52 protein-coding genes and 1 pseudogene (1 of these 53 only partly in view) are annotated in these 55,374 nt (G+C 70.4%); 24 read left to right on the top strand and 29 right to left on the bottom strand.

Features of this window, described 5'->3' with window-relative positions; translation table 11 throughout:
- Both ACFQ7F_RS12665 and ACFQ7F_RS12660 read left to right on the top strand, forming a co-directional pair.
- Positions 1–555, top strand: the 3' portion of a protein-coding gene (locus ACFQ7F_RS12665) for a CitMHS family transporter (protein WP_383269710.1). It extends 891 nt beyond the left edge of the window; the window shows 555 of its 1,446 coding nt (coding positions 892–1,446); its start codon lies off the left edge, out of view; the stop codon is at positions 553–555.
- The gene (locus ACFQ7F_RS12660; RefSeq protein WP_383269708.1) at positions 555–1,796 is read left to right on the top strand and encodes an MFS transporter; all 1,242 of its coding nucleotides are present in this window, start codon (positions 555–557) and stop codon (positions 1,794–1,796) included. The genes ACFQ7F_RS12665 and ACFQ7F_RS12660 overlap by 1 nt, the downstream gene beginning before the upstream one ends.
- Positions 1,797–1,802: 6 nt before the next feature.
- On the opposite strand, the gene ACFQ7F_RS12655 is transcribed toward ACFQ7F_RS12660, so the two are convergent.
- The 5 genes from ACFQ7F_RS12655 to ACFQ7F_RS12635 form a co-directional block, all read right to left on the bottom strand.
- On the bottom strand, positions 1,803–4,037 hold the full coding sequence (locus ACFQ7F_RS12655) for a glycoside hydrolase family 3 N-terminal domain-containing protein (RefSeq protein ID WP_383269706.1): 2,235 nt from the start codon (positions 4,035–4,037) through the stop codon (positions 1,803–1,805).
- A 13-nt stretch (positions 4,038–4,050) separates the two neighbouring features.
- Positions 4,051–4,938 (bottom strand): carbohydrate ABC transporter permease, encoded by an 888-nt coding sequence (locus ACFQ7F_RS12650; protein WP_383269704.1) that lies wholly within the window; start codon positions 4,936–4,938, stop codon positions 4,051–4,053.
- Positions 4,935–5,837, bottom strand: coding sequence for a carbohydrate ABC transporter permease (locus ACFQ7F_RS12645; protein WP_383269702.1), 903 nt, complete (start codon positions 5,835–5,837; stop codon positions 4,935–4,937). The genes ACFQ7F_RS12650 and ACFQ7F_RS12645 overlap by 4 nt, the downstream gene beginning before the upstream one ends.
- Positions 5,834–7,180 (bottom strand): ABC transporter substrate-binding protein, encoded by a 1,347-nt coding sequence (locus tag ACFQ7F_RS12640; RefSeq protein ID WP_383269700.1) that lies wholly within the window; start codon positions 7,178–7,180, stop codon positions 5,834–5,836. Before ACFQ7F_RS12640 ends, ACFQ7F_RS12645 begins: the two co-directional genes overlap by 4 nt.
- A 127-nt stretch (positions 7,181–7,307) precedes the next feature.
- Positions 7,308–8,321 (bottom strand): LacI family DNA-binding transcriptional regulator, encoded by a 1,014-nt coding sequence (locus tag ACFQ7F_RS12635; protein ID WP_383269698.1) that lies wholly within the window; start codon positions 8,319–8,321, stop codon positions 7,308–7,310.
- A gap of 390 nt (positions 8,322–8,711) precedes the next feature.
- On the opposite strand from ACFQ7F_RS12635, the pseudogene ACFQ7F_RS12630 reads away from it, so the two are divergent.
- Positions 8,712–8,843, top strand: a pseudogene (locus ACFQ7F_RS12630) (endo-1,4-beta-xylanase); the annotation flags it as partial.
- A gap of 110 nt (positions 8,844–8,953) precedes the next feature.
- Here the strand turns inward: ACFQ7F_RS12630 and ACFQ7F_RS12625 are convergent.
- Positions 8,954–10,168 (bottom strand): S8 family peptidase, encoded by a 1,215-nt coding sequence (locus ACFQ7F_RS12625; RefSeq protein WP_383269696.1) that lies wholly within the window; start codon positions 10,166–10,168, stop codon positions 8,954–8,956.
- 365 nt (positions 10,169–10,533) lie between these two features.
- On the opposite strand from ACFQ7F_RS12625, the gene ACFQ7F_RS12620 reads away from it, so the two are divergent.
- From ACFQ7F_RS12620 to ACFQ7F_RS12610, 3 genes are all read left to right on the top strand, one after another.
- A complete protein-coding gene (locus tag ACFQ7F_RS12620) occupies positions 10,534–11,922 on the top strand; it encodes an aldehyde dehydrogenase family protein (RefSeq protein WP_383269695.1) in 1,389 nt (462 codons plus the stop codon).
- 71 nt (positions 11,923–11,993) lie between these two features.
- On the top strand, positions 11,994–13,076 hold the full coding sequence (locus ACFQ7F_RS12615; protein ID WP_383269693.1) for a Zn-dependent alcohol dehydrogenase: 1,083 nt from the start codon (positions 11,994–11,996) through the stop codon (positions 13,074–13,076).
- Positions 13,077–13,295: 219 nt separating this feature from the next.
- Positions 13,296–14,660 carry an MFS transporter gene (locus tag ACFQ7F_RS12610; RefSeq protein WP_383269691.1) on the top strand — a complete coding sequence of 455 codons (1,365 nt, stop codon included), beginning with the start codon at positions 13,296–13,298 and terminating at the stop codon, positions 14,658–14,660.
- Here the strand turns inward: ACFQ7F_RS12610 and ACFQ7F_RS12605 are convergent.
- From ACFQ7F_RS12605 to ACFQ7F_RS12595, 3 genes are read right to left on the bottom strand one after another with little or no spacing between them, the layout of a single operon-like run.
- Positions 14,626–15,672, bottom strand: coding sequence for an urea transporter (locus ACFQ7F_RS12605; protein WP_383269690.1), 1,047 nt, complete (start codon positions 15,670–15,672; stop codon positions 14,626–14,628). The genes ACFQ7F_RS12610 and ACFQ7F_RS12605 overlap by 35 nt on opposite strands.
- A 60-nt stretch (positions 15,673–15,732) precedes the next feature.
- Complete coding sequence (locus ACFQ7F_RS12600) at positions 15,733–16,437, bottom strand: ArsR/SmtB family transcription factor (RefSeq protein WP_383269688.1); 705 nt, start codon at positions 16,435–16,437, stop codon at positions 15,733–15,735.
- 43 nt (positions 16,438–16,480) lie between these two features.
- Positions 16,481–17,140 (bottom strand): TetR/AcrR family transcriptional regulator, encoded by a 660-nt coding sequence (locus ACFQ7F_RS12595; RefSeq protein WP_383269686.1) that lies wholly within the window; start codon positions 17,138–17,140, stop codon positions 16,481–16,483.
- Positions 17,141–17,227: 87 nt separating this feature from the next.
- Between ACFQ7F_RS12595 and ACFQ7F_RS12590 the strand changes: the two genes are divergently transcribed.
- The 3 genes from ACFQ7F_RS12590 (at position 17,228) to ACFQ7F_RS12580 (ending at position 19,459) form a co-directional block, all read left to right on the top strand.
- The gene (locus ACFQ7F_RS12590) at positions 17,228–18,379 is read left to right on the top strand and encodes an acyl-CoA dehydrogenase family protein (protein ID WP_383269684.1); all 1,152 of its coding nucleotides are present in this window, start codon (positions 17,228–17,230) and stop codon (positions 18,377–18,379) included.
- An 86-nt stretch (positions 18,380–18,465) separates the two neighbouring features.
- Positions 18,466–18,756, top strand: a complete 291-nt coding sequence (locus ACFQ7F_RS12585; RefSeq protein ID WP_383269683.1) for a YiaA/YiaB family inner membrane protein — start codon at positions 18,466–18,468, stop codon at positions 18,754–18,756.
- A 70-nt stretch (positions 18,757–18,826) separates the two neighbouring features.
- Positions 18,827–19,459 (top strand): TetR/AcrR family transcriptional regulator, encoded by a 633-nt coding sequence (locus ACFQ7F_RS12580; protein WP_383269681.1) that lies wholly within the window; start codon positions 18,827–18,829, stop codon positions 19,457–19,459.
- A 24-nt stretch (positions 19,460–19,483) separates the two neighbouring features.
- Here ACFQ7F_RS12580 and ACFQ7F_RS12575 read toward each other — a convergent pair whose 3' ends face one another.
- Positions 19,484–19,948 (bottom strand): MaoC family dehydratase, encoded by a 465-nt coding sequence (locus tag ACFQ7F_RS12575; protein ID WP_383269680.1) that lies wholly within the window; start codon positions 19,946–19,948, stop codon positions 19,484–19,486.
- A gap of 139 nt (positions 19,949–20,087) precedes the next feature.
- Between ACFQ7F_RS12575 and soxR the strand changes: the two genes are divergently transcribed.
- Positions 20,088–20,558: a redox-sensitive transcriptional activator SoxR gene (soxR, locus tag ACFQ7F_RS12570; RefSeq protein ID WP_383269678.1), complete on the top strand. Its 471-nt coding sequence runs from the start codon at positions 20,088–20,090 to the stop codon at positions 20,556–20,558.
- Here the strand turns inward: soxR and ACFQ7F_RS12565 are convergent.
- Positions 20,512–21,837 (bottom strand): uracil-xanthine permease family protein, encoded by a 1,326-nt coding sequence (locus ACFQ7F_RS12565; RefSeq protein WP_383269677.1) that lies wholly within the window; start codon positions 21,835–21,837, stop codon positions 20,512–20,514. The two genes, soxR and ACFQ7F_RS12565, sit on opposite strands and share 47 nt — an antisense overlap.
- Before the next feature lie 5 nt (positions 21,838–21,842).
- Positions 21,843–23,015, bottom strand: coding sequence for an aryl-sulfate sulfotransferase (locus tag ACFQ7F_RS12560; RefSeq protein WP_383269752.1), 1,173 nt, complete (start codon positions 23,013–23,015; stop codon positions 21,843–21,845).
- Between the two features lie 92 nt (positions 23,016–23,107).
- Here ACFQ7F_RS12560 and ACFQ7F_RS12555 point away from each other — a divergent pair, with 92 nt between their 5' ends.
- Complete coding sequence (locus ACFQ7F_RS12555) at positions 23,108–23,707, top strand: helix-turn-helix domain-containing protein (RefSeq protein ID WP_383269675.1); 600 nt, start codon at positions 23,108–23,110, stop codon at positions 23,705–23,707.
- Between the two features lie 201 nt (positions 23,708–23,908).
- On the opposite strand, the gene ACFQ7F_RS12550 is transcribed toward ACFQ7F_RS12555, so the two are convergent.
- A complete protein-coding gene (locus ACFQ7F_RS12550) occupies positions 23,909–24,631 on the bottom strand; it encodes a 3-keto-5-aminohexanoate cleavage protein (RefSeq protein ID WP_383269674.1) in 723 nt (240 codons plus the stop codon).
- Between the two features lie 40 nt (positions 24,632–24,671).
- Here ACFQ7F_RS12550 and ACFQ7F_RS12545 point away from each other — a divergent pair, with 40 nt between their 5' ends.
- Positions 24,672–25,196: a hypothetical protein gene (locus ACFQ7F_RS12545; protein WP_383269672.1), complete on the top strand. Its 525-nt coding sequence runs from the start codon at positions 24,672–24,674 to the stop codon at positions 25,194–25,196.
- 4 nt (positions 25,197–25,200) lie between these two features.
- Here ACFQ7F_RS12545 and ACFQ7F_RS12540 read toward each other — a convergent pair whose 3' ends face one another.
- Positions 25,201–25,809 carry a hypothetical protein gene (locus tag ACFQ7F_RS12540; RefSeq protein WP_383269671.1) on the bottom strand — a complete coding sequence of 203 codons (609 nt, stop codon included), beginning with the start codon at positions 25,807–25,809 and terminating at the stop codon, positions 25,201–25,203.
- A 249-nt stretch (positions 25,810–26,058) separates the two neighbouring features.
- Between ACFQ7F_RS12540 and ACFQ7F_RS12535 the strand changes: the two genes are divergently transcribed.
- Entirely contained in the window at positions 26,059–28,872 is a 2,814-nt protein-coding gene (locus ACFQ7F_RS12535) for a penicillin acylase family protein (protein ID WP_383269669.1), read from the top strand.
- 11 nt (positions 28,873–28,883) lie between these two features.
- On the opposite strand, the gene ACFQ7F_RS12530 is transcribed toward ACFQ7F_RS12535, so the two are convergent.
- The 4 genes from ACFQ7F_RS12530 to ACFQ7F_RS12515 all read right to left on the bottom strand — a co-directional run bounded on the left by ACFQ7F_RS12530 (position 28,884) and on the right by ACFQ7F_RS12515 (position 34,328).
- Positions 28,884–30,155: a serine-threonine protein kinase gene (locus ACFQ7F_RS12530; RefSeq protein WP_383269668.1), complete on the bottom strand. Its 1,272-nt coding sequence runs from the start codon at positions 30,153–30,155 to the stop codon at positions 28,884–28,886.
- Positions 30,156–30,208: 53 nt separating this feature from the next.
- Entirely contained in the window at positions 30,209–31,555 is a 1,347-nt protein-coding gene (locus ACFQ7F_RS12525; protein ID WP_383269666.1) for an MFS transporter, read from the bottom strand.
- 59 nt (positions 31,556–31,614) lie between these two features.
- Positions 31,615–32,943, bottom strand: a complete 1,329-nt coding sequence (locus tag ACFQ7F_RS12520) for an erythromycin esterase family protein (protein WP_383269664.1) — start codon at positions 32,941–32,943, stop codon at positions 31,615–31,617.
- Positions 32,944–33,062: 119 nt separating this feature from the next.
- Positions 33,063–34,328: an exo-beta-N-acetylmuramidase NamZ domain-containing protein gene (locus ACFQ7F_RS12515; RefSeq protein WP_383269663.1), complete on the bottom strand. Its 1,266-nt coding sequence runs from the start codon at positions 34,326–34,328 to the stop codon at positions 33,063–33,065.
- A gap of 155 nt (positions 34,329–34,483) precedes the next feature.
- Here ACFQ7F_RS12515 and ACFQ7F_RS12510 point away from each other — a divergent pair, with 155 nt between their 5' ends.
- From ACFQ7F_RS12510 to ACFQ7F_RS12500, 3 genes are read left to right on the top strand one after another with little or no spacing between them, the layout of a single operon-like run.
- On the top strand, positions 34,484–35,251 hold the full coding sequence (locus ACFQ7F_RS12510; RefSeq protein WP_383269751.1) for an SDR family oxidoreductase: 768 nt from the start codon (positions 34,484–34,486) through the stop codon (positions 35,249–35,251).
- Positions 35,197–36,987: a class I adenylate-forming enzyme family protein gene (locus ACFQ7F_RS12505; RefSeq protein ID WP_383269661.1), complete on the top strand. Its 1,791-nt coding sequence runs from the start codon at positions 35,197–35,199 to the stop codon at positions 36,985–36,987. Before ACFQ7F_RS12510 ends, ACFQ7F_RS12505 begins: the two co-directional genes overlap by 55 nt.
- 25 nt (positions 36,988–37,012) lie before the next feature.
- Positions 37,013–37,606 (top strand): TetR/AcrR family transcriptional regulator, encoded by a 594-nt coding sequence (locus tag ACFQ7F_RS12500; RefSeq protein WP_383269660.1) that lies wholly within the window; start codon positions 37,013–37,015, stop codon positions 37,604–37,606.
- Positions 37,607–37,680: 74 nt separating this feature from the next.
- On the opposite strand, the gene ACFQ7F_RS12495 is transcribed toward ACFQ7F_RS12500, so the two are convergent.
- The 3 genes from ACFQ7F_RS12495 to ACFQ7F_RS12485 all read right to left on the bottom strand — a co-directional run bounded on the left by ACFQ7F_RS12495 (position 37,681) and on the right by ACFQ7F_RS12485 (position 40,430).
- Positions 37,681–38,895 carry an acyl-CoA dehydrogenase family protein gene (locus tag ACFQ7F_RS12495; protein ID WP_383269659.1) on the bottom strand — a complete coding sequence of 405 codons (1,215 nt, stop codon included), beginning with the start codon at positions 38,893–38,895 and terminating at the stop codon, positions 37,681–37,683.
- A gap of 7 nt (positions 38,896–38,902) precedes the next feature.
- The gene (locus tag ACFQ7F_RS12490; protein ID WP_383269657.1) at positions 38,903–39,934 is read right to left on the bottom strand and encodes a phosphotransferase family protein; all 1,032 of its coding nucleotides are present in this window, start codon (positions 39,932–39,934) and stop codon (positions 38,903–38,905) included.
- Positions 39,935–40,133: 199 nt separating this feature from the next.
- Positions 40,134–40,430 carry a hypothetical protein gene (locus ACFQ7F_RS12485; RefSeq protein ID WP_383269656.1) on the bottom strand — a complete coding sequence of 99 codons (297 nt, stop codon included), beginning with the start codon at positions 40,428–40,430 and terminating at the stop codon, positions 40,134–40,136.
- Positions 40,431–40,568: 138 nt separating this feature from the next.
- Between ACFQ7F_RS12485 and ACFQ7F_RS12480 the strand changes: the two genes are divergently transcribed.
- Positions 40,569–41,525 (top strand): NADP-dependent oxidoreductase, encoded by a 957-nt coding sequence (locus tag ACFQ7F_RS12480; RefSeq protein WP_383269749.1) that lies wholly within the window; start codon positions 40,569–40,571, stop codon positions 41,523–41,525.
- Positions 41,526–41,529: 4 nt separating this feature from the next.
- On the opposite strand, the gene ACFQ7F_RS12475 is transcribed toward ACFQ7F_RS12480, so the two are convergent.
- From ACFQ7F_RS12475 to ACFQ7F_RS12455, 5 genes are read right to left on the bottom strand one after another with little or no spacing between them, the layout of a single operon-like run.
- Positions 41,530–41,889 carry a DUF202 domain-containing protein gene (locus ACFQ7F_RS12475; RefSeq protein WP_383269655.1) on the bottom strand — a complete coding sequence of 120 codons (360 nt, stop codon included), beginning with the start codon at positions 41,887–41,889 and terminating at the stop codon, positions 41,530–41,532.
- Complete coding sequence (locus ACFQ7F_RS12470) at positions 41,886–42,278, bottom strand: YidH family protein (RefSeq protein WP_383269653.1); 393 nt, start codon at positions 42,276–42,278, stop codon at positions 41,886–41,888. Before ACFQ7F_RS12470 ends, ACFQ7F_RS12475 begins: the two co-directional genes overlap by 4 nt.
- A 9-nt stretch (positions 42,279–42,287) precedes the next feature.
- The gene (locus ACFQ7F_RS12465; protein WP_383269652.1) at positions 42,288–42,824 is read right to left on the bottom strand and encodes an NUDIX hydrolase; all 537 of its coding nucleotides are present in this window, start codon (positions 42,822–42,824) and stop codon (positions 42,288–42,290) included.
- Between the two features lie 40 nt (positions 42,825–42,864).
- Complete coding sequence (locus ACFQ7F_RS12460; protein WP_383269650.1) at positions 42,865–43,638, bottom strand: glucose 1-dehydrogenase; 774 nt, start codon at positions 43,636–43,638, stop codon at positions 42,865–42,867.
- Positions 43,635–44,261: a TetR family transcriptional regulator gene (locus ACFQ7F_RS12455; RefSeq protein ID WP_383269648.1), complete on the bottom strand. Its 627-nt coding sequence runs from the start codon at positions 44,259–44,261 to the stop codon at positions 43,635–43,637. The genes ACFQ7F_RS12460 and ACFQ7F_RS12455 overlap by 4 nt, the downstream gene beginning before the upstream one ends.
- 129 nt (positions 44,262–44,390) lie before the next feature.
- Here ACFQ7F_RS12455 and ACFQ7F_RS12450 point away from each other — a divergent pair, with 129 nt between their 5' ends.
- From ACFQ7F_RS12450 to ACFQ7F_RS12430, 5 genes are all read left to right on the top strand, one after another.
- Positions 44,391–46,046 (top strand): FAD-binding dehydrogenase, encoded by a 1,656-nt coding sequence (locus tag ACFQ7F_RS12450; protein WP_383269646.1) that lies wholly within the window; start codon positions 44,391–44,393, stop codon positions 46,044–46,046.
- Between the two features lie 249 nt (positions 46,047–46,295).
- Complete coding sequence (locus tag ACFQ7F_RS12445; protein ID WP_383269645.1) at positions 46,296–47,255, top strand: hypothetical protein; 960 nt, start codon at positions 46,296–46,298, stop codon at positions 47,253–47,255.
- A gap of 41 nt (positions 47,256–47,296) precedes the next feature.
- The gene (locus ACFQ7F_RS12440; protein WP_383269643.1) at positions 47,297–48,862 is read left to right on the top strand and encodes an APC family permease; all 1,566 of its coding nucleotides are present in this window, start codon (positions 47,297–47,299) and stop codon (positions 48,860–48,862) included.
- A gap of 180 nt (positions 48,863–49,042) precedes the next feature.
- Positions 49,043–49,708: a molybdopterin-dependent oxidoreductase gene (locus ACFQ7F_RS12435; RefSeq protein WP_383269747.1), complete on the top strand. Its 666-nt coding sequence runs from the start codon at positions 49,043–49,045 to the stop codon at positions 49,706–49,708.
- Positions 49,680–50,291, top strand: a complete 612-nt coding sequence (locus ACFQ7F_RS12430; RefSeq protein ID WP_383269641.1) for a cytochrome b/b6 domain-containing protein — start codon at positions 49,680–49,682, stop codon at positions 50,289–50,291. The genes ACFQ7F_RS12435 and ACFQ7F_RS12430 overlap by 29 nt, the downstream gene beginning before the upstream one ends.
- Before the next feature lie 135 nt (positions 50,292–50,426).
- On the opposite strand, the gene ACFQ7F_RS12425 is transcribed toward ACFQ7F_RS12430, so the two are convergent.
- Complete coding sequence (locus tag ACFQ7F_RS12425) at positions 50,427–51,824, bottom strand: gluconate:H+ symporter (RefSeq protein ID WP_383269639.1); 1,398 nt, start codon at positions 51,822–51,824, stop codon at positions 50,427–50,429.
- 72 nt (positions 51,825–51,896) lie between these two features.
- Positions 51,897–52,406, bottom strand: a complete 510-nt coding sequence (locus ACFQ7F_RS12420; RefSeq protein WP_383269637.1) for a gluconokinase — start codon at positions 52,404–52,406, stop codon at positions 51,897–51,899.
- Positions 52,407–52,578: 172 nt separating this feature from the next.
- Here ACFQ7F_RS12420 and ACFQ7F_RS12415 point away from each other — a divergent pair, with 172 nt between their 5' ends.
- Positions 52,579–53,280, top strand: a complete 702-nt coding sequence (locus ACFQ7F_RS12415; protein ID WP_383269635.1) for a FadR/GntR family transcriptional regulator — start codon at positions 52,579–52,581, stop codon at positions 53,278–53,280.
- 41 nt (positions 53,281–53,321) lie between these two features.
- Positions 53,322–53,726 carry a YchJ family protein gene (locus ACFQ7F_RS12410; protein WP_383269634.1) on the top strand — a complete coding sequence of 135 codons (405 nt, stop codon included), beginning with the start codon at positions 53,322–53,324 and terminating at the stop codon, positions 53,724–53,726.
- Between the two features lie 20 nt (positions 53,727–53,746).
- Here ACFQ7F_RS12410 and ACFQ7F_RS12405 read toward each other — a convergent pair whose 3' ends face one another.
- The gene (locus tag ACFQ7F_RS12405) at positions 53,747–55,024 is read right to left on the bottom strand and encodes a lipase family protein (RefSeq protein WP_383269632.1); all 1,278 of its coding nucleotides are present in this window, start codon (positions 55,022–55,024) and stop codon (positions 53,747–53,749) included.
- Positions 55,025–55,374 lie beyond the last annotated feature (350 nt).

Genomic DNA, 55,374 nt, shown 5'->3' with positions numbered 1-55,374 from the left:
ATGATCATGGAGTTGCTGCCGATCCCGGTCCTCTTCCTGCTCGGCGCCGCGCTCGCCCTGACGGTCAACTTCCCGCACATGCCCGACCAGAAGGCCCGCATCGGCGCCCACGCGGAGAACGTCCTCAACGTCACCGGCATGGTCTTCGCCGCCGCCGTCTTCACCGGCGTCCTCCAGGGCACCGGCATGGTCGACAGCATGGCCAAGTGGCTCGTCGACGCGATCCCGGAGGGCATGGGCCCGCAGATGGGCCTCGTGACCGGGCTCCTGTCGCTGCCCCTCACCTACTTCATGTCGAACGACGGCTTCTACTTCGGCGTCCTGCCGGTCCTCGCCGAGGCGGGCCAGGCGCACGGCGTCGGCACCCTCGAGATCGCCCGCGCCTCGATCGCCGGTCAGGCCCTGCACATGTCGAGCCCGCTGGTGCCCGCCGTGTACGTCCTCGTGGGCATGGCCAAGGTCGAGTTCGGCGACCACACCAAGTTCACCGTCAAATGGGCCGTCCTCACCTCGCTCGTGGTGCTCGGCTCCGGAATCCTCTTCGGCATCATCTGATGCCATCGACACCGGGCCGGGCCTGGTTGCTGCGCCTCGTCATCGCCTTCAGCTTCGCGCAGGGGGCGGTGTCGATGGCGCGTCCGGCCGTCTCCTACCGGGCCCTCTCGCTGGGCGCCGACGAGCGGGCGATCGGCGTCATCGCGGGTGTGTACGCCCTGCTCCCGCTCTTCGCGGCCGTGCCGCTCGGGCGCAGGACGGACCACGGGCGGTGCGCGCCGCTCCTCCCGATCGGCGTCGTCCTGATCTCCGGAGGGTGCGCCCTCAGCGGTACGGCGGGGTCGCTCGGCGCGCTCGCCGCCTGGAGCGGTGTGATGGGCCTGGGCCACCTCTGCTTCGTGATCGGCGCCCAGTCCATCGTCGCGCGGCAGTCCGCCCCCCACGAACAGGACCGCAACTTCGGGCACTTCACGATCGGCGCCTCGCTCGGGCAGCTGGTCGGGCCGATCGCCGCGGGCTTTCTCATCGGCGCGGACATGGGCCGCACGAGCGCGTTCGCCCTGCTCGTCTCGGGGGCGGTCGCTGCCGTCTCGCTCACCTCGCTGTGGCGTATCGAGCACGTCCGTCCTGCCGGTGCCTCGTCCAAGCGGGGGGACAAGGTCCCGGTGCTCGGCATCCTGCGCACCCGGGGCGTCCCCGCGGGGATCTTCATCAGCCTCGCGGTGCTCTCCGCGACGGACATCCTCACCGCCTATCTGCCGGTGGTCGGTGAGCACCGGGGCATCGCGCCCGCGACGGTGGGTGTGCTGCTCTCGCTGCGGGCCGCCGCGACGATCGCCTGCCGTCTTGTGATGACGCCGCTGATCAATCTGCTCGGCCGTACGGTGCTGATCGTCGTGACGTGTCTGCTGGCCGCGGTGTTGTGTGCGGGGGTTGCGTTGCCGGTGCCTGTTTGGGGGCTGGGGGTGATGCTTGTTCTGTTGGGGTTCTGCCTGGGGGTCGGGCAGCCGCTGTCGATGACTACGGTTGTGCAGGCTGCTCCGGATGGGGCCCGGTCCACGGCTCTCGCGCTGCGGCTCACCGGGAACCGCCTGGGGCAGGTTGCTGCCCCAGCCGGGGCGGGGCTGATCGCGGGGGTTGCGGGGGTTGCGGCGCCGTTCGTGATGCTGGGTGGGCTGCTGTTGGTGGCGGCCGGGTTGGGGCTGAGGCGTAACCCGGCGGGGCCTTCCCCAACCCCGCCCCTTCCCGAAACTGGGGGCTCTGCCCCCAGACCCCCGCTCCTCAAACGCCGGAGGGGCTGACCCCCCTTACTTCACCCGCATCTCGCACCTCATACGCCGCTCGCGGCCCATCCTGCGCTCAGGTCCCGTCAGATTCAGCCTCACCCGGTGGTGGACCGTAGCGCTGGACGCGGCGAGGCGGAGTTCGAGCGCGCCCGGGTCGACAACCCGGTGGCCCTGGGGGCCCGTGTAAGACGCCAGGTCCGCATGGAACGTGGCGTGGATCTCCGCGGACTCGCCGGGGAGCAGCGGCACACGCGCGTAGCCGACCAGGCGGGCCACGGGGAGCGCCACCCGGCCCACGGGGTCGTGGAGGTAGAGCTGGACGACCTCCGTGCCGGGGCGGTCACCGGTGTTGGTGACCGTGACGCGCAGGGTCGTCTCGCCGTCCGTGGGCAGTTCTACGGGGGTTTCGGCGGGGGCAGGGGACACGTCCCAGGCGAACGTCGTGTACGAGAGGCCGTGCCCGAACGGGAACAGGGGCGTCGGATCGAGGTTGCTCGCCTCGCCGCGGTGGCCGAGCGGGGGAGCCAGATACGTCCAGGGCTGGCCCGTCGGCTCGCGGGGCACGCCGACCGGGAGCCGCCCCGACGGGTTGACCCGGCCCGAAAGGACGCCCGCGACCGCGCCGCCGCCCTCCTCGCCGGGGAAGAACGCCTGCACCACCCCGGCAAGGCGGTCCGCCCAGCGTCCGAGCGCGTAGGGGCGGCCGGAGAGGAGTACCAGCACCGTGGGGGTGCCTGAGGCGAGAACCGTGTCGATGAAGTCGCCTTGGCCGTCCGGGAGTTCCAGGTCGGCCGCGTCGCATCCCTCGCCCGACGTGCCCCGCCCGAAGAGCCCGGAGCGGTCCCCGACCACGGCCACGCACACCTCCGCGTCGGCCGGGTCCTCGACGAACGTGGCCCCCGGGAACTCCGCCCGCAGCGCCTGGAGCAGCGTCGGCACGGCGACACCCATCGGCAACTGCGGGTGCTCGACGCCCACATGGCGCGGAAAGGTGTAGCAGCCGAGCATCGCCGCCGGGTCGTCGGCGAGCGGACCCACCACGGCGATCCGCGTGTTGTGTGCCAGAGGGAGCACCCTGTCCGCGTTGGCGAGCAGGACCACCGACTCCTCGGCCAACTCGCGTGCCAGCGCCCGCATGTGGGGCGGGTCGAGGTCCACGGACGACGGTGTGGGTGGAGTCGGCGTCCAGTCGGGGTCGAGGAGGCCGAGCTCGCACTTCTGCGTCAGTACACGCAGCGCCGCCCGGTCCACCACGTCCTGCGGTGCGTCGCCCGCCCCGAAGCACCGCACCGCCGGGAGCTCGATGTCCACGCCCGCCGAGAGGGCAAGGGCCGCCGCCCCGGCCCTGGAGTCCGTGACCCCGTGTGCCGACTCCAGGAACGACACCCCGAAGTAGTCGGAGACGACCGTCCCCGTGAATCCCCAGTCCTCCCGGAGGAGTTGGGTGAGCAGTGCCCGGTGGGCGTGGGCGGGGAGGCCGTCCAGGTCGTTGTACGCGGGCATGACCGAGCGGGCGCCTCCGTCCCGTACCGCCATCTCGAAGGGAGGCAGGATGACGTCCGCCAGCTCGCGCGGGCCGATGGACACAGGGGCGTGGTTGCGGGCCCCGCGCGAGGCCGAGTATCCGGCGAAGTGCTTGAGCGTGGCGATGATCCCCGCCGACTGCAGGCCCTGGACGTAGGCCGTGCCGACGGTCGCCACCAGGTAGGGGTCCTCGCCGATGGACTCCTCCGTGCGGCCCCAGCGTGGGTCGCGTACGACGTCCAGGACCGGGGCGAGCCCCTGGTGGACGCCGACCGCGCGCATCGACGTACCGATGGACTCGGCCATCCTGCCCACAAGGTCGGGGTCGAAGGACGCGCCCCAGGCGAGCGGTGTGGGGAAGACGGCCGCCTGCCAGGCGGTGAAACCGGTGAGGCACTCCTCGTGCGCGACGGCGGGCAGGGCGAAGCGGTTCGCGGCGCGGACGCGTTCCTGGAGGGCGGCGAGCCGGGCCGCGCCCTCGGCGGGCTCCACCGGTGCCGTACCGAAGGGGCGTGTCACCTGGCCGAGTCCGTGGGGGAGCAGCTCCTCCAGGTCGACGCGTTCCGCGACCTCGTGCTGGAGCGGCGCCACATCGCCGCTCTCCTCCTGGGCGTCCGAGCCCGGCCAGACGCTGTAGAGCTGGGCGAGCTTCTCCTGTGCGGTCATCCGGGCGAGCAGGTCCGCGGCCCGCGCGGACGCGGGCAGCGTGGTGTCCTGCCAGGGGTGGACCATGGAACTCCTCAAGTCAGCGGCCGCCCGCGCCCATCAGACCGTCGACCAGCTGACGGCGGGCGAAGAGATACACGGCGAAGATGGGCACGATGGAAAGGACCACGGCGGCGAGCAGCGCGGGGACGTCGACGCGGAACTCGCCCACGTAGTCGTAGAGGCCGAGGGTGAGCACCCGGGACTCGGGGGACTGGGTGAGGATCAGCGGGAAGAGGAAGCCGTTCCAGGCCTGCAGAGCGGTGTACACGGCGGCCGTGGAGATGCCTGTGCGCGACATCGGTACGACCAGGCGCAGCAGGATGCGGACCGGGCCCGCGCCGTCGAGGGCCATCGACTCGTACAGCTCCTCGTCGATGTCCCGCATCGAACCGGCGAGGATCAGCACGCTCACGGGCAGCGCGAACGCGGCCGTCGGAAGGATCACCGCGAGCAGCGAGTCGTACAGCTCCAACTTCGTGATCAGCAGGAAGACCGGGATGATCACCGCCTGGGCGGGGATCGCGAGTCCGAGCAGGAACATCTGGAACATGCGCTGGGCACCCCGGCCCCGCGCACGCACCACCGCGTAGCCGACGCACACCCCGAGCACCAGGACGATGGCGACACAGGCGACCGTCACCACCGCCGTGTTGAGGAGATAGGTGAAGAAACTGCTGTCCAGGACACGGCGGTAGTTGTCGAGGGTCGGCTCGGTGGGGACGGAGAGCGGGCCCCGGTCGAAATAGGCGTCGCGCGACTGGAGGGTCGTGGTCAGCAGGACGTACAGCGGCAGCGCGATGATCACCAGCCAGAGGAGCGAGGCGGCTCCGGCGGGGAGGTTGGGGCGCCCGCGCCGTCGGCGGGAACCGTGCGCAGGCCGTGCGGGGCGGCTGCGGGTGTCCGGGCGTTCCAGGGTCCTTGTCACAGGCCCTCCCGGGTCGAGCGCATCGCCGCGAAGCCGGTGAGTCGTACGAGAAGGAGCGAGATGCCCGTCGCGACCACGACGAGCGCTGTGGCGATCGCGCTCGCGTAGCCCATGTCGCGGGAGACGAAGCCGGTCTCGTACATCCAGTAGGGGACGATCGTGGTGTCCGTGCCCGGTCCGCCCTCGGTGAGGATCAGCACGGTGTCGAAGAACGTCAGCGCGCCGACCACCATCAGGACGGTCGATGTGATGACGGTGTTGCGCAGCTGCGGCAGCGTGATGTGGAAGAACTGCCGGACCGTGCCCGCCCCGTCGATCGACGCCGCGTCGTAGAGGGAGCGCGGGATCTGCCGGGCGCCGCCCTGGTAGAGCAGCGTGTGGAACGGGATGAACTGCCAGGCCGCCACGAAGATCACCGCACCGAACGCGCCGCGCGAGGAGCCGAGCACGTCGCCGTCCGCGAAGCCGATCCACGGGCCGATGTCGGCTATCAGACCGAAGTTGGGGTCGAGGAGCGTCTTCCACAGCAGCGCGAGCGCCACGGACGAGGCGAGCAGCGGCAGGAAGAAGATGGCGCTCAGGACGGCGCGGTTCTTCTGCCTGCCGGCCGCCCAGACACCGAGCAGCAGCGCGATCGGCGTCTGGACGAGCCAGGTCAGCGCGGTGAGCAGCAGGCTCAGGACCACCGCGCCCCGCATCGTGGAGTCCTGCCACAAGCGGCTCCAGTTGCCCGTGCCGCTGAAGGAAGGAAGGCCGCCGAGACCGTCCCACTCGGTGAAGGAGAGATAGCCGACGAGGAGGAGCGGGCCGAGCGCGAAGCAGAGGAAGAACAGGGCGCCGGGCGCCGCCCACAGGAGGCCGGGGCGGCCCACCCGGCTGCGAACGGGGGACGGGCTCACTTCACTCCCCGCATCGCGTCGGCGAAGCCCTTCGGGCTCAGATCGCCGTTGAAGAGCTTCTGCAGATTGTTGGTGAGCGGCGATGTGAACCTGGCGGGCAGCGCCTGGTCCCAGGAGAGCGTGAAGGACGGGGCCTCGCTCACCATGTCGTACTGGTACGTGGCGTACTCGGGATTCTCGTGCGCGCTGAGCTGCGCCTTCGCGTCCGAGGTCGCCGGTACGTCTCCGTTGGCGACGAGGTCCTTGGCGTAACTCTGCTGGGACGCGAACTTCAGGAACTTCACGGCGGCGTCCCGGCGTTCGCCCTTCTTCACCCGGGTGGCGTTGACCGACCAGTAGTTGGTGGGGTTGCCGACGACGTCCTTCGGGTCGCCCTTGCCGCCGGGCACCGCGGGGAACGAGGTCCAGCCGAGGCCCGACTTGGCGAACTCCTTCTGGTTGGCCTTCTGGTTGGCGTACTCCCAGCTGCCCATCAGGTGCATGGCGGCCTTGCCGCGGGCGAAGAGGGTGGAGGCGCCGTCCGCCGTGTAGTTGACGGACTTGTAGTTCTTGCCGAAGGCTCCGCGGTCGACCAGATCACGGATCGTCTCGCCCGCCTTGATCATGGCGGGGTCGTTCCAGGCGGACTTGTCGCCGTCCACGATCTTCTGGAAGACCTCGGGACCGCCGAACCGGTCGAGGAGGTACTCAAGCCACATCAGTTCGGTCCACGGATCGGCGCCCGCGAGCGCGAACGGCGTGACGTCCTTCTCCTTGAAGGTGTCGATCAGGTCGAGCATGTCGTCCCAGGACGCCGGGGGTTCGGCGCCCGCCTCGCGGAAGACCTTCTTGTTGTAGAAGAGGATCACCGGCTGCATGCCGCGCATCGGAACGCCGTAGTACGTCCCGTCGATGCGGCCCGCGTCGAGGATCGAGGGGATGAACGCCTTCTTCAGCGCCGGGTCCTTCTTCATGTACGGGCCGAGGTCGACCAGCATGTCCTTGGCGGCGAAGTCGCTGATGGAGCCGCCGCCCCAGTTGAAGAAGATGTCGGGGGCGTTGGCGGTGCCCATCGAGGTGCGCATCTTGTCCTGGTAGCCCTCGCCGGGGATCTCGACGAGCTTGACCTTGACGTCCGAGGTCTTGTTGAAGCGGTCCACGACTTTGCGCTGTACGGCGGCCGACGGGTCGCCGTAGACCCAGGCCTCGAGCGCGGCACCGCCGCCGCCCGCGCTGTCCTGCGGCCCGCCGCTGCCACCACAGGCGGAAAGGCCGGTGGCGGCGAGCGTCAGGGCCGCGGTGGCCAGGGCCGTACGGATGCGTCGGCGCAGTCGGAGCGGTCGGCGCAGGGGAGGGGTAGGCATCGCAGCGCACCTTCCGGAAGAGTTCCGAAAATTATCGGTCGATGCGCACGGAAGTTACGGGCGGCGTCCGGACGTGTCAACGCTCCTGACAGGAACGGGAGTTCGGAAGCTTTGTATGAAGGAGGATTCAGGCGGGCGGTGCCGTGCTGGCCCGCACCACCAGCTCCGTGGCCAGCTCGATCCGGGGCGACGCGGGCTCCTCGCCGAGCGCGAGCCGCAGCACCGTGCGGGCCGCCAGCTTCCCCATGTCGGACAGGGGCTGGCGCACGGTCGTCAGCGGCGGCGCCGACCAGCTGACCTCCGGAAGATCGTCGAAGCCCACCACGCTGAGGTCCTCGGGAACGCGCAGGCCGCGTCGCCGCAGGGCCTCGATCGCGCCGAGGGCCATCTGGTCACTGGCGGCGAAGAGCGCGGTCGGCGGCTCGGCGAGGGCAAGGAGTTCGCCCGCTCCGGCGAACCCGGACGCGTGGTAGAAGTCGCCCGGCACGATCAGCGCGTCGTCGACGGGTACGCCCGCGCTCTCCAGCGCCGCACGGTAGCCGTCGAGCCTGGCCCGTGAGCACAGGAGCCTCGGGGGGCCCGCGATGAAGCCGATCCTGCGGTGGCCCAGGGAGAGCAGATGTTCCGTCGCCGCCATGCCGCCCGCCCAGTTGGTGGCGCCCACGGTCGGTGCGTCGAGGGAGGGTGATCCTGCCGGGTCGATCACGACGAGCGGCACGCCGAGCCGCCGCAGCTCGTCGTGGAGCATCGGTTCCAGGACGGAGGTCACCAGGATCACGCCGTCCGACGCTCGGGCCCGCAGGTTCTTCATCCACTGGCGGGCCGAGCCGGAGGCGCCGTGGATCGCGGAGACGACCGTGCCCGCGCCCGCAGCGTGCGCCACTTCCTCCACACCACGGATGATCTCCACGGCCCAGGGGCTGTCGAGGTCGTTGAAGACCAGGTCGACGAGGGCGGCGCGGCTTCCCGGTGCGGTCGCCCGCCGCTCGTAGCCGTGCTCCCGCAGCAGGTCCTCGATGCGCGCGCGGGTTTCCTCCGAGACGTCGGACCGGCCGTTGACCACCCGCGACACCGTCGGCACGGAGACGCCCGCCTGCCGGGCTATCTCCGTGATGGTCACCTTGCTCCTTGACCGGCTCACTTCCCCACCTCCATTGACGAGTCCCCGTCACGCCCTTACCGTTCCGGACGCATTCTCGAAACTTTGCAGAAGTCTTCCGGAACACCGGAGTTGACGTGAAGCCTAGAGGAGAGGGACATCCATGAAGTTACAGAACTTACGCAGGGCCGCGTGCGGACTGCCGGTCGTTGCGGCTCGTTGCGGCGCTGATCCTTTCGGCCGCAGGCACGGCGCGGGAGGCACGGCCACCGCCGACCGGTTCGACTCCATCACCCCGGCAACGAGATGAAGCGGGAGTCGGTCGAACCGCAGCGCGGCACGTACAACTAGCCGTTCAACGAGGACGGGTCCCGCGGGCAGTCGATCTTCCAGACCAAACTCGGGGACTCCTGCATCGCCGAACGGTGCGCCGAGCGGTTCGCCGATCTGGGCGTCGACGTCGCCGTCACCGAGCTCGACATCCGTATGGAGGTCCCGGCCACCGACGCGAAACTCGCACGGCAGAAGGCCGACTACAAGACGGTCACCGGCGCCTGCCTCGCGGAGGCGCCGGGCTGGTCACGCCGCCGCTGAACGAGCCGACGAGCGGATGTTCCCCGGAGGCGCCGGCTGCCTCCGGGGAACGGGGTACTACAGGACGTGCCTACGGGCTGCTACTGGACGATCTTGAGCAGCTTGTTCGGCGAACCGGTGCCCGGGCTCGTCACCTTGCCCGACGTGGCTCCGTTCACCAGCGCCGTGGAGACCTGCGCAGGCGTGGCCGAGGTGTGGCCCGCCAGGTAGACCGCCGCCGCACCCGCCACATGCGGAGTGGCCATCGACGTACCGGAGATGGTGTTCGTGGCGGAGTCGCTGGTGTTCCAGCCCGCCGTGATCGAGACACCCGGCGCGAATATGTCGAGGACCGAGCCGTAGTTGGACCAGCTGGCCTTGGCGTCCGTGTTGCTGGTGGCGCCCACTGTGATGGCCGCGGGGACCCGCGCCGGGGACGACGAGGAGGCGTTGACGCCCTCGTTGCCCGCGGCGACCGCGTAGCTGACGCCGTCGGCGATGGAGTTCTTCACCGCGTTGTCGAGCGTGGTGGAGGCGCCGCCGCCGAGCGACATGTTGGCCACGGCGGGGGCGCCCGCCGTGTGGTTGCTCGTCACCCAGTCGATGCCCGCGATGACACCGGCGGTCGTGCCGGAGCCATTGTTGTCGAGCACGCGGACGGCCACGATCTTGGCCTTCTTGGCGACGCCGTAGGTCTTGCCCGCGATGGTCGTGGCCACGTGTGTGCCGTGGCCGTTGCCGTCCTGGGCGGTGTTGTCGCCGTCCACGGCGTCGTAGCCGTTCACCGCGCGCCCGCTGATCTCGGAGTGCGTGATGCGCACGCCGGTGTCGATCACGTACGCGGTGACACCCGAGCCCGCGGTGTCCGGGTAGGTGTAGGTGCCGGACAGCGGCAGGCTCGTCTGGTCGATGCGGTCCAGACCCCAGGGGGCGTTGGTCTGGGTCGCGTCGGCCTGGACCCGCTGGTTCTGCTCGACCGAGGCGACGGCGGGGTCGGCGGCGAGCTGTCTCGCCTCCGCCGCGCTCAGGTCGACGGTGTAGCCGTTGAGCGCGGACTTGAAGGTCTTCTTCACCGATCCGCCGTACTCGGATATCAGACCCTTGCCCTGGGTCGAGGCGGCACTGAAGCCCGAGTTCTTCTTCAGGGTGACGATGTAGCTGCCCTTGACGGCGTCGGCCGAACCGGCGCCGATCACGGTGCCCTCGGCGGGGGCGGCCTGGGCCGGAAGGGCGGTGACCGCACCGAACAGAGTGGCGGCGGTCGCGGTCGAGATCGCCGCGGCGATCACAGTCTTCTTGCTGCGCAGCATTGCCATTACGAGGGAGTCCTCCTCATAGGCGGCGCGCGCCCTGGGTCGGGCGGCGCAACTGTGGGGGCGTGTGCGTGATCGCACACACAGCCGGGAGTGGTGCGTTCCGCTCCCGGCGCGAACAGCAGAATGTCGGCTCTACGGGCGTAGATCAAGGGAGTTGGCGTCATGACATGTGTCTGTCACGTGCATGAAATGGAACTTCCAAAGAACCCGCAGGGGGTATGTGTCGAGCCGGGGCGAATGTCCCCGCGTCCTGCGCCTCTGGTGGAGAAAAACTATCAGCGCTAGTTTGGGGTGCGGACGGGGTGTGGACGGCTGGGCGGGGACGACTGCCTGCGGCCACCTGAGACGACGACTTGAGGAGTGCGATGAAGGCCCACGACGGCATGTACATCGGCGGCGCCTGGCGGCCCGCCGTCGGCACGGACACGATCACGGTCCTGAACCCGGCCGACGAGCAGCCGATCGGCCAGGTCCCCGCCGGTACGGCGCAGGACATCGACGCGGCGGTCGGGGCCGCCCGCGAGGCCTTCCCCATCTGGGCCGCGACCCCGCCCGCCGAGCGGGCCGCGCTCATCGGGGCGCTCCGTGACCAGCTGGTCGCCCGCAAGGACGAGATCGCCGAGACGGTGACGGCGGAGCTCGGCTCCCCGCTCCAGTTCTCGCAGATGGTGCACGCGGGCGTACCGATCCTGGTCTCCGGGTCCTACGCCGAACTCGCAGCGACGTACGCCTTCGAGGAGAAGATCGGCAACTCCACGGTCTACCTGGAGCCGGTCGGTGTCGTCGGCGCGATCACGCCCTGGAACTACCCCCTCCACCAGATCGTCAACAAGGTGGCCCCCGCGCTCGCCGCGGGCTGCACGGTCGTCCTGAAGCCCGCCGAGGACACCCCGCTCACCGCCCAGCTCTTCGCCGAGGCCGTGCACGATGCGGGCATCCCCGCCGGTGTCTTCAACCTGGTCACCGGGCTCGGTCCGGTCGCAGGGCAGGCGCTCGCCGAGCACGAGGGCGTCGACCTGGTCTCCTTCACCGGTTCGACGGCGGTCGGCAAGCAGATCGGCGCGACCGCGGGCGCGGCCGTCAAGCGCGTCGCCCTTGAGCTCGGCGGCAAGTCCGCCAACGTCATCCTGCCGAGCGCCGATCTGACCAAGGCGGTCAAGGCCGGTGTCGCCAACGTCATGTCCAACTCGGGCCAGACGTGCAGCGCGTGGACCCGCATGCTGGTGGACTCCGCGCGGTACGACGAGGCGGTCTCGCTCGCGGCGGAGGCGGCCGCCAAGTACGGCGCCCGCATCGGCCCCGTCGTCAACGCCAAGCAGCACGCGCGGGTGCGGGGTTACATCGACAAGGGGGTCGAGGAGGGCGCGCGTGTCGTGGCGGGCGGCTCCGAAGTGCCGCGCGAGCAGGGCTACTTCGTCCAGCCGACGGTCTTCGCCGACGTCACCCCCGACATGACGATCGCCCAGGAGGAGATCTTCGGCCCGGTCGTCTCGATCATCAGGTACGAGGACGAGGACGAGGCCCTGCGGATCGCGAACGGCACCGTGTACGGGCTCGCGGGCGCGGTCTGGGCGGCCGACGACGCGGAGGCGATCGCGTTCGCCCGCCGCATGGACACGGGACAGGTCGACATCAACGGCGGCAGCTTCAACCCCTCCGCCCCGTTCGGCGGCTACAAGCAGTCGGGCGTGGGCCGGGAGCTGGGCCCGCACGGGCTCGCGGAGTACCTCCAGACGAAGTCCCTCCAGTTCTGAACCCTCCCGCCTCCCGCCCCCGCCTCCTCCCACCTGCCTTCTGATGTCAGCCCTCTAAGGAGTACGTCACCGTGGTCCGCGCCGCTGTTCTGCCCGCCGTCGGCTCTCCCCTGGAGATCACCGAGATCGATCTGCCCGAGCCGGGCCCGGGCCAGGTGCGGGTGCGCCTCGCCGCCGCCGGGGTCTGCCACTCCGACCTGTCCCTGACCAACGGCACGATGCGGGTGCCCGTGCCCGCCGTGCTCGGGCACGAGGGTGCGGGCACGGTGGTGTCCGTGGGCGAGGGGATCACGCACGTCGCGCCGGGCGACGAGGTGGTCCTCAACTGGGCTCCGTCCTGCGGAAGGTGCCACGCCTGCTCGCTCGGCGAGGTGTGGCTGTGTGTGAACGCCCTGGCCGGCGCCGCCGATGTGTACGCCCACCGCGCCTCGGACGGCGCCGACCTCCACCCCGGCCTGAACGTCGCCGCGTTCGCCGAGGAGACGGTGGTGGCGGGCAACTGCGTACTGCCGTCCCCGGCCGGTGTCCCGCTGACGGACGCGGCGCTTTTGGGCTGTGCCGTGCTCACCGGGTACGGCGCCGTGCACCACTCCGCGAAGGTCCGCGAGGGCGAGACGGTGGCGGTCTTCGGGGTCGGGGGAGTGGGCCTCGCGACGCTCCAGGCGGCCCGTATTGCCGGGGCCTCGCAGATCATCGCCGTCGATGTGTCCCCGGAGAAGGAGGAGTTGGCGCGGTCGTCCGGTGCGACGGAGTACGTCGTCGCCTCGGAGAAGACCGCGAAGGACATCCGCAAGCTGACGGGCGGTCAGGGCGTGGATGTCGCGGTGGAGTGCGTCGGGCGTGCGGTGACGATCCGTGCGGCCTGGGAGTCCACGCGGCGCGGCGGGCGCACGACGGTGGTCGGCATCGGCGGCAAGGACCAGCAGGTCGCCTTCAACGCCCTGGAGATCTTCCACTGGGGCCGGACGCTCTCGGGGTGCGTGTACGGGAACTCCGACCCGGCGGTGGACCTGCCGGTCCTTGCGGACCACATCCGTGCCGGGCGCTTCGACCTGAGCGGCCTGGTGACCGACCGGATCGCGCTGGACGGGATCCCTGCGGCCTTCGAGAACATGGTCGCGGGGAAGGGGGGTCGGGCGTTGGTGGTGTTCTAGGCAGTTTCAGCCCGTCCGGCGTTCGAGGACGAACTCGGCGAAGCCGGTGATCGACGGTAAGCATCGGTCCCGGCGGAGCCGGGGGGCGGGAAGGGGCGGGGCTGGGGAAAAGAACCCCCTGCTCGAACCGTTGACCACATACCCACCGGTCGGTACGGTCCCTGCAATCACACGCCCACCCCCTGTCCCGTCCCCGGACCCACCGGAGTGTGCACCCGCATGGACCCCGCACCGTCCGCCCCCTCAGCGGCCCCCCACCCCGAATCCGCTCGGCCCACGAGCCAGGCGGATCCCCACCGCCGCAAGGTGGCGACCGCCGCCGCCCTCGCCTCGGCCGTCGAGTGGTACGACTACTTCGTCTTCGGCATCGCCGCCGCCCTCGTCCTCGGCGATCTCTACTTCCCCTCCGGCAGCTCCTCCGCAGGAGTCCTCGCCGCGTTCGCCACCTTCGCCGTCGGCTTCCTGGCCCGCCCCATCGGCGGCATCATCGCGGGCCACCTCGGCGACAAGCGTGGCCGCAAACCCATGCTGGTCCTCGCGCTGACCCTGATGGGCATCTCCACCACGGGCATCGGCCTGCTCCCCACGTACGACACGGTCGGCATCGCCGCGCCGATCCTGCTCGTCACCCTCCGCGTGTTCCAGGGCATCGCGGTCGGCGCGCAGTGGGGCGGCGCGATGCTGATGGCCACCGAGTACGCCCCCGAGGGCAAGCGCGGTCTCTACGGCAGCCTGGTCCAACTGGGCGTCCCCATCGGCGTGGTGACCGCCAACACGGTCTTCCTGATCGCCGGCGCCGTCACCAGCGAGAGCACCTTCGAGGCGTGGGGATGGAGGGTGCCCTTCATGGTCGGGCTCCTCGTGCTCGTGCTCGCCTGGTACATCCACACGCGCGTGGAGGAGACACCGGAATTCCGCGAGGCGGAGCGTGCGCTCGCCGAGAAGGAGAAGAGCCAGAAGGGCGCCGACGGCGAAGGGGGCAACTCGCCCCTGCGCACCATCCTCCGCCACCACCTCGGCACCGTCTTCCTGGCGGGCGGCTCCTTCGCGGTAAATACAGCCACATTTTATATAATCATCACGGGTGTCCTCGACTACACCACCCGCGAACTCGACATGAAACGCAGCGCGGTCCTCACCGTCTCGCTCTGCGTCAGCCTCACCCAACTCGCCCTGATCCCGGCGTCCGCCGCCCTCTCCGACCGCATCGGACGGCTGCGGATCTACGCTCTGGGCGCCGCGGGACTCGCGGTCTGGGCCGTGCCGATGTTCCTGCTCATCGACACCGGTTCGCTGCTGTGGCTGGCCGTCGGCACCTTCGTCACCAGCTGTTTCCTCAGCATCATGTACGGGCCGCAGGCCGCGCTCTTCGCGGAGTTGTTCACGGCCGAGATGCGCTACACGGGAGCATCGCTCGGCTACCAGATCGCGGCCGTGTTCGGCGGCGGGCTCGCGCCGTTCGTGATGGTGCTGCTCCTGGAGGCGACGGGCACATCGATGGCCGTCGCCGCGTACATCATCGGCCTCGCCGTGATCGCCCTGATCTCCATCAAGGTGCTTGCGGGGCGGGCGAGTTCCCGCTGACGCCCCCGTCCGCCAAGGACAGCTCCGGCGCCGTCGCATCGTACGGCGCCGGAGTCGTCGTACGCAGCCGGGAGAAGGACTTGGCCGCGGCCAGGAACGCGAGCGTCGTCAGGACGAACGGCCAGGTGAACGTGTGCCCGCCGGACGGCGCGAGGAGCGCCGATATCGCCGAGCTGACGGCGGTCGCCGTGGCGGCGCCCGCGATCGCGTACGCGAGCGTCGCACCCCGCGCCGGAAGGAAGACGCCGCACAGCGCGAGCGCGACGAGCACGGAGTTGTATCCCATCGTGCCGTCCGCGATCTGCGCGGCCGGCGCCCCGAGCGCCCACGCCGAGCCGATCCCGACCGCGCTGCCCAGGCACGCCACGGCCCCCGCGCGACGGCTCGCGACGAAGAGGCCGACGAGCAGCACCGCCCCGACGTACCACTGCGGCATGAAGAAGATCTGGGCGAAGTCGGCGAAGAACGCCTTTGCCAGGTCGGCGGGTTGGAGCGAGGTCGGGCCCGTCGCCGCGCGCGTCAGCGCGGCCAGGGCGTCCCCGTGGTGCCAGACCCGCTCGAAGCCGGGCGCCGCGATCGTCATCGCGCTCGCGAGCAGGCAGTACGGCAGGGTGAGCGAAGGCAGATCCCAGGCCGCGAGGACGTTGACCGCCGCCGCCGTCACGACCGTGACCACCACACAGCCCGCGAGGGCGAGCGCTGCCGTGGACAGGTGCCCGGCGCCGAGGAACACGGCGAAACACAGGGCGGTCAGACAGGCGTTGAAGCCTTCGAGCCCGGTCGAGACGCGGTCGTGAGCCGCCCCGAGCAGCCGCGCGGTGGCCGTGCCGACGGCCGTTCCCGCCAGGCCGTAGAGGCCGTACTCCCAGCCCGCGGCGAAGAGCGCCACGCAGAAGAGGGCGCCCGCCGCCGTGCTCGGCAGGAAGGTGACCTGCGCCTGGCCGCGCAGGACGTGGGTGGCGAAGGACAGGGTTCCAAGTGACTGGCTCTTGGCATCCGTTGAGTGCCGCACGGCTCACTCCCGTGTTACGTCCATGTTTCGCCCGACAAGACAGATGCACCTTACATCTACTTATCGGGGTGCGGCGATACCGAGGTGCGTCCGAAGTGCCCTGGCCCCCGCCGGTGTCACCTTGACCGCCCGCTGCGAACCGATCCGCACGCACCACCCGGTGTCCAGCGCGTGGCGGCACAGTGCCGCGCCCGCGACTCCGGCCAGATGCGGCCTGCGCTCCGTCCAGTCGAGGCAGGCGCGGGCCAGTGGACGCCTGCCGGTGCGCTCAAGGCCGATGCCCAACTCCCCGAACCAGCCGATCCCCTCGTCGGTCAGAGCGAACCCCGCGTCCTGCCGCAGCAGTCCGCGCTCCGTCATCGCCCGGGTGATCGTGATCCCCAAGTGGCCCGCCAGGTGGTCGTAACAGGTGCGCCCCCGCGCCATCGCCCCGCTCGCGCCCGCCTCCCGCAGGGTGCGCGGCGGCCGGAGCGCGGCCCCGCCAGGACGTACGTACGAGGTCAGGTCCTCGATCAGTTGCGCCACCCGCGCGTCGGCGATGCGGACATAGCGGTGGCGACCCTGCCGCTCCTCGGCGAGCAGCCCGCCCGCGACCAGCTTCCCGAGGTGCTCGCTCAGTGTGGACGCGGCGACCCCCGCGTGCCGCGCAAGCTCGCCCGCGGTCCAGGCCCTGCCGTCGAGCAGCGCGAGCAGGCAGGCGGCGCGCGTCTCGTCGGCGATGAGCCCGGTGAGCGCGGCAAGGCGTGGGGTTGCGGGGTCCGTCATGGCCCAAGGATGCGCCGGGAACCGTTCGGTGTGCGCCGAACGGTCATCCGGTGGGCGCCGCCACCTGCGTGTACTGGAGCGCGAGGCCGTCGAGCAGCGCCCGAAGGCCCGTCTCGAACGCCCGCTCGTCGATCTCCTGCTGGCGATCGGCCAGGAGATGGGCCTGACCCAGGTGGGGATAGTCGGCCGGGTCGTAAGCGGCCTCGTCGTCCACGAAGCCGCCGGCGAAGGAGCCGAGCGCCGAGCCCATGATGAAGTACCGCATCAGGGCGCCGATCGACGTGGCCTGCGCGGCGGGCCAGCCCGCGTCGACCATCGCGCCGAACACCGCGTCCGCGAGCCGCAGTCCTGCCGGGCGGCGGCCGGGTCCCGATGCGAGCACCGGAACGATGTTGGGGTGCAGGGTGAGCGCCGCGCGATAGGAGACGGCCCAGTCGTGCAGCGCCGTGCGCCAGTCGCGGACGTCGGCGGCCTCGAACATCGACAGGTCGACCTGTGCGCTCACCGAGTCGGCGACCGCCTCCAGGATCTCGTCCTTTGTGCGGAAGTGGTTGTAGAGCGAGGGCCCGCTGACCCCGAGCTCGGCGGCGAGGCGGCGCGTCGAGACGGCGGTGAGGCCCTCGGCGTCCACGAGCGCGCGCGCCGTCTCGACGATGCGATCTCTGCTGAGGAGGGGCTTGCGCGGTCGGGCCATGCGGCACATAGTAGGGCTGCCGCCAGAAACTAGCAGTGCTAATTTAAGTCTGACCCACATCTGGTCCCAAGAGTCGATCCGAAGAGGTGCCCCGCGATGAATCTGGAGCTCAGCGAGGAGCAGTCCGCCGTACGGCAGCTGGCCAAGGACTTCGTGGCCCGCGAGATCGCCCCGCACGTCATCGAGTGGGACCGCGCCGAGAGCGTGGACCGGTCCATCGTGAAGAAGCTCGGCGAGGTCGGCTTCCTCGGGCTCACCATCGACGAGGAGTACGGCGGCTCGGGCGGCGACCATCTCGCCTACTGCCTGGTGACCGAGGAGCTGGGGCGCGGCGACTCGTCCGTGCGCGGCATCGTGTCGGTGTCGCTGGGGCTCGTGGCCAAGACCATCGCGTACTGGGGGAGCGAGGAGCAGAAGCGGCAGTGGCTGCCGGGGCTCACCTCGGGTGAGTACGTCGGCTGCTTCGGGCTCACCGAGCCGGGCACCGGATCCGACGCGGGGAACCTCTCGACGAAGGCTGTGCGCGACGGCGACTCCTACGTCATCAACGGCTCCAAGATGTTCATCACGAACGGCAGCTGGGCCGATGTCGTGCTGCTCTTCGCGCGGACGAACGACGCCCCCGGGCACAAGGGCGTCTCGGCCTTCCTCGTTCCGACCGACACTCCCGGCCTGAGCCGGCGCACCATCCACGGCAAGCTCGGCCTGCGCGGCCAGGCCACCGCCGAGCTGGTTCTCGAAGACGTCCGGGTCCCGGCGTCGGCCATGATGGCGCCCGAGGGCAAGGGCTTCTCGGTGGCCATGTCGGCGCTCGCCAAGGGGCGGATGTCGGTCGCCGCCGGGTGCGTGGGCATCGCCCAGGCCGCCCTCGACGCGGCGGTGACGTACGCGAGTGAGCGCGAGCAGTTCGGCAAGTCCATCGCGGGGCACCAGCTGGTGCAGGAGCTGATCAGCGACATCGCGGTGGACGTGGACGCCGCGCGCCTGCTGACCTGGCGGGTCGCCGACCTCATCGACCGCGGGCAGCCCTTCACCACGGAGTCCTCCAAGGCGAAGCTGTTCGCCTCCGAGGCCGCGGTGCGCGCCGCCAACAACGCGCTCCAGGTCTTCGGCGGCTACGGCTACATCGACGAGTACCCGGCGGGCAAGCTGCTGCGCGACGCCCGCGTGATGACGCTCTATGAAGGCACGAGCCAGATCCAGAAGCTGGTCATCGGGCGCGCGCTGACCGGGGTCTCCGCGTTCTGAACGCGCGTTCTGAGTGCGCGAGCTGAGTACGGGAGCTGAGTACGGGAGCGGATGTGGTGGAGCCGCTCCCGGGCGAAGCTCTGATCATGAGTGAGACACCGGTCAAGCAGCAGAGCACCACCGCCTACTACGGTCAGGCGGTCGCGTCGTTCGCCGTGGCGCTCGGCGCGACGGCGGTCGGCATCTACAGCCTTAACGTCAGTGGCTGGATCCGCGCCTTCCTTGCCATCTCTGTCCTGTACCTGACGACGTCCGCGTTCACCCTCGCCAAGGTGATCCGGGACCGGCAGGAGGCGGACCAGCTCGTCAGCCGCGTCGACCAGGCCCGCCTCGAGAAGATCCTCGCCGAACACGACCCGTTCAAGCCGGTGGCCTGACCGGCGTCCTAAGCGCTTGCTCACCGTCAGGGGTATGGTGTCCTCCCGACGGGCGGAAGGAGCGTGGACGATGAGCACGGCGGAGCAGACCGAGGGCGAGGACCTGCCATGGGGCGAGGTCACGCCTGATGCGGCGCGGCGGCTGCTGATCGCCGCCGTCGAGGCCTTCGCCGAGCGTGGGTACCACGCGACGACGACCCGGGACATCGCGGGCCGCGCCGGCATGAGCCCGGCGGCGCTCTACATCCACTACAAGACCAAGGAAGAGCTGCTCCACCGCATCAGCAGGATCGGCCACGACAAGGCCCTGCGGGTCCTGCGCACCGCGGCCGACGGTCCCGGCAGCGCGGCGGAGCGGCTCGCCGACGCCGTACGCTCCTTCGTCCGCTGGCACGCCGACCACCACACCACCGCACGCGTGGTCCAGTACGAGCTGGACGCGCTCGGCGACGAGCACCGCACGGAGATCATCGCGCTGCGCCGCCAGTCGGACGCCGCCGTGCGGGACATGATCAACGACGGGGTGCGGAACGGGGAGTTCGACGTTCCCGACGTGCCCGGCACCACGCTTGCCGTGCTCTCGCTCTGCATCGACGTGGCCCGCTGGTTCAACGTCGCGGGCCACCGGACACCCGACGAGGTCGGCGCGCTCTACGCCGACCTCGTGCTGCGGATGGTGGGAGCTCAGGAGCGGGCCTCCTGAGCTCCGGAGCCTCCCGGGCGGGGCTCAGAAGTAGTAGCGGGAGACCGACTCCGCGACACAGGCAGGCTTGTCGCTGCCCTCGCGCTCGACGGTGACCTTGGCCGTGATCTGTACGCCGCCGTCCTTGGTCTGCTCGACCTCCGTGAGTACGGCGGTCGCCCGTACCCGGGAGCCCGATGGCACCGGAGAGGGGAAGCGGACCTTGTTGGTGCCGTAATTGACACCCATCTTCATGCCCTCGACCCGCATGACCTGCGGCACCAGGCTCGGCAGCAGCGACAGCGTCAGATAGCCGTGCGCGATGGTCGTCTTGAAGGGGCCCTGAGCCGCCTTCTCCGCGTCCACGTGGATCCACTGGTGGTCGCCCGTGGCGTCGGCGAACAGGTCGATCCGCTTCTGGTCGACCTCGAGCCACTCGCTGTGTCCGAGCTGCTCGCCGACTCCGGCACGCAGGTCGTCGGCCGACGCGAAGATCCTCGGCTCTGCCATGTCCCTGGCCTCCTCAAAGTATTGTACTAAGCGCTTGCTCAGCATGCGGTGTGCGTCGGCGTGTGTCAACGGACCAGTCAGCGGGGCCGACGGACCAGGCAGCGGGGGGGCCGACGGTCCAGCCATTAGGGTGTGAGGGGTGCCCCAGATCCCAGAGAAGATCCACGAGCTCACGGTCGGCCAGCTCTCGGCCCGCAGCGGCGCGGCCGTGTCGGCCCTGCACTTCTACGAGTCCAAGGGCCTGATCTCCAGTAGCCGCACGTCGGGCAACCAGCGCCGCTACCACCGTGACGCGCTGCGCCGCGTCGCCTTCGTCCGCGCCGCCCAGCGCGTCGGTATTCCGCTCGCCACGATCCGCGAGGCGCTCGACTCGCTCCCCGAGGAACGCACCCCCACCCGTGAGGACTGGGCGCGCCTCTCGGAGGCGTGGCGCTCCGAACTGGACAACCGCATCGCGCAGTTGGGCCGACTGCGCGATCACCTCACGGACTGCATCGGCTGCGGCTGTCTCTCCCTGGAGAACTGCGTGCTCTCCAACCCGGACGACGTCTTCGGTGAACGCCTCACCGGCTCCCGTCTGCTGGTGGAGCGTCGGCCCCGGACTCCGTGATCTCGGGCGCGTCCTCGGTCCGTTCCTTCGGCCCCAGGTGGCGGAAGGCCGCGCTCAGGATCACCGCGGCGAGCGCCCCCGCGGCCACTCCGCTGCCGAAGATCGTGTGCGCCCAGGACGGCAGCGGCGCGTACAGGTCGGGGGTCATCACCGGCAGCAGCCCCACGACCAGGGCCAGCGCGACGACCACGTTGTCGGTGCCGTGCGTGAGGTCGACCCGGGACAGCATGCTGAAGCCGAGGACGGCGATCACCGCGTAGATCACCAGGCCCGCGGCGCCGACCACCGGTTCGGGGATGGCGGCGAGCAGCCGGGTCAGGGGTGTCAGGAGGCCGCAGGCGACGAGCAGCACGCCCGCGCCCGCCGTGACGAACCGGCTGCGTACGCGCGTCAGTTGGACGATGCCGATGTTCTCGGCGCTGGTCACCATCAGGGACGTACCGAAGACACCGGCGCCCAGTGAGACGAGGGCGTCGGCGCGGGCGATGCGCGGTACGTCCCGGCCCGCGTCCGGGGTGCGGCCGACCGCCTCGCTGTTGAGCACCGTCTGCCCGGTGGCCTCGGCGAGCGAGGCGAGCGAGAAGACGAGCAGCGGGATCGCGGCGAGCAGATCGAAGTGCGGGGCGCCGTAGGGGAACGGGTCGGGCAGGGCGAACGCGGCGCCGGACGCGAGGTGGATGTCCGTGCCGAGCAGGAGCGCGATGAGCGTGCCGCCCGCGAGGCCGAAGAGCACCGCCATCTGCCGCCATACGCCGCGCAGGACGAGGAAGAGGACCGCGATGACGCCGAGCGTCGCGAAGCCGGCGCCGGGGCCCGACGCCACCATGGGTGCGGTCACCTTGATCATGTTGATGCCGATCAGGACGACCGTCGTCCCCATCACCAGGGGCGGGAACAGCCGAACCACCCTCCCGTAGAAGGGCAGTACACAGATCAGGAACACCGCGGCGATCAGCACGGAGCCGGACGCCGTCTCGGCCCCGTACTCCTTCCCGATCTGCAGGAAGATCGCCACCGCGGCCCCGCCCGGCAGCATCAGGAAGGGCAGCCGGGCGCCGACGCGCAGCGCCCGCAGCCCGAGGGACTGGAGCAGCGCCCCGATGCCGCACAGCACGAGGGTGGCGCTGAGCAGCGATGCCGTCTGACCGGTGGTCAGGCGCAGCGTCGTGCCGATCAGGATCACCGAGGAGACGGGAGCCGCGATCCCGGCGAGGAGGTGCTGGACGGCGAGCGGTACGAGGCGCGGCAGTGGGATGCGCTCGTCGACGGCGGCGACCACGGGGCTCAGCCCTTCGCTGGTGCGGGAGCCGGGGTGGCCGTCGGGGTGAGGGCGAGCCAGGGCAGTTCGGACGCGGCGTAGCGGTAGGCGCGGAAGACGGCGTTCGGCTCGGACGGGAAGAGCTTGCGGACCTCTTCCTCCTCGTAGCCGCCGAAGAACGGCACGATGTACTCCCAGCACAGATAGCCGTCCGCCGTGACCTCGAAGAGACGGCCCGCGGGGGAGTCGGTGACCAGGGTGTTGCCGTTCGCAAGGCGCTGGGCGCTGCCCATGAACGGCGCGAAGAACGACTCGCGGGCCGGGTCGTGGTACTCCCAGACGACCTTGCCGCTCGTCCGCTCGATCTCCACGACCCGGCTGAACGGCACGTCCCAGTGCGGCCGGAACACGCCGTTGTCGAAGACGAGGAAGTTGCCGTTCGGCAGTTCGGTGGGGCAGTGCTGCTGGGAGACGACGCCGGGCTCGGAGCGCCAGATGATGTCGCCCGTCTCGCGGGAGATGACGACGACGGCGGAGACCGAGCGGAAGCTGGCGAGGATGTTGCCGTCGCTGGTCGGCAGGACGCTGTTGATCAGCGGGTAGTGCTCGCGGGCGTAGTCCGGGTGGAGCGGGAAGTCCTCGCGGCCGAGGTGCTCCGAAACCTTCCACTCCCAGGTGGTGTTCCCCTCGGCGTCCACCTCGACGATGGTGTCCGCCCAGATGGTGCCGCCGTCGGTCTCCTGGGAAGTGGCCTCGGACCCGGGTACGCCTCCGCGTACGGCCGCGGCGTCTGCGCCGGTCAGGGGTTCGAGCGCGGTGTAGAGGAGCCTGCCGTCGCCGTAGTGGTGCGCGTCGTGGTGCTGGAAGCGGTCGCGGTGTTCGCGCAGGACCGTGCCGTCCGGGGCTATCTCCTGCATGATCCCGCCGCGGTACTTGTGCCACATGGGGAAGAGCGCGGGCTCGTCGGGGAGCACGCCGTTGTAGGCGAGGTTCCCGTTCGGCAGGATCCGTGCGTGGCGGCCCGGGCGGTGCGGGAGGTCCCACCGGTGGGCGATCTCGCCGTGGGCGTCGATCAGGTAGACCTCGCCGCCGCCGGTGAGCGGGGCGAAGAGGGTGTAGCCGCCGTAACTGGCGTCCTCGTCCAGGGCCATCAGGCCGGTGCCGCGGCGGCGGCGCTGATTCTGGTCCACGGAGGTCATGGGGGTCATGAGGGCCGTCCTCTCATAGTCTCCGCTGCTTAATTTTATTAAGCAGTGCGGAAGACGTTAACCCAAGAGATAGGCTTCGCGGTATGGGTACGAGTGATGCGGACGCCCCGCAGATCGGTCCCGGGATCCGCAGGCTCCGCCGCGCCCTGGATCTGACGCTGGCCGACGTGGCGGCGCGGGCGGGGGTCTCGGCGCCCTTCCTCAGCCAGGTGGAGAACGGCCGCTCCCGGCCCAGCATGGGATCGCTCCAGCGCATCGCCGACGCCCTGGACACCACGGCCGTCCAACTCCTCGCATCGGCGGATCCGCCGCGCCCGGTCGATGTGGTGCGCGCCGGATCGGCCTCCGTGAGCGAGGGGGAGGGTGCGGGCGTGGGTCCGGGTGCTCGCGAGGCGCGGATGCGTCCACTGGTCCGCGGCCATCAGCGGCTGCACGCCCTGGAATTCACCGGCGACCACGACTGGGGGCGCGAGTACCGCCACCGCAACGACGAGATCCTGTACGTCGCCGACGGCTCGGCCGAGGTGGAGGCGGACGGATCGGTGTACCGCCTGGACCGGGGCGACACGCTGTACTGCGCGGCCGAACTGCCGCACCGGTGGCGGCCGTTGGAGGAGGGGACGCGGGTTCTGGTGGTCGGGATCGCGGATGGGGTGCGGGTGACGGACGCCGGGGGCGGCTGAGTCGCTGGGTGCGGTGCGGTGTCTCTCCGTCTGTGGGGCGGGGCCGCGCCGCGAACCGCGCTCCGGGCAGACATACCGACACGGCACCGCCCACCGGTTGACGCGGGGCAATCGGGCGAGTGGGCGGGAAAGCTTGTTCGTTCAGGGGTGGACGCGGGGTGAACGGGCTGTTGGGTGGGAGAGCCCTGTTCCGCAGCCCCGCTACGGGGACAACGTGCTCAGTACGGAAAGCGCCGCCGAGACCAACTGGGCGTTGGACACGGCCCGCCCCCCGTCCGGCAGGACCAACGTGTCCTCGAGGCCGATGCGGGTCGCAAGCCCAAGCCGCCCCGAGAGCCGCAGCACAGGCCACGTGCCGCCCTCCTCCCCGTGCAGCAGGACGGGGCGGCCGTACGCCGCGCCTATCACGGCGAGGAGAGCGCGGGCCGAGTCACGGGCCGTACCGGGGTCCGGGTCCATCACCTCCGCGAGGACCCTCAGGACCCGCGGACCGAGCGCGGACGCGGCGAAGCGTTCCCCGCCGTCCGTGCCGGACCAGATACCCGCCTCGACGCCCACGCCCCGGTCGAGAAGCGCCGCTGCCACCGCCTCCGCGCCCTGCTCGTGCCAGTTGACCGACGCGTGGTCGGGCAGGACCGTCCACGCGCGGATGTCCGCCACGCGCTTGTCCGGGTCCGGTTCGGCCCAGGAACCTGTGGTCACGCCGACGGGGACGGAGGTCACGGCGCGGACCGCTTCCAGCGTGGCCGCAACCGCCCGCGGCGCCAACGTGTCTTGTCCACAAGGGGACTTGGGGTGTACATGAACATCCCGAGCGCCCGCCGCGACCGCCTGGGCCACGGACTCGGCCATCGCATCGGGCGACAAGGGGATCAGCGCGCCATCGCCCGCGCCGCGGGCGCCGTTCACACATACCTGCATCACCACAGGACAGCACAGACGACGACACACAGGGGGAGGGCCGATGGGAATCGCCATCTGTTCGTTGAAGTGGGACGCCGCCCGGACGGGGCCGCAGAAGATCACGTACGACAGTGACGGCTACCACCTCGTACGGTTTCCGTACCAGGACGCCGAGGAGTCGTACGACCCGTGGAACATGCACGACCCCGGCAAGGGTGCCACGACCCCGTCCCGGTTCCCGGACGCCCGGTCCGGGCTCATCTGGCCGAGCCACGACGGCTGGGGCACCCTGTCGGCGATGATCTTCTGGAAGCCGAACGACCGGCCCACCGAATACCGCGCGCGCTACGTGCGCGATCCGCTCGGTGGCTCCACGGGGTACGACTCGACGGCCACCACCGACTGGGTGCCCACCAGGGGCGGGCAGTACCGGACGCACACCTGGCAGATGTTCGTGCATCCGCAGACACCGGTCGGCCTGAAGATATCGGCACGCGGCGCGGGCGACGTGAAGATCGCCGCGCCGCTCATGTTCGCCGAGTTCAAACTGGCCATCCAGTGGGACGTCTCGACGCCCACGCCCTAGGACGTCACGCCGAGACCAGCGGCCGTTCCCGCCGTGCCCGTGCGCGTGCCATCGCGTCGGGTGTGAGCACCGGGTCCGGCACGACTATTCCGCAGCCCGCGCAGACCGCGCCCGATGAGGGCTCGTGCGCCAGGCCGTGCGTCCAGACGAGGTCGGAGCGGGCGCACACCGGGCAGCCCGTGCCCGGCTCCCGCTCAAGCGCCGCGATCAGCCGGCGCAGTACCTCGGCCAGTGATTCCGATGGGTGGACGCCGGGGTCGTCGCACCAGGCGACCCCGAACCCTCCCCAGGTGCACCGGTGCCAGTCGTCCACGCTGCCGGGCCGGCGAAGACCGTCGTGCTTCTCCTTGCGGCGGCGCTCCGCGAAGCCCTCCTCGTAGGCGAGCCATACCGCCCGCGCCGCTTCCAGTTCATCGAGCGCGGCCACCAGCCGCGCCGGGTCGGGCGACCGGTCCTCGGGCCCGAAGCCCGCTCGGGAGCTCAGATGGTCCCAGGTCGCCCGGTGGCCGTAAGGGGCGAACCTCTCCAGGCACTTGCGCAGCGAGTACCGTCGCAGTGCCAAATCGCTCAGCGGATCACGCACCTGTCTCGCGAGACTCCGGAATCCGGCCATCGCCCTGCACCTCCGTCGCACGTTCTCGGACGTTGCCGAGTAGACGTATCGACACGCGATTCGGCTCCCTTGTGGCCCATCCGATTTCAGATGGCTGTCATCAGACCCGCGATGAAGAGCCCTGAGCAGTGACGATGTGGTGATTATGGAAAAGCGACGCATGTTCATCTTCCGGGATCGGCAACCCGCCAGTAACCTCCGCCTCAACTTCTCCCCACAGGAGCACAAGCGGAGCCCAGAGGAGCACACATGCGACGACGCATCGTCCGGCTCAGAACCCTCACCGCCACAGCGGCGCTAGCACTTGCCGCGTCCCTCCTCTCGCCGCAGCCGGGGTCGGCCGCCGACGAGCCCCCACCGGCCACCGATTACTGCGAGGGGCAGTGCGCGGACGTCCTTCCGCCCGGCGCGAACGGCAACGCCACACTCGCCGAGATACTCAGCCACCGCGTCTTCGGCACCCAACCCGCTCATGCGAACGACCAGTTGGGACCGTACGACGCGCTCTCCTCCGGCTATCCCTCACTCACCGACGACAAGCTGACGGAGTTCTTCAACGACGCCTCCTTCGGTGTCCGCGACGGCCAGGCCGCCTCCGTCACCAAGCCGCGCGACGACGTGACGATCACCCGGGACAAGAAGTACGGGATCCCGCACATCAAGGGCAGCACGCGCTACGGAACCGAGTTCGGCGCGGGCTTCGCGGCCGGGCAGGACCGGCTCTGGCTCATCGATCTCTTCCGGCACATCGGCCGGGGCGAGCTGACCTCGTTCGCGGGCGGCGCGCTCGCGAACCAGGGCCTGGAGCAGCAGTTCTGGCCACAGGCTCCGTACGAGGAGAAGGACCTGGAGAAGCAGGTCGAGTACATCAGGACGACCCAGGGCGAGCGCGGCAAACAGGCCATGGAGGACGCCCAGGCCTACATCGACGGGCTCAACGCCTACCGCGTGAAGTCCAAGAACGGCCGCTACTTCCCTGGTGAGTACGTCCTGACCGGCAAGATCGACGCGATCACCAACATCGGCGAGATCGCGCCCTTCAAGATCACCGACATGATCGCGCTCGCGTCCGTCGTCGGCGGGCTCTTCGGCAACGGCGGCGGCGGAGAAGTCGACGCTGCCCTCTCGCTCCTCAAGTCACAGCAGAAGTACGGCGTCGAGAAGGGCACGAAGGTCTGGGAGTCCTTCCGCGCCCGCAACGACCCGGAGGCCGTCCAGACCATCCACGACGGCACGAGCTTCCCGTACGCGGGCAAGCCGGCCGACGCGCGCGGCACCGCGATGCCCGACGCCGGTTCGGTCGAGCGCGAACAGCTCGTCTTCGACCGTGAGGGCGGCGCCAAGACCGCGGCCAAGGACCCGGTGAAGGCGCCCAAGAAGCTCGAACCGCTCCAGGGGATGTACGACGACGGGGTGCTGCCCGCCGACCTGTTCAAGAAGGACGGCCAGAAGAAGGGCATGTCGAACGCCCTCGTCGTCTCCGCGAAGCACACCGCGAGCGGCAACCCGGTCGCCGTATTCGGCCCGCAGACGGGCTACTTCGCTCCCCAGCTCCTCATGCAGCAGGAGCTGCAGGGCCCCGGCATCAGCGCGCGCGGCGTCTCCTTCGCGGGCGTCGGCATGTACGTCCAGCTGGGGCGCGGCCAGGACTACGCCTGGTCGGCCACGTCCGCAGGGCAGGACATCACGGACACGTACGCCGTCGAGCTCTGCGAACCGGGCGGCGGCGCGCCCACCAAGCAGTCCACCCACTACCTCCACCACGGCACCTGCACCCCCATGGAGAAGCTGGAGCGCAAGAACGCCTGGAAGCCGACCCTCGCCGACTCCACGGCGGCGGGCTCCTACCGCATGCAGGTGTTCCGCACGAAGTACGGCGTCGTGACGCACCGCGCGAGCGTCGAGGGCAAACCGGTCGCGTACGTCTCGCTGCGCTCCACCTACCGCCACGAGGCCGACTCGATCATCGGCTTCCAGATGCTCAACGACCCGACGTACGTCAAGGACGCCTCGACCTTCAAGAAGGCCGCCGAGAACATCAGCTACGCCTTCAACTGGTTCTACGCCGACTCGCGCGACACCGCCTACTACAACAGCGGCGCCAACCCGGAGCGCGCCAATGACATCGACCCCGCCCTGCCCGTCAAGGCCCAACAGGCCTATGAATGGCAGAACTTCGAGCCGGAGAACAACACCTCGGCGCAGACCCCGTCGGCTCAGCACCCGCAGTCCGTCAACCAGGACTACTACATCTCCTGGAACAACAAGCAGGCCAAGGACTTCAGCACGGCGGGCTTCGGCATCAGCGCCGTCCACCGCGGTGACCTGCTCGACGGACGGGTGAAGAAGCTCACCGAGAAGGGCGGCGTCACGCGGGCATCGCTGACCCAAGCCATGTCCGAGGCGGCGGTCACCGACCTGCGCGGCGAACAGGTGCTTCCCGAACTGCTCAAGGTGGTGCGGAGCAAGCCCGTCACCGACCCCGGGCAGGCCAAGGCCGTACAGCAGTTGGAGGCGTGGCAGAAGGCCGGGGCGCAGCGCAACCAGACGGCGGCGGGCTCCAAGAAGTACGCCCACCCCGACGCCGTACGCATCATGGACGCCTGGTGGCCCCTCCTTGTCGAGGCCGAGTTCAAGCCGGGCATGGGCAAGGATCTTTACGACGCGCTGACGGCGCAGCTCGGCACCGACGAGTCACCCTCCGCCGGGCACGGACCGACCGGGGCGCACGCCGGATCGGCCTTCCAGTACGGCTGGTGGGGCTTCGCGGACAAGGATCTGCGGGCGGTGCTCGGAGAGCCCGTGAAGGGCGAGCTCGGCGAGAAGTACTGCGGCGAGGGGAAGCTGGACGCCTGCCGTGACGCACTCCTGGCCACCCTCACGCAGGCCGTCGCCAAGCCCGCGAACGAGGTATATCCCGGGGACGCGAGCTGCTCGGCGGGCGACCAGTGGTGCGCGGACTCGGTCATCCACCGGGCGCTCGGCGGCATCACGCACGGGCCGATCCAGTGGCAGAACCGGCCCACGTACCAGCAGGTCGTCGAGTTCCCCAAGCACCGCTAACAGAAAAGGAGTTACGTCCGGGGGATCCGCCCTGCGGCGAACACGACACGCGCCAGCTCTTCGTGGCAGATGTCGCTGTGCGCGCCGGCGGGCGGACCCCCGCGCCGCACCACCGCCGACACGTCCACGCTCACGCACCCCTTGGCGGGGATGGCCCGGCCGAGCTTGACGCGCTTGGCGCCGTCCACCGCCCGGACGCCGTTGTACCCGATGGCGCCCCAGCGCTCCCAGATGCCGAGGAAGGTCGAGGAGTCCCCGGCGAGCTTCGACGCCAGGGGGTAGATCTTGCCCAGGGCGTCGTCGTGGTGGGAGTAGCAGGCGACCAGGGGGCCGTCGATCCGCCGCTGCACCCCGTGGAGCGCGCCGCCGCGTGAGGGAGCGTGCGGAAGTCGCTTGGAGAACGCGTAGTGCGAGAACGCCCCTTGGAGCAGCGTGGTGGACTTCACGGTACGCACCGACGCGGGCATCCCGCGCAGCGCGTACGACACGAGCCGGGCGCCGAAGCTGTGCCCGACGAGATGCACCCGCACGTTCGGCGCCTCGCGGGCGAGCAGCCCGATCGCCGGGCCGAGACCCAGCTGGCCGACCGATCCCGCCCGGCGCTTCATGGCGTAGTAGGTGGCCTGGCGCAGGAGTTCGTGCGCCCCGTTCCAGAGCCGTTTGCGCAGACTGCCGAAGAGTTCCTGCTGCCCGGTGCCCTCCATCGCCGCGGCGAATATCTGACAGACCTCGACCGCGTCGTCGGTCAGCATGGCGGGCACGCCCGTCCAGGTGTCGTCGGCGAAGCGGTGGGCGGCGCTGTTCTGATGCACGGCCACGAGGTTGCGTACGAGGCGTCCGTACTCGTAGAGGCGCGTCGGCACCTCGGATCGCTCCGCCAACAGCGCGCCGATCCGGCGGAGTTCGGCTTCACCGTCGGGGAACGTGCCTGACAGGAGGCGCATGGTCGGCTCGTCGAGCAGAGGTCCCGCGCCCGGCGTCGGGCCCGCCCCGGTGGTCGTGACCGAGGGCTCGAAGTCCGGGATGCGCTCGTCGGGGAAGCGGATGGCGGGCCAGAGCACGCCCACGTATCCCAGGCGTACGCGCGGTCCCGCGAGGTCCTGGCACGGCGTGAAGAAGCGCCGGTAGAGGTCGGTTGCCATGTCTTGGTCGTTGTTCCAGCCGTGCGCGAGGACGAGGAGATCGGTGACGCGCTCACGGGGCACCTCGGCGATGAGGCGGTCGCGCTGCGTGGTGTCGACGTCCCCGTCGGCGTCGAAGGTCAGTTCCCAGTAGGGCTCCACACGACCATCGTCGCGCGGCCCCGGTGTACTGACCAGATGTCTCGCAGGGGAAGCTACGCCAGCTCACGCTCGCGCGTTTCCGGCAGCGCGAGAACACACACCAGGGACACGACCGCCATCGCGCTCACGTACCAGCCCACCGACGAGGAACCGAACGCGGACTGCAGCCGCGTCGCCACCAGAGGAGAGACCGCGCCGCCGAGCACGCCGCCCAGGTTGTAGGCGAGCGAGGCGCCCGAGTAGCGCACGTTCGTGCCGAACAGCTCCGGCAGATACGCGCCCATCGGCCCGTACACCACGCCCATGCAGAACAGCGCGCCGCCGATCGCCAGGGCCATGAGCACCGGCTGCTCGGTGTCCAGGAGCGGGAAGAGCACCAGGCCCCACACCACCGCGAGCCCGGCGCCCGCGAGGATCAGCTTGCGCCGTCCCGCGGCGTCGGAGCGGGTCGCGGCGAGCCACGTACCGGCCGCGAGGAAGAGGCAGGCGACCAGCGAGAGGCCCAGCATGGTGTTGCGGGAGACGCCCAGGGTGCCGGTGGAGTAGGCGAGGCAGTATGTCGTCGCCGTGTAGAAGAGGCCGTACGCGACGATCATCCCGCCCGCGCCGAGAAGCAGTTCGCGCGGATAGCGCCGCAGCACGTCGAGCGTGGGGACCTTGCTGGCCTCCTGCGCGTCCATGACCTTCGCGAAGACCGGCGTCTCGCTGATGCGCATGCGCACGAAGAGTCCGACGCCGACAAGGAGGAAGGAGAGCAGGAACGGCACGCGCCAGCCCCAGGAGCGGAACGCGTCGTCGGAGAGGACGGCGGAGAGCAGCCAGAAGACACCGGTCGCCGCGAAGAACCCGACGGACGGGCCGAGTTGGGGGAAGGCCGCGTACATCCCGCGCTTCTTCTTCGGCGCGTGCTCCACCGCGAGCAGCGCGGCCCCGCCCCACTCGCCGCCGAGCCCGATGCCTTGCAGGAAGCGCAGCAGGATCAGCAGGATCGGCGCCCAGATCCCCAACGTGCTGTAGCCGGGCAGGAGCCCGACGAGCGCCGTCGAAAGACCCATGAGCAGCAGCGAGGCCACGAGCACCGACTTGCGCCCGACCCGGTCGCCGAAGTGCCCGAAGATCACCGAGCCGATGGGCCGCGCCGCGAACGCCACCGCGTAGGTGGAGAAGGACGCGAGGGTGGCGTTGACCGGGTCCAGGGTCGGGAAGAACGCCTCGTTGAGGACGAGTGCGGCGGCCGTGCCGTAGATGTAGAAGTCGTAGAACTCGATGGCCGTCCCGATGAACGACGCCACGGCCACGCGGCGCAGGCTCTCGGAACTCCCGTCCGGCTGGAGGTCGGCGTCCGGCTGAGGGCCGGCGTCCTGCGGGGACTTGTCTGGTGAGATCGCGTCGCTGTGCACGAGCGGCACTCTCACGGTGGATGTAGGGACCAGTCAATACCTCGAACGGCTCGTCTCGGTCATTGAGACTGGCGGTGAGCTGCGGTGACGCGGTGCAGATGGATGAGGATGTCGTGCGTCGGCGCGAGCCGGATCTTGTGGGGTCCGTCCGGGAAAGCCGTCCCGATGCTCTGGGTGAGTCGGCCCTTGCCAAGCCACTTCCTGGCGGCCGCCGGGGCGGTCCGCATGTCGAGGAAGTAGTCGTCGTGGCGCACTTTGTCGAGCGTGTACTCGTTCATGCCGCGCGTGGCCGCGCCGACGGTGCGGGGCTTCCACACCTCGGAGTCCGCGCTCTGCGCCATGAGCGACCCGCGATCGAAGGTGAACCCGATGCTGACGTACCGCTCACCGAGCCTGTCCCGCAGGAAGGCGCCCTGCATCTTCGGGTACCGGGGGTCGTAACTCTCGTACCCCACATGGGCGTTGTGGGCCGACAGAAGCACCTTGTCGCCGGTGCGCCGCTGCCACCACGCGGTGTTCTGTGCCATCAGACGGTCGCGGTAGAGCATGCCGTCCCTGACCCCCTCAGGAGTCTCGAAGGGGAAGGCGTAGACCGTGGCGGTCTGCGAGATGGACCGTGCGTGGTGGAGCACGAAGGTGAACTCCCGGTCATTCGCGACGGGTTGGAGGTCCTTCAACAGCTTCAGCGCCTCCCGCGCCTTCCCGGCCAGCTTCCGCCGCTCCTCCAGCGGTCTGGCCATGTACGCGTCCCCGTCCGCGAGGCGGCGGATCGGCGCGTACAGCTCGGTGATCCTCGACAGCAGGTCGGGGTCGTTCGCGCGGACGTAGTCCTCCACCCCGTCGAACAGCTCATGTCCGAGCTCCGGGTAGTTGAGGTCGTCGCCCAGGAAGCGCACCTGGCGGTCCGGGTGCTTGTCGTTGTACGCGCGCATCCACGTCAGGAGCTCGACGTACTCCTCGGTGTCCCAGGGCGTCTTCGCCAGCTCCTTGTGGACGAGTTCGCGCACGTCTCCCTCGCCCCCGCGCACGTACGCGTCGAAGCGCAGCCCCGTTGTCCAGCTGACCTCCTGGGCGAAGGTGGTGAACCCCTTCTCCTCCACGAGATAGCGGAACATCCGGTCCTTCATGGTGAAGAACTCGTGCGAACCATGTGTGGCCTCACCCAGGCCCACCACAGAAGCATCACCCACCATCCGGCCCATCGCCCGCAGGTCCTTCGTGGAGCCGCCCGGGTCGGTCGAGCGCAGGGGGTGGGCCACGCGTTCGATCGCCGGGACCGGGTCCGCGTTCCGGGGCTTGGCCTGGGCGGGCTGGGGGGCGATTAGCACCCCCAGTCCGAGCGTGCCCGCCAGTGCCAGGGGGACTGCGCGGCGTGCCGTCCGTGCCATGCCGGATCTCCTCAACTCGGGTGTACGGAGCTGAAGATCACGATCCCGGTCCGCCAGGGGTGTCTGCCATCCAGCAGGCACCCCTCTCGCGGGTGGGGCCTTCCCCCTACGGGGCACGCTCACGGATAGCGCAGATACCGCCTCCGCACGGCACGGAAGCGCGTGAGGTCGTCCTGCCAGGCGGCCGCCACCTCGTCCGTGTCCGCGCCCGCGTCGATCATGGTGCGGACCCGCGTCGAACCCGTCAGCTTGTCGATCCAGTTGTCCGAGCGCCAGGCGAAACCGCTCCACACCTTCTTGGCGGTCACCAGGAGCGCGATGCCGGTGCGGACCGGGTCGTACGACTCCCTGTCGTGGACGTGGAGCTGGACGCCGCCGATCGTCTTGCCCTGGAACTTGGAGAACGTCGGCGCGAAGTAGGCCTCCCTGAAGTGCACCCCGCGCAGGCCCACGTCATTGGCGGCGGCCGCCCACTTCCGGTCGATGCCCTCCGCGCCGAGCAGCTCGAAGGGGCGGGTCGTGCCGCGCCCCTCGGAGAGGTTCGTGCCCTCGAAGAGACAGGTGCCGCTGTAGACCAGGGCGGTGTCGGGCGTGGGCATGTTCGGGCTCGGCGGCACCCACGGCAGCTCGGAGGCGTCGTAGAAGTCCGAGCGCTTCCACCCCGTCATCCGTACGGTCTCCAGGTGGGCCGGGCGCTCCAGGAACTCGCCGTTGAACAGCAGCGCGAGCTCCGTCACCGTCATCCCGTGCGCCTGCGCTATCGGCTGCCGCCCGACGAACGTCGCGAACTCCTTGTGCAGGACGGGCCCGTACGCGCCGCGCCCCGTGACCGGATTCGGCCGGTCGAGGACGACGAACCGCTTGCCCGCGAGCTCGGCGGACTCCATGCAGTCGAAGAGCGTCCAGATGTACGTGTAGAAGCGTGCCCCCGCGTCCTGGATGTCGAAGACGATCGTGTCGACGTGGGCGGCCGTGAAGATGTCGGCAAGGGCCTTGCCGCTCTTCTGGTACGTGTCGTAGACGGGGAGCCCGGTCGCCGGGTCGTCGTGGCGCCCTTCGGAGCCGCCCGCCTGAGCCGTCCCCCGGAAGCCGTGCTCGGGGCCGAACACCGCGACCAGGTCCACGCGCTCGTCCGCGTGCATGACGTCGACGATGTGGCGTACGTCCCTGGTGACGCCGGTGGGGTTGGTGACGATGCCGACCCGCTCCCCGTCCAGGAGCGCGTAGCCGTCGGCGGCAAGGCGCTCGAAGCCGGTGCGCAACCGCCGCCCTGTGCCCGATCCGCCGCCTCCCGCGGCGGCGGGGGCCGCCGATGTGGTGAGGGCCGATGCGGTGGTGGCCGCGAGCAGGCCCCGCCTGGACAGGCTGCGTCGGGACAGGTTCATGCAGAGACCTCCGTGAGCGCGGTGGCTGTCATGGCCACGCACGCTAGCGCGCGGACCCCCGCCGGGGAACGAACCTGGCTGCCCGACCCCCTTCCATACCTACATACCGACTGGTTAGTCTGCGATCACAGTGGAGCCGCAGTCGAAGGAGACTGATCGTGGAGACCCTGCAGGACAAGGGAGTCGTCGTCACCGGTGCCGGAGGCGGGATCGGGGCCGCGCTGGCCCGCCGGTTCGCCGCCGCCGGGGCGCGCGTCGTGGTCAACGACCTGGACGCCACCAAGGCCAAGGCGGTGGCCGACGAGATCGGCGCCGTCGCCGTGCCGGGCGACGCGTCCACGATCGTGCCGGAGGCGAGAGAGGCCCTCAGCGGCACCGTCGACGTGTACTGCGCCAACGCGGGCCTCGGCTCCGGCGGCTCCGAGGCCGCGCCCGAGGAAGTCTGGGCCGCCGCCTGGGACGTCAACGTCATGGCCCACGTCCGCGCGGCCCACGCGCTGCTCCCCGAGTGGCTGGAGCGCGGCAGCGGCCGTTTCGTCTCCACCGTGTCGGCGGCAGGCCTGCTCACCATGATCGGCGCCGCGCCCTACAGCGTCACCAAGCACGGCGCGTACGCCTTCGCCGAGTGGCTCTCGCTCACCTACCGGCACCGCGGGATCAACGTCCACGCGATCTGCCCCCAGGGCGTGCGCACCGACATGCTCGCCGCCACCGGCACCGCGGGCGACCTCGTGCTCACGCCGACCGCGATCGAGCCCGGTGACGTCGCGGACGCGCTCTTCGCCGGGATCGAGGAGAACCGCTTCCTGATCCTGCCGCACCCCGAGGTCGCCGAGTACTACCGCATCCGCGCCGCCGAGCCGGACAAATGGCTCACCGGCATGAACCACATCCAGCAGAAGTGGGAGGCGACGGAGCAGTGAGCGACGCGACCCCCACGGCGTCGGACGTGATCCCGACCGCGTCCGTCGCGCCCCCGACCGCGTCCGTCTACGCCGCCAAGCCCTGGCTCGGCCGCCTCAACGAGGCCCAGCGCGCCCCGGTCGAACCCGCCGAGTCCCTCGTGCACGCCTTCCGCGCCTCGGTGCTCAGGGCCCCCGAGCACACGGCCCTCGCCTACTTCGACGGCCGCCTGAGCTACCGCGAGGTGGACGCCCTCACCGACTCCGTCGCCGGACACCTGGCCGCGCGCGGGCTCGCGCGGGGCGAGAGGGTCGCGATCCTCCTGCAGAACACCCCGCACTTCGTGATCGCGCTGCTCGGTGCGTGGAAGGCGGGCGCCACGGTCGTGCCGGTGAACCCGATGTACAAGTCGGCGGAGGTCGGTCACGTCCTCGCGGACGCCGACGTGACCGCGCTGATCTGCTCGGACCGCGCATGGGAGACGTATCTGCGCGAGAGCGCCGCGCCCTCGCCCGTACGCATCGTGCTCACCGCGTGTCAGCTCGATCTGCAGACCCGGAACGACACGCGCGTCCTGGACTTCGAACGCCTCCCGCAGGCCGCCGATGCCGAGGACCTGGTGGCGGTCGCGCGGCAGGGACTTCCCGCCCCCGGAGACCGCAGGCTCGGCCCTTCCGACATCGCCCTGATCAGCTATACGTCGGGCACGAGCGGCACCCCCAAGGGCGCCATGAACACCCACGGCAACATCACCTACAACGCCGAGCGGCAGCGCACCGGCTCCGGCATCCCCGAAGGCGCCTGCTACTTCGCGATGGCGCCGCTCTTCCACATCACGGGCATGGTCGCGCAGGTCGCGGGCGCCCTGACCAACGCGGGCACCCTCGCGCTCGCCTACCGCTTCGAGGCCGGGGTGGTCCTCGACGCCTTCGCCGAGCACCGGCCCGCGTACACCGTGGGCCCCTCCACGGCCTTCATGGCGCTCGCCGCCCACCCCTCCGCCACGCGGGAGCACTTCGACTCCTTCGCGATGATCTCCTCGGGCGGTGCGCCGCTGCCGCCCGCGCTCGTGGAGAAGTTCCGCGCGAGCCTTGGCCCCTACCTTCACAACGGCTACGGCCTCACCGAGTGCACCGCACCCTGCGCCTCCGTGCCGCCGGGCCTCGAGGCCCCGGTCGACCCGGTGTCCGGCACGCTGGCCGTCGGAGTTCCCGGCCCGGAGACGGTCGTCAGGATCGTCGACGACCATGGTGCGGACGTGCCCTTCGGGGAGCAGGGCGAGATCACCGTGCGCGGCCCGCAGGTCGTGCCCGGGTACTGGAAGCGCCCCGACGCCACGGACGAGGCGTTCCCCGACGGCGAGCTGCGCACCGGCGACATCGGCTTCATGGACGCCGAGGGCTGGCTCTATGTGGTCGACCGCAAGAAGGACATGATCAACGCGTCCGGTTTCAAGGTCTGGCCGCGCGAGGTGGAGGACGTCCTCTACAGTCACCCGGCGGTCCGTGAGGCGGCGGTCATCGGCGTCCCCGACGACTACCGCGGCGAGACGGTCAAGGCCTTCGTCAGCCTGCGGCCGGGGGCCGACGCGGCACCGGACGATCTTGCCGCGTACTGCAAGGAGCGGCTCGCCGCCTACAAATACCCGCGCGTGGTCGAGATCCTGCCGGAACTCCCGAAGACCACAAGTGGGAAGATCCTCCGGCGGGAACTGCGTTCCCACCACAACACGGGCTCTCGGCAAGACGAGAGCTAGCAAACTCGAAAGGCAGGTGGCGGCAGTGGCCAGGACGACGGACGGTGACGGCACGCCCGTCCCTCAGCGGCTGCTCGCCGCCGCCACGCGGCTCTTCGCCGACCGCGGCTACGACCGCACATCGGTGCAGGAGATCGTGGAGTCGGCAGGCGTCACCAAGGGCGCGCTCTACCACTACTTCGGATCCAAGGACGATCTCCTGCACGAGGTGTACGCACGCGTTCTGCGCGTGCAGCAGGAGCGTCTCGACGCCTTCGCGGACTCCGACGCGCCCATCGAGCAGCGGGTGCGGGACGCGGCGGCGGACGTGGTCGTCACGACGATCGACAACCTCGACGACGCCTCGATCTTCTTCCGCTCCATGCACCACCTGAGCCCGGAGAAGAACAAGCAGGTGCGCTCCGAGCGCCGCCGCTACCACGAGCGGTTCCGCGCGCTGATCGTGGAGGGCCAGAAAGCCGGCGTCTTCTCCGAGGCGACCCCCGCGGACCTGGTGGTGGACTACCACTTCGGCTCGGTCCACCACCTGTCCACCTGGTACCGCCCGGGCGGCCCCCTCACCCCACAACAGGTCGCCGACCACTTGGCGGACCTGCTGCTGAGGGCACTGCGGCCGTGATATTCAGCCCGTCCGGCGTTTGAGGACGAACTCGGCGAAGCCGGTGATCGACGGCGCCGGGGGCCTCCGGCCCGCTACAGGTACTTCTTGAGCTCCCGACGGGCCAGCGACCGCTGATGCACCTCATCAGGCCCGTCAGCCAGTCGCAGCGTCCTCGCGGCGGCCCACAGCTCAGCGAGCGGGAAGTCCTGACTTACACCCCCCGCGCCGTACAGCTGGACGGCCTGGTCCAGGATGCCGACGACCGTGCGCGGCGTGGCGATCTTGATGGACTGGATCTCCGTGTGCGCGCCCTTGTTGCCGACGGTGTCCATCAGCCACGCGGTCTTCAGGACGAGCAGCCGCAGCTGCTCCACCGCGACGCGGGCGTCCGCGATCCACTCCTGGACGACACCCTGCTGTGCGAGGGGCTTGCCGAAAGCCGTACGCGCCACCGCCCGCTGACACATCAGCTCGATGGCCCGCTCGGCCATGCCGATGAGCCGCATGCAGTGGTGTATACGGCCGGGACCCAGGCGCGCCTGGGCGATGGCGAAGCCGCCGCCCTCCTCGCCGATCAGGTTGCTCACGGGCACCCGGGCCCGGTCGAAGACGACCTCGGCGTGCCCGCCGTGGGAGTGGTCCTCGTAGCCGTACACCTGCATCGCGCGCCGTACCTCGACACCCGGGGTGTCGCGGGGCACGAGCACCATCGACTGCTGGCGGCGCGGGTCGGCGCCCTCGGGGTCCGTCTTGCCCATCAGGATGAAGATCTGGCAGTCGGGGTTCATCGCCCCGGAGATGTACCACTTGCGCCCGGTGATGACGTACTCGTCGCCTTCACGCTCGATGAGCGTGGTGATGTTCGTGGCGTCGGACGAGGCCACTTCCGGCTCGGTCATCGCGAACGCCGACCGGATCTCACCGGCGAGCAGCGGCTCCAGCCACTGCTTCTTCTGCTCGTCGTTCCCGAACTGGGCGAGCACCTCCATGTTGCCGGTGTCCGGGGCGGCGCAGTTCAGCGCGGTGGGCGCCAGGTGCGGGGAGCGCCCGGTGATCTCGGCGAGCGGGGCGTACTGGAGGTTGGTGAGCCCGGCGCCGTGCTCGGCGTCCGGCAGGAAGAGGTTCCAGAGACCCTGGCTGCGGGCCTCGGCCTTCAGCTCGCCGACGATGGCCGGGGTGTCCCAGGGCGAGGCGAGCTGGGCGCGCTGCTCATCGGCGATCTGCTCCGCCGGGTAGACGTGCTCGTCCATGAAGGTGAGGAGCTTGTCGCGCAGCTCTTCGGTGCGGGCGTCGAATGCGAAGTCCATGGCTGTCTCAGCCTTCCTGTCGTCCTTGGAGGGTGGTGAGGCCGTGCTCGATGAAGACGGGGACCAGCTCCCCGATGCGGTCGAAGCCCGCTCCGACCGTCTGGCCGAGCGTGTACCGGTAGTGGATGCCCTCCAGGATCACGGCGAGCTTGAACCACGCGAACGCCGTGTACCAGGAGACCGCGGAGACGTCGCGCCCCGAGCGCGCGGCGTACCGTTCGATCAGCTCGGCGGCCTCCGGGTGCCCGGGCGCGCCCGCCGTGGTGCTGATGGGGGAGTCGGGGAGCTCAAGCTTGGTGCTGTACATGACGAGCAGGCCCAGGTCGGTGAGCGGATCGCCGAGCGTGGACATCTCCCAGTCGAGAATCGCCTTGATCTGGTCGCCCTCGCCGATCAGGACGTTGTCGAGCCGGTAGTCGCCGTGCACGACGGTGGCCGCGGGGGATGCGGGCAGCTGCCGCCCCAGGGCGGCGTGCAGCTCGTCGATGCCCGCGAGGTCGCGGTTGCGCGAGGCGTCAAGCTGCTTGCCCCAGCGGCGCAGCTGCCGGTCGAGGAAGCCGTCGGGCCGCCCGAAGTCACCGAGGCCGACCGCCTGCGGGTCCACGGAGTGCAGGTCGACGAGGGTGTCGACGAGCCCGAGGACCGCGGCACGGGTGCGCTCGGCGCCCAGCGGCGCCAGCTCCTCGGCGGTGCGGAACGGGGTGCCGTCCACGAACTCCATGACGTAGAAGGGCGCGCCGAGCACGGCGTCGTCCTCGCAGAGCAGCAGAGGCGTCGGCACCGGCACAGCGGTCCCGTGCAGCGCGCTGATCACCCGGTGCTCGCGCTTCATGTCGTGCGCGGTCGCCAGTACGTGCCCGAGGGGTGGCCGCCGTACGACCCAGCGTGAGGCGCCGTCCGTCACCGCGTACGTGAGATTCGACCGGCCGCCCTCGATGAGCCGGGCGGAGAGCGGCCCGGCGACGAGGCCAGGACGCACACTGTCCAGATGGCCGCGCAACTGGTCGAGATCGAGGCCTGGTGGATGGTCTGAGCTCATCTTCGCTCCTGGTCGGACGGTCGTCGTCGAATGCCGCGCTGCGATGCGCTGACGTTCATGATGCCGACCAGTCGGTATGTAGTCCAGAGCGCAGGGGGAACGTGATCGGGATCGCGGCGGCGCCAGGGCCGCCGGACATGGCGATCCCCCGCCACAGACTGCCGGTCGGCGCCCGCGCGGGGGAAGTCGGCAAGGAACCTCAGTGATCGTCCCAGTGGCCGTCGTGCGCCGCGTGCCGGTGTCCGTCGTGGACGTAGTCGACGTGGTCGCCGTGCAGTACCGAGCTGTGCCCGCAGCCCTCGCCGTGCTTGTGGTCGTGCGCATCGTGGACGGCGTGCTCGGCGGGCTCGCACTCGTCATAGTGGCCGGAGTGCAGGCGGTGCATGTGGCCGTCGTGCGCGTAGTCGACGTGGTCGCCGTGCGGCACCTCCGGGTGCCCGCAGGCCGGGCCGTGGACGTGCTCGTGTACGGGATGTTCGTGGTGGAGCGTGGTCATGGCGCGTGCACCTCTGTGGGAGCTGTGGGAGGGGAGTGACTCTCTCAGGCTAGTACTCGATGCCCGTTTGATGGGGATATGGAAGCCTTGTTGATGTTTCAGCTTTCCCCCACTGCGTACTCCAAGGAAGCCGACCCCATGAAGGCGATCAGCTACCGCCGGTACGGCGGACCCGAAGTCCTCGAGTACGGCGATGTGCGCGACCCCAAGGTCGGCCCCGACTCCGTCCTGGTGAAAGTCCGGGCCGCGTCGGTGAACCCCGTCGACTGGAAGTGCATGGCAGGTCACCTCGACAGCATCCTCGACCCCGTCTACCCGGTGATCCCGGGCTGGGACGTCGCGGGTGTCGTGGTGCAGCCGGGCGCCTCCGTTCCCGAGTTCGCGGTCGGGGACGAGGTCATCGGCTACGTACGCGAGGACTTCCTCTCGCGCGGCACCTTCGCCGAGTACGTCGCCGCCCCCGTGCGCACCCTCGCCCGTAAGCCGCGCAACCTCACCTTCGCCGAGGCGTCAGGGCTTCCGCTCGCCGGGCTCACCGCCTACCAGGTGATCACCAAGGCGCTCGCGGTGACGGAGGGCGACGTCGTCCTCGTGCACGCGGCGGCAGGCGGCGTCGGCTCGATCGCCGTCCAGCTGGCCCGGCACGCGGGCGCCCGCGTCATCGGCACCGCGAGCGAGCGCAACCACGACTACCTGCGCGAGCTCGGAGCGGAACCGGTCACCTACGGCGACGGTCTGGCCGAACGCGTACGCGCCCTCGCGCCGGAGGGTGTGGACGCCGCCTTCGACACGGTCGGCGGCGACACCCTCAAGGTGTCAGCCGAGCTCCTCGCGCCCGACGGGCGTCTCGCGTCGATCGCGGACGGCGCGGTGATCGGCCTGGGCGGCCACTACTGCTTCGTACGTCCCGACGCCGACGACCTCCAGCACCTGACGCAGCTCGTGGAGCAGGACGTCGTCACGGTCCACGTCTCCGAGACGTTCCCGCTGGAGCGGGCGGCGGACGCGTACCGCCGGAACGCGGAGGGCCGCACGCGGGGCAAGATCGTCGTCACGGTGGACTGGGCGACCGAGGACGGGCCCACCACGGACTGAGGGCTCAGAACACCATGACCGTCGCGCACGCGGCGAGCGCCATCGTGCACAGCGCGGCCGTCGCCGCGGCCCGTGCCGGAAGCCGCAGCGGCCTGTTGGTGGCGGCGAGCTCGGTCATCCTGCGGTGGGCCACGCCCAGAAAGCCGAGCCACAGGAGCAGGCAGAGGGCGCAGGCGACGACGGCCACCGCGGTGGTTCCCTCCTGCAGGGCGGCCCGCGCCGCGAGGACCGCCGCCACGGTGCAGGACAGGGTCGTACGCCGCCACGCGAGCCTCGTACGCTCCGGCTGCAGCCCGGGATCGCGGTCCGGAACCCGCGCCTCGTCCCCCTCGTCGCCCTCGGCCCCCTCGTTCCGGGCCGTCACCCCTCCCACCCGAAGAGCACGACGACGACCATGGCGAGCGCCACGACCGCGACGGCCAGGCTCAGGACGGTCGGGAAGCGCGAGACGGGCAGATCGGCGCCGCGCCGCATGGCCCGCTCGCAGCGCACCCAGTGGTTGACCGCGCGCAGCGAGCTGAGCACGCCCGCTGCGAGCAGGGCGAGGGCGAGCCCGATGCGCCACCCCCAGCGCAGATCGGGCAGGAACTGGTCCACCGCGAAACCGCCGCCGATGAGGGCGAGCGCGGTGCGCAGCCAGGCGAGGAAGGTGCGTTCGTTGGCGAGCGAGAAGCGGTAATCGGGGGTGTCGCCCTCGTCGCGGATCCGCTCGGGCGCGAACCACAGGCGGAGGGTCTGTACGAAGTTGCTCACCGGCCGACCCTAGCTGGCGCGATATTCCCGCAGCCGTTCGTACGCGGCGAGCCCGTCCGGCACCCACGCCCACTCGCCGAGCCGCTGGTCCAGCTCCGCGTCGGTGAGGAAGGTGTGCCAGGCGACCTCCTCGACCTGCGGGTTCACGGGCAGGTCGCAGCGCACCTCGTAGAGGTACGACCACCAGGTGTGCCCCGCGCCGTCGTCGTACAGGAACTTGAACAGCGGTGTGGGGCGCGGGAGCCCCTCGACCCCGAGCTCCTCCTGTGCCTCGCGCAGGGCGGCGTCGGCGTAGGACTCGCCGGCCCCGACGACACCGCCGACGAACATGTCGTACATCGAGGGGTAGACCAGCTTGATCGGCGTGCGCCGGTGCACGAAGACGCGCCCTTCGGCGTCCCGCGCCTGGATGAACACGCAGCGGTGGCGCAGGCCGCGCGCGTACGCCTCACCGCGCGGGGCCTCACCGACGACCTCGTCGTTCTCGTCGACGATGGCCAGGATCTCTTCACCGGGGTCGGGCGCGGTCCTGTCGTTCGTCGTCATGCGGACCATCCAACCTCACGGTCATACCGACCTTTCAACCTCACTGACCCATGACGTACTTCACGGTGGGTCCCGCGGTCCAGCCGCCGTCGACGGCGAGCTCCGCGCCGGTCACGTACGAGGCCGCGTCGGAGAGCAGGAAGATCATGGCGCCCGCGATCTCGTGCGGCTCGCCGACCCGGCCCATCGGGGTGTTGGGGTACTTGCCCTCGCCCTTCTCGATGCCCACCTGCGCGGTCATCGGGGTGTACGTCATGCCCGGGTGGACGGAGTTGACGCGGATGCGGGCCGTGCCGAGCTCCACGGCGCCAATCTTGGTGAGGCCGCGCACGCCCCACTTGGACGCGCCGTAACCGGCGGTGAGCGCGAGGCCCATGAGCCCGGCCGCCGATGAGATGTTGACGATGGACCCGCCGCCGGCCTCCTTCATGGCCGGGATGACGCTCTTCATGCCGATGAAGACGCCCGTGAGGTTGATGTCGAGGACCTTGCGGAAGTGCTCGACCGACTCCGACTCCAGGAACTGGCCCGTGGAGATACCGGCGTTGTTGACCAGGCCGTGGATCCCCCCGAACTCGGCGACCGCGAGCTCCACGACACGCTGCCAGTCCTCCTCCGACGTCACGTCGTGGTGCGCGAAGCGTGCGCGCTCGCCGAGCTCGGCGGCGGTGACCTCGCCCTCCTTGTCTAGGACGTCGGTGAGGACGACGTTCGCACCGGCGGCGACCGCCTGGCGTGCGGCCTCGGCGCCGAGGCCGCGGGCGGCGCCGGTGATGACGACGGTCCTGCCGGTGAGGTCGTGCGCTTGGCTCATGGTTCTCTCCGTGGGGCTGGGGCCCGCAGCAGGGCCGTGGTGGTCTCGACGAGGTCGGCGAGGAAGAGGTCCTCGCCGGTCAGGGGGGTGGTGCCGGCCAGGTACTGACGGGCGCGGTCGGCCATGGCGGCGCCGACCAGGCTGAGGGCCAGGTCCAGGCGTTCGAGCCGGAGCGGCTCCGGGAGCGCGGTGAGGCAGTCCTCGACGCGGCCGATCAGGTCCCAGTAGACGGTGCCGTCGATGGTGGGATGCGGGGTGCGGGTGCGCACGCCGCTCTCGTGGCTGAGCTGGGCCGAGATGCGCAGACAGCGGCGGCCCCGCTCGGTGCGCAGCTCGGTGGCCTCCGCCGCCACGAGGGCGCACAGGAGCCCGCGGAGTCCGTCCGGGGCCCGGCTCAGCTCCGCGGTGAGCACCTTCTCCGTGCGGGTCTGGCGCTCGGCCATGACGGCGTCGAGCAGGCCCGACCTGCTGCCGAAGTGGTACTGCACGGCGGAGGGGTTGCTCTGCCCGGCGAGCCGGACTATGTCCCGCAGCTGCGCGCCGTGCACGCCCTGCGCCGCGAAGACTTCCTCTCCCGCGCGGATCAGTTTTTCCCGGGTCTCGGGTCCTGAGGTCCTGGCCATGGAGCCATGGTAATGCTGGCCATTATTAAAAGCGAGGTGCTGTTCACCGAGCCAGACGGTTGACGCCGCCCCCGCGGTTACTCAGGATCTGAACTCACCAGTAAGTCCCTGCTGAGGAGGAACCCCCGGATGGCCCACGACGCAGACGTCATCGTGATCGGCGCAGGTCTCGCAGGCCTCGCGGCCACCGCGGAACTCGTCGACGCGGGCCGCCGGGTCATCCTCGTCGACCAGGAGCCCGAGCAGTCGTTCGGCGGCCAGGCGCACTGGTCGTTCGGCGGCCTCTTCTTCGTCGACTCCCCGGAGCAGCGCAGGCTCCGCATCAAGGACTCGCACGCTCTGGCCATGCAGGACTGGATGGGCACGGCCGCCTTCGACCGGCCGGAGGACCACTGGCCGCGCAAATGGGCCGAGGCGTACGTCGACTTCGCCGCGGGCGAGAAGCGGTCCTGGCTGCACGGGCAGGGCGTGCGGTTCTTCCCGGTGGTGGGCTGGGCCGAGCGCGGCGGATACGACGCGCAGGGGCACGGCAACTCCGTGCCGCGCTTCCACATCACCTGGGGCACGGGCCCCGGCCTCGTCGCCCCCTTCGAGCGCCGCGTCCGCGAAGGCGTCGCCCGCGGCCTCGTGCAGCTCAAGTTCCGCCACCGGGTCTCCGGTCTCTCCCGCAGCGCGGGCAGCGTCGACACGGTCACCGGAGAGGTCCTCGAACCCTCCGACGCCGAGCGCGGCACGGCGAGCAGCCGCGAGGTCACCGGGTCCTTCGAGTTCAGGGCCCAGGCCGTGATCGTCACCTCCGGCGGCATCGGCGGCAACCACGACCTCGTACGCGCCAACTGGCCCGAGCGGCTCGGCACTCCGCCGCAGCGGATGGTCGCCGGCGTGCCCGCGCATGTCGACGGGCGGATGCTCGGCATCACCGAGGGGGCCGGAGCGCGCCTCATCAACCGCGACCGCATGTGGCACTACACCGAGGGCATCCAGAACTGGAACCCCATCTGGGACAACCACGGCATCCGCATCCTGCCGGGCCCCTCGTCGCTCTGGCTCGACGCGCGCGGCGACCGCCTTCCCGTGCCGCTCTTCCCCGGCTTCGACACCCTCGGCACGCTCGAACACATCATGCGGTCCGGGTACGAGTACACGTGGTTCGTGCTCAACCAGCGCATCATCGGCAAGGAGTTCACGCTCAGCGGCTCGGAGCAGAACCCCGATCTCACCGGCAAGTCCGTGCGCGGGGTCCTCGACCGGGCCCGCGCCGACGTGCCCGCTCCCGTGAAGGCGTTCATGGACAACGGCTCCGACTTCGTCGTGGAGAAGGATCTCTCCTCCCTCGTGCGCGGCATGAACGCGCTCACCAAGGAGCCCCTCATCGACGAGGCCGCGCTGCGCCGCACGATCACCGCGCGCGACCGGGAAGTCAGCAACCCCTTCACCAAGGACCTCCAGGTCACCGCCATCCACGGCGCCCGCAAGTTCCTCGGCGACCGGCTCATCCGGGCCGCAGCCCCGCACCGGATCCTCGACCCCAAGGCGGGCCCGCTCGTCGCGGTGCGGCTCAACATCCTCACCCGCAAGACCCTCGGCGGCCTGGAGACCGACCTGTCGTCCCGCGTCCTGACCGAGGGCGGCGAGCCCCTGCCCGGCGTGTTCGCGGCGGGCGAAGCCGCCGGATTCGGCGGCGGGGGAGTGCACGGCTACCGCTCACTCGAAGGCACGTTCCTCGGCGGCTGCCTCTTCTCGGGGCGCGCCGCGGGCCGTGCGGCCGCCAAGTCGGTCAGCTGACGCCAAGTCGGTCAGTTGACGCCAAGTCGGTCAGCTGAAAGGTGCGTTCGTCGCATTGAGGCGTGATCGTCGCCGCTTGACCGAATCGTGTCCTGGCGGGCAACCGCGCAGGTCGGGGATGAAGTCTGAGGATTGTGAAACGAGTTGGTGAAGGCCCCTGGCATGGACACACCTTGACTGGAGGGCTACCTACCGGTTTGCTGTGTGTGATCATCCGTACGCGAACCGCGCCGGGGAGGCAGTCCCGCGGTGTCACCACCTCCACCCCCCTTGGGCCGTTCCCGCAAGCGGGCGGCCCACGCCTTCGACCCCGCCCTCGACGACGCCGAACTCGCAGCCGCCCGGACCGCACTGGCCCAGGGCCGCTGGACCGAGGTCCGCGCGCTGCTCGCCGACACCGGCGACGACTGGGACCGCAGGGGCCACCGGTTCGACGTACTCGCACAGGAGCACACCACCACCGCCTGGGCCCGTGACTGGCGGCTCGCCGAGCCCGAGAGCGTCGACGCCGCCCTGCTCATCGCCTACGCCTCCGTGTACCTCGCGCTGCGCGGCAAGGGGCGCTCCGAGAAGGCGCGGGACGCCTGCCGCGAAGCGGCCGCGCTGCTTCCCGCCGACCCCACGCCGTGGCTCGCGCTGCTGACCCTTGAGCGTTCCCTGGGCCTCGAGGAGGACGTGGTCCGGCTCTTCGACGAGGTCCGCCACCGGCACCCCGAGCACCACCACGCCCACCACCTGATGGTGGCCAGGCTCGCCGAGCGGCGCCCCGCCGCGGGCCAGGACCCCCTGCACGAGGTGTACGACTTCGCCGCCTGGGCGGCCGAACAGGCGCCCGCTGATTCGCCGTTGGCGGTCCTGCCCGTCGTCGCGCACGCCGAGCGCTACCGCGTCCTGGCCACCGCGGGCAGCGAGCCCGCCGACCCCGTGGCCTCCGGGCACTGGACGGGACGCCGGGCACGCCAGGTCATGAAGGCCGCCTTCGACTGGTGGCTGGAGTGGGAGATGCCCGAGAGCAGGGCCCACCCGCGCTGTCGCGTCGACCTCAACTTCCTTGCCCACGCCAAATTCTGCGAGGGCCGGGCGGCCGAGTCGGCCGCCCTCTTCCACCGGATCGGGCGGCACGCGACCCCAGCACCCTGGTCGTACCCGGACCGGGACCCGTACAAGGCGTTCACCGCCGCGCGCAGCGCCGCGCTCGGCTCCGCCTGACCCACCGCACCAACCCGCCCACCCGAAAGGACAACCGCGCCATGGCGACGGGCAGTTCGAGCAGCACGAGACACGCGAGCGAAGCCGCCGACGGCAGCGGGATCAGCACCTACAAAGGCCAGGAGACGGCACTGCGCGCCGGCCGCCTCGGTACGGCGGGCCTCCTCCTGTCCGTGCTCGCGGCGACCGGACCGCTCATGGTCGTCGCGGGCGTCATGCCCACCACGTACGGCGTGATGGGCGTCGTCGGACAGCCGTTGCTCTTCCTCATCCTCGGCGTGGTCCTCGGCCTCTTCAGCTTCGGCTACGCCGAGATGAGCCGCCACGTCCACAACGCGGGCGCCTTCTACGCGTACATATCGAGGGGACTCGGCGGTACCGCGGGCGCCGGCGCCTCGCTGGTCGCGCTCGTCGCCTACAGCGTGCTGCAGGCGGGCCTCTACGGGCTCCTCGGATTCGAGGTCTCCGGGCTGCTCAACACGTACTTCGACGTCGAAGTCGCCTGGTGGATACCGGCACTCGTCACCGTCGCCGTCGTGGCCGTACTGGCCTGGCTGAAGATCGACCTGAACGCGCGCGTGCTCGGTGTGCTGCTGCTCATCGAGGTGGCGCTGGTCGTCATCTTCGACATCGCGGCCATCGCGGACCCGGCCAAGGAGGGCCTGTCCCTGCACGCGTTCAACCCGGACACCCTCACGGGCGCGGGCGTCGCCACCTCGCTCTGCTTCTGCATCGCCGCCTTCACCGGCTTCGAGCAGGCTCCCGTGTACGCGGAGGAGACCAGCCGCCCGCAGGTCGTCGTCGCCCGCGTGATGTTCTTCGCGGTGGGCTTCGTCGCCATCTTCTTCGCGATCAGCTCGTGGGCGCTCACGGTCGCCGCGGGCCCCTCCGGCATCGTCCCGGCAGCACAGGAACAGAGCGCAGGGCTGCTCTTCGGGCTCACCGAGTCCCGGCTCGGCGGCACCTTCACCGACGTACTCCATGTGCTGTTCGTGACCGGCATGTTCGCGGCGATCCTCTCCTTCCACAACGTGGTCGCGCGGTACGCCTTCGCCATGGGCCGCGAGGGTCTGCTGCCCGCCACGTTCGGCAAAACCAACACCTCGACCGGCGCCCCGGGCACCGGCTCCCTGCTCCAGACGGTCATCTCCGTCCTGATCGTGGTGGCCTTCGCGGTCACCGACGACGGCAAGTTCGGCGACCCGACCGCGCCGGTCCTGCACCTGTTCACCTGGGGCGGCAACGTCGGCGCCCTGGGCGTCATCCTCCTGATGGCCACGGCTTCCGTCGCGGTCATCGTGTTCTTCGTGCGCCGCGGGGCCGCGCGTACGCAGGCCTGGCGCATCACCGCGTCGGCGCTCGCCGCGATCGGCCTGTTCGTCATCGCGGGCTACACCGTCAAGGACTTCGACGTCCTGGTCGGCGCGGGCCCCGGCTCGGTGCTCAGCTGGGTCCTTCCCGGCATCATCCTGCTCGCCGCGGTGATCGGCGTGGTCTACGGCGCGGTCCTGCGCTCGACCAAGCCGGAGGCGCACGCACGGATCGGCCTCGGCAACGAGGCGTTCCAGCTGGAGAAGGCGGCGGAGGAACCGTCCGGCCAGGCATGACGCAAGGCCTGACCCAAGGTGTGACGGAACGCTGACGGATTCCCGCGGCCCCTGTACCCCGGGGGCCGCGGGTGCTCGAATCGAGGGGTGACAACTCCCCCTTCCCGCAGGCCCGCGCAGGACGGCACGGACGGCACGGACCGCGGCGGTACGCCGGTCGGCCGCCGCCTGGTCCTCGGCATGCTCGGCGTCGGCGCTGTGGGCGTGGCCGCCGCGCAGCCGCTCCAGCGGGGCCTGGAATCCTTCCTCGGCGCCGCGTCCGACAAGGACCCCACGGGCCTGACGGACCTGCTCCCCAACGGCGGCGGCTTCCGCTACTACTCGGTGGCCGCGTCCGTCCCGCACAAGAACGAGTCGACGTACCGCCTGAAGATCGACGGCCTGGTGGACCGCCCCATGACGTACTCCCTCGCCGAGCTGCGCGCGCTGCCGCAGACCCGCCTGGTGCGTGACGTCCAGTGCGTGACGGGCTGGCGCGTGCCGGGCACACCCTTCGAGGGCGTACGCCTCTCCCGCCTCCTGGACGCGGCGGGGGTACGCCCGACTGCCCGCGCCGTCCGCTTCACGTGCTTCGACGGGACGTACAGCGAGAGCCTGACGCTGCGTCAGGCGCGGCGCAAAGACGTCCTGGTGGCCCTGCGCATGCAGGACAAGGACCTGGGCCACACCCACGGCGGCCCGGCCCGTCTCTACGCCGCCCCCATGTACTTCTACAAGTCGGCGAAGTGGCTCTCCGGGATCACGCTCACGGACGAGGTGGAGCCGGGGTACTGGGAGAAACGGGGCTACGACGTCGACGCCTGGGTGGGTGATTCGAATGGCAGGGACGACGAGCCCACGGCTTGAGGCGGCTGCGGCGCGGGTGCGGAGGTTCAGCCCGGCGGAGCGCTGGGTGCACCGGATGACGGCGCTGCTGATGGGCGTGTGCGTCGCGACCGCGGCGTGCCTGTACGTGCCTCAGCTGGCCGAGCTCGTGGGGCGCCGCGCGTTGGTGGTGACCGTTCACGAATGGTCGGGCCTGCTGCTCCCTGCCCCGTTCCTGGCGGGCCTCGCGTCCCGCGCCTTCCGCGGCGACCTGCGCCTCCTGAACCGCTTCGGCCCGCACGACCGGGCCTGGCTGCGACGACGCACCCGGCACCGACAGGCGGGAAAGTTCAACGCGGGCCAGAAGCTGTACGCCGGCTGGCTGGCAGGAGCGGTCCTGGTGATGCTGGGAACGGGCCTGCTGATGTGGTTCACGCACCTCGCCCCACTGGCCTGGCGCACGGGAAGCACGTTCGTCCACGACTGGCTGGCACTGGCGCTCGGCGTGGTGATCGCAGGCCATGTGGGGATGGCGTGGGCGGACCCGGAGGCGAGGCGGGGAATGCGGACCGGGTCTGTGGACCCGGAGTGGGCGGAGAGGGAGCATCCGCTGTGGCGGAAGTAAACGAAGACGCCGGACGGGCTGGATACTTCCAGTCCGTCCGGCGTTTGAGGACTTCTTGTCCGGGAGTCCAGGGGGCGGAGCCCTATGGTTTCGGGAAGGGGCGGGATCGGGGAAAAGAACCCGCCCTGACCCCCGCTAAATCACCAGCGACAGCAACAGCACCAGCCCACCCGCAACCACAGAGATGATCGTCTCCATGACCGACCAGGTCTTGATCGTCTGCCCCACGTCAAGCCCGAAGTACTCCTTCACCAGCCAGAACCCCGCATCGTTCACATGCGAGAAGAAGAGCGACCCCGCCCCGATGGCCAGCACGAGCAGCGCCGTGTGCGCGTCGGACATGTCCGCGGCCAGCGGAGCCACAAGACCCGCCGCCGAGATGGTGGCCACCGTCGCCGACCCCGTCGCCAGACGGATCACCACGGCGATCAGCCAAGCGAGCAGCAGCGCCGGAATCGACCAGTCCTTGGAGATTTCGAGGACCATCTTGCCGACACCCGAGTCGATGAGGGTCTGCTTGAAGCCGCCACCCGCACCCACGATCATCAGCACACCGGCGATCGGCGCGAGCGACTTCTCGACGGTGGTCGAGAGCTGGCCCTTGGTGAAGCCGGCCGCACGGCCGAGGGTGAACATGCCCACGAGCACCGCGGCGAGCAGCGCGATCAGCGGCGAACCGACGACGTCGAAGACCCGCTGGACCGTGTGGTCGGGGTTGTCGACGATGATGTCGACCAGGGCCTTGGCCAGCATCATCACGACGGGCAGCAGCACGGTCGCGACGGTCACGCCGAACCCGGGACGCTTCTCCAGGTCCTCCGTGGGACGCTGCGGCATCATCTTCTCGGGGGCGGAGACGTCCACCCACCGCGCCGCGTACTTCGAGAAGACGGGGCCCGCGATGATCACCGTCGGGATGGCGACGAGCACGCCGAGGGCGAGGGTGATGCCCAGGTTCGCGTCCACCGCGTCGATCGCGACGAGCGGACCGGGGTGCGGCGGAATGAGACCGTGCATCACGGACAGACCGGCGAGGGCCGGGATACCGATCCGCATCAGCGAGTAGTTGCCGCGCTTGGCGACCATCAGGACGACCGGGATCAGCAGCACGATGCCGACCTCGAAGAAGAGCGGTAGCCCGATCACCGAGGCGATGAGCACCATCGCCCACGGCATCCCGCGCCCGCCCGCCTTGGCGAGGATCGTGTCGACGATCTGGTCGGCGCCGCCGGAGTCGGCGAGCAGCTTGCCCAGGATCGCGCCGAGAGCGATCAGCACACCCACGCCCGCGACCGTCGAGCCGAGACCCGCGGTGAAGCTGGTGATCGCCTTGTCGAGCGGAGCACCCGCGAAGGCGCCCAGGGCGAGCGACCCGATGGTCAGGGCCAGGAACGCGTGCAGCTTGAACTTCGTGATGAGCAGGACGATGACGGCGATGCCCGCGAGGACGGCGATACCCAGCTGGGCATGGCCCGCGGAGGTGATCGGCTCGACGGCGTCCGCTGCCAGCATCTCAACGCTGAGACTGGACACGGTGTCTTCCTTGTACGTCAGGGGAGGGGGTGCGGGGTACGGGGGAACGGGGGAGGTGCGGGGAACGGGGAACTACTGGCCGAGCGCGCCCAGTGCCTTGAAGGCACGCTCGCTGATCTCTTGTGGACCGCCGGTGACGTCGACCGCGACGCCCGCCTCGTCCGCGCCGAGCGGCTGCAGCGTGGCGAACTGCGAGTCGAGCAGGGCCGTCGGCATGAAGTGGCCCTGCCGGTGGGACATCCGGTCCTCGATGAGGGCCCGGTCACCGGTGAGGTGGACGAAGACGACGCCGGGAGCCTCGGCCCGCAACCGGTCGCGGTAGCTGCGCTTCAGCGCCGAGCTGCTGACCACACCGCCGAGCCCGGCCCTGCCGTGGGCCCAGGCGCCGATGGCATCGAGCCACGGCCAGCGGTCGTCGTCGGTCAGCGGGGTCCCGGCCGACATCTTGGCGATGTTCGCCGGGGGGTGGAAGTCGTCGCCCTCGGCGTAGGGAACGCCGAGCTGTGCCGCGAGCAGGGGACCGATCGTTGTCTTGCCGGTTCCTGCCACGCCCATCACTACGACGACGTGGGGGGTGCTCATCGCTGTCCTGCCTCGCTGTCTTCTTCGACATCGGTCCGAGAACGAGCCACGGGACGGGGGAGACCCGTGGCTCGTTCACGTCACTGAAACCTATTAGGTCGGACAAATTCAAGAGTCTGTGACACAAAAGTCTGACTTTTTGTTCCCGAGGGTCGCCGCTTACCCTGACGACATGACCGCACAGGCCCGTGGGCTGCACGCTCGCGTACTGGAAAGCCTCGGGCCCGCCATCACCGGAGGCGAGTACCCGCCGGGCAGCGTGTTGCGCACGGACGAGCTGGCCCAGCGCTTCGAGGTGTCACGTTCCGTCGTACGGGAAGCGGTGCGGGTCCTGGAGTCGATGCACCTCGTCGAGTCCCGCCGCCGGGTCGGTGTGACCGTACTGCCCACGGCGGAGTGGAACGTCTACGACCCGCAGGTCATCCGGTGGCGTCTGGCCGGCGCCGACCGGCCGCGCCAGCTGCGCTCCCTCACGGTCCTGCGCTCGGCGATCGAACCGTCCGCCGCGGGGCTCGCCGCCCAGCACGCCACACCCGAGCAGTGCGCGGCCCTCACCGAGTGCGCACTCGGCATGGTCGCCACCTCGCGGGGGCAGCAGCTGGAGGGCTACCTCTTCCACGACATCAACTTCCACCGCGTCGTCCTGAACGCGTCCGGCAACGAGATGTTCGCCCGCCTCGGCGACGTCGTCGCGGAGGTCCTCGCGGGCCGCACCCACCACCAGGTGATGTTCGAGGACCCGGACCCGGCGGCCGTCACCCTGCACGTCAGGCTGGCGGAGGCGGTGCGTGAGGGTGACCCGGTGCGCGCGGAGGAGCTGACGCGGGAGATCGCCGTGGGGGCGTTGCACGAGCTGGACATTCTCGCCCCGTAGCGGCTTCGGAGCACGTACCCGTGTCGGGGACAATGGTCCGCATGTCCCGACGCGCCCCCCGTCCCCAGACCAGCTGCCCCTGCGGTCACCCCGAGCCGTACGAGAAGTGCTGCGGTCGGCTGCACCGGGGCGAGGCCGTCGCCGCCGTGCCCGAGGAGCTGATGCGCTCCCGCTACTGCGCCTTCGCCGTCAAGGACGAGGCGTACCTCCTTCGCTCCTGGCATCCGCGCACCCGGCCGCCGCGCGTGGAGTTCGACCCGAATCTTCGCTGGGTCGGCCTGGAGATCCTGGACACGGCGGACGGCACCGCGTTCCACACCACCGGCACGGTCGAGTTCCGGGCCCGCTACACCGACGGGGGCCGCCCGGACGCCCTGCACGAGCGGAGCCGTTTCGAGCGGATCGACGGGGCCTGGGTGTACGTCGACGGCGCCTTCATCGACTAGCGAACCGGCGGACCAGCCGACTAGCGGATGTCCCCGAACTCGCTCATGACCCCCGGCGGAGCCAGCGCGTTCACGTAGTGCCCAGGACCGTGGTCCTCGAAGGAGTACGTGAACGGGACGTTCCGCGTCAGCGCGAGCCGGGCCGCGAAGAACGCGAGGGGCGCCACCACCGCGAGGCCCGCCAGGCTGTCCATCTGCGGGTAGCGCGGCGCCGGATCACGCACCTCCACCCAGCCGGGCCGCCGGCCCGGCCCCCGCACCAGCTCCGTCACCGCCCGCCCCAGCGACTCCGCCCGGCTCCGGGCCGTGGCACGCAGCCGCCCCCCGAGCAGATCGCCCGGCAGGGACAGCGCCTCGATCATCGTGTCGGCCACGAGCGTGAGGGCGCCCTCGACCACGCCCTGCTGTCGCCGGTAGTGGAACTCGCGGCCGAAGGGCGCGTAAGGACCGACTGGACGCGGCGGAAGGGCGGGGACGACGTCGCGGTCGTAGATGTAGCGGATGAGCCGGTCGCGCAGCACGTGGACGCCCCGCCCGTCGCGGGCCCGATGGCAGGCGGCGGCGAAGTCGGGCCCGCCGAGCATGGGCTGGCCGAAGGTGTAGACGGCCCTCAGCCGTTCCGCGACCGCGGCGTACCGCGGCTCGTGCATCAGGACGACGCCCATCAGCGCCGCCATCGCACCGCCGAGGCTGTGCCCGGTGATGTAGAGCGCCTCCATCCCCTCGCCCACCGTGCCCTGCTCGTCGGGGTCGACCGACTCGCCGCGCATCGCCCGCTCCAGGGCCTGCATGACCAGGTACCGCGAGGCCCGCATATTGCGGTAGAAGCCCGCGTGGACGTCGTACCGCTCGCCGCCGAGGTCCACGTGGAGCATCTCGGGCCGTACGTCGGCGTCGGTGAGGATGCTGATGATGTCCTCGGGCTGGGTGCCGCGGTAGCAGAGGATCACCACCCGACGGTCCTTGTCCTGCAGCAGGTATGCCGCCGACGTGATGTAGAGCGCGCCCACCCGCTGCTCGAAGACCCGGCAGCGGTTCTCCTCCAGGCCGAGTCGGGCCATGATCATGGCGAGCGTCTCGGGGTCGGGGTCCTCAGGGGTGCCCGCGTACGCGTACGCGGCGCAGGTCGCCAGGGCGTGCGGGACGACGCCGTCCGGATCGGGCTGCGACGTGTTCGCCAACAGCCGCTCCACCAGGTCCGGATAGACCGGGAAGGCCCCTGTGGGGCCGGTTCCTGTGGCGTCCTTGTACGGGCGCAGATCGGTGAAGGACGGCGCCTTGGCGTGCTGGTCCCGCATGTCTTCCCCCGGAACGTGCGGTGGCGGCAAGGGAGTTGCGAGCACACCACCGGCCCGGTCCGCAGTCAACTCGCGGGCGCCGGGCCCCCGCCCACCCGACACGGTCCGGCCATCGGAGCCCTCCCGCTCCTGGGGTTGCTGTGGGAGGAGACCCCAGAGGGACACCCGGACGATCACCTGACCTGTTCCGCGCAGCCGCCCAGTGCCCCCGACGGGCCCAAACGCCCTGCGCCGCCTGCCTGTTCGAGGCCCGACCCACGCCCCGCACATAGGCGGGAACCCGCGCTGCGGCCGTCCCGCGCCATGAGTAGCGTCCTAGGCCCTGTCGTCGGACTTCCGCCTGCCCGCAC

The organism is Streptomyces sp. NPDC056486 (assembly GCF_042795295.1).
Lineage (GTDB): Bacteria > Actinomycetota > Actinomycetes > Streptomycetales > Streptomycetaceae > Streptomyces.
Note: the sequence above shows the minus strand (reverse complement) of the source record. Positions and strands in the feature narration are given on the sequence as shown.

Excerpts from the sequence above, each read along its gene's own strand:
- ACFQ7F_RS12660 (WP_383269708.1), top strand. The coding sequence starts at position 555 with ATGCCATCGACACCGGGCCGGGCCTGGTTGCTGCGCCTCGTCATCGCC.
- ACFQ7F_RS12655 (WP_383269706.1), bottom strand. The coding sequence starts at position 4,037 with ATGGTCCACCCCTGGCAGGACACCACGCTGCCCGCGTCCGCGCGGGCC.
- ACFQ7F_RS12640 (WP_383269700.1), bottom strand. The coding sequence starts at position 7,180 with ATGCCTACCCCTCCCCTGCGCCGACCGCTCCGACTGCGCCGACGCATC.
- ACFQ7F_RS12625 (WP_383269696.1), bottom strand. The coding sequence starts at position 10,168 with ATGGCAATGCTGCGCAGCAAGAAGACTGTGATCGCCGCGGCGATCTCG.
- ACFQ7F_RS12620 (WP_383269695.1), top strand. The coding sequence starts at position 10,534 with ATGAAGGCCCACGACGGCATGTACATCGGCGGCGCCTGGCGGCCCGCC.
- ACFQ7F_RS12610 (WP_383269691.1), top strand. The coding sequence starts at position 13,296 with ATGGACCCCGCACCGTCCGCCCCCTCAGCGGCCCCCCACCCCGAATCC.
- ACFQ7F_RS12600 (WP_383269688.1), bottom strand. The coding sequence starts at position 16,437 with ATGACGGACCCCGCAACCCCACGCCTTGCCGCGCTCACCGGGCTCATC.
- ACFQ7F_RS12595 (WP_383269686.1), bottom strand. The coding sequence starts at position 17,140 with ATGTGCCGCATGGCCCGACCGCGCAAGCCCCTCCTCAGCAGAGATCGC.
- ACFQ7F_RS12590 (WP_383269684.1), top strand. The coding sequence starts at position 17,228 with ATGAATCTGGAGCTCAGCGAGGAGCAGTCCGCCGTACGGCAGCTGGCC.
- ACFQ7F_RS12585 (WP_383269683.1), top strand. The coding sequence starts at position 18,466 with ATGAGTGAGACACCGGTCAAGCAGCAGAGCACCACCGCCTACTACGGT.
- ACFQ7F_RS12580 (WP_383269681.1), top strand. The coding sequence starts at position 18,827 with ATGAGCACGGCGGAGCAGACCGAGGGCGAGGACCTGCCATGGGGCGAG.
- ACFQ7F_RS12575 (WP_383269680.1), bottom strand. The coding sequence starts at position 19,948 with ATGGCAGAGCCGAGGATCTTCGCGTCGGCCGACGACCTGCGTGCCGGA.
- ACFQ7F_RS12560 (WP_383269752.1), bottom strand. The coding sequence starts at position 23,015 with ATGACCTCCGTGGACCAGAATCAGCGCCGCCGCCGCGGCACCGGCCTG.
- ACFQ7F_RS12555 (WP_383269675.1), top strand. The coding sequence starts at position 23,108 with ATGGGTACGAGTGATGCGGACGCCCCGCAGATCGGTCCCGGGATCCGC.
- ACFQ7F_RS12545 (WP_383269672.1), top strand. The coding sequence starts at position 24,672 with ATGGGAATCGCCATCTGTTCGTTGAAGTGGGACGCCGCCCGGACGGGG.
- ACFQ7F_RS12540 (WP_383269671.1), bottom strand. The coding sequence starts at position 25,809 with ATGGCCGGATTCCGGAGTCTCGCGAGACAGGTGCGTGATCCGCTGAGC.
- ACFQ7F_RS12535 (WP_383269669.1), top strand. The coding sequence starts at position 26,059 with ATGCGACGACGCATCGTCCGGCTCAGAACCCTCACCGCCACAGCGGCG.
- ACFQ7F_RS12520 (WP_383269664.1), bottom strand. The coding sequence starts at position 32,943 with ATGGCACGGACGGCACGCCGCGCAGTCCCCCTGGCACTGGCGGGCACG.
- ACFQ7F_RS12515 (WP_383269663.1), bottom strand. The coding sequence starts at position 34,328 with ATGAACCTGTCCCGACGCAGCCTGTCCAGGCGGGGCCTGCTCGCGGCC.
- ACFQ7F_RS12505 (WP_383269661.1), top strand. The coding sequence starts at position 35,197 with ATGGCTCACCGGCATGAACCACATCCAGCAGAAGTGGGAGGCGACGGA.
- ACFQ7F_RS12495 (WP_383269659.1), bottom strand. The coding sequence starts at position 38,895 with ATGGACTTCGCATTCGACGCCCGCACCGAAGAGCTGCGCGACAAGCTC.
- ACFQ7F_RS12490 (WP_383269657.1), bottom strand. The coding sequence starts at position 39,934 with ATGAGCTCAGACCATCCACCAGGCCTCGATCTCGACCAGTTGCGCGGC.
- ACFQ7F_RS12485 (WP_383269656.1), bottom strand. The coding sequence starts at position 40,430 with ATGACCACGCTCCACCACGAACATCCCGTACACGAGCACGTCCACGGC.
- ACFQ7F_RS12480 (WP_383269749.1), top strand. The coding sequence starts at position 40,569 with ATGAAGGCGATCAGCTACCGCCGGTACGGCGGACCCGAAGTCCTCGAG.
- ACFQ7F_RS12465 (WP_383269652.1), bottom strand. The coding sequence starts at position 42,824 with ATGACGACGAACGACAGGACCGCGCCCGACCCCGGTGAAGAGATCCTG.
- ACFQ7F_RS12460 (WP_383269650.1), bottom strand. The coding sequence starts at position 43,638 with ATGAGCCAAGCGCACGACCTCACCGGCAGGACCGTCGTCATCACCGGC.
- ACFQ7F_RS12455 (WP_383269648.1), bottom strand. The coding sequence starts at position 44,261 with ATGGCCAGGACCTCAGGACCCGAGACCCGGGAAAAACTGATCCGCGCG.
- ACFQ7F_RS12450 (WP_383269646.1), top strand. The coding sequence starts at position 44,391 with ATGGCCCACGACGCAGACGTCATCGTGATCGGCGCAGGTCTCGCAGGC.
- ACFQ7F_RS12440 (WP_383269643.1), top strand. The coding sequence starts at position 47,297 with ATGGCGACGGGCAGTTCGAGCAGCACGAGACACGCGAGCGAAGCCGCC.
- ACFQ7F_RS12435 (WP_383269747.1), top strand. The coding sequence starts at position 49,043 with ATGCTCGGCGTCGGCGCTGTGGGCGTGGCCGCCGCGCAGCCGCTCCAG.
- ACFQ7F_RS12430 (WP_383269641.1), top strand. The coding sequence starts at position 49,680 with ATGGCAGGGACGACGAGCCCACGGCTTGAGGCGGCTGCGGCGCGGGTG.
- ACFQ7F_RS12420 (WP_383269637.1), bottom strand. The coding sequence starts at position 52,406 with ATGAGCACCCCCCACGTCGTCGTAGTGATGGGCGTGGCAGGAACCGGC.
- ACFQ7F_RS12415 (WP_383269635.1), top strand. The coding sequence starts at position 52,579 with ATGACCGCACAGGCCCGTGGGCTGCACGCTCGCGTACTGGAAAGCCTC.
- ACFQ7F_RS12410 (WP_383269634.1), top strand. The coding sequence starts at position 53,322 with ATGTCCCGACGCGCCCCCCGTCCCCAGACCAGCTGCCCCTGCGGTCAC.
- ACFQ7F_RS12405 (WP_383269632.1), bottom strand. The coding sequence starts at position 55,024 with ATGCGGGACCAGCACGCCAAGGCGCCGTCCTTCACCGATCTGCGCCCG.